Source organism: Alkalihalobacillus bogoriensis ATCC BAA-922 (genome assembly GCF_000621445.1).
Lineage (GTDB): Bacteria > Bacillota > Bacilli > Bacillales > Bacillaceae_F > Bacillus_AO > Bacillus_AO bogoriense.
Map to the genome: position 1 here is coordinate 1 of NZ_JHYI01000018.1, position 57,671 is coordinate 57,671.

The following is a 57,671-nucleotide window of genomic DNA, read 5'->3' on the forward strand; positions in this document are numbered from 1 at the left end:
AGCCCGTAGGACCAGCTTCATAACAGACTTTTAAGTCTTCAGGATTTCCTAACGTTTTCATTAATTTTCGAATAGCCTCTGGAGTATTTGGAATCTCCCCACGATACCATGGCTTTTCTCTACCCGGGTATGCAATTGCAACTGCAATATTTTCCTTAGACACGTCTAAACCTACATATTTTGTGTTATCATTCATAGTAATGGCTCCTTTTCGTAATGTAGCTCTGATTTTGGTTTTTTACTTTTCCAGTAAACATTCTAACCGAATTAATCTACGATTTACGAGTAAGGGGCCAGTTTTGTTCATGATAACTATTTACGGAAAATCTCCTTGTATATCATCTCTAGGAGATTAATAACGGAATAGATGTCCGATAGCATTTCAAAATAGCCACTTTTCCGTATCATAACGGAACAGATGTCCGTTAACTTTGTACGGTATCATTGAACACTATAATACTTTACTCAAAAAACCAATCGTTCTTTCATGTTTCGGGTTATCAAACAATTTGCTTGGAACATTTTCCTCTACGATATAGCCCCCATCCATAAAAATGACACGGTCTCCTACCTCTTTTGCAAATCCCATCTCATGTGTGACAACAACCATCGTCATACCTTCTTTAGCTAGCTGTTTCATAACCTCTAACACTTCCCCAACCATTTCCGGATCCAGAGCTGATGTTGGTTCATCAAACAACATGATTTCAGGTTCCATCGCAAGAGCACGCGCAATGGCCACACGTTGCTTTTGCCCGCCTGATAAAGAGTTCGGGTAAGCATCCGCTTTATCTTCTAGCCCGACCTTTTTTAATAACTCTTTTGCCTTTTCTTCTGCCTTTTCTTTGGACCATTTTCGCACAATTATCGGTGACACCGTAATATTCTCTAGTACTGTCTTATGTGGGAATAAATTAAATTGCTGAAACACCATCCCTACATTTTTTCGCACTTCATTTATATCTGTCTCTTTACTCGTTAAGTTTGTCCCTTTTATAAAAACATCTCCACCTGAAACCGATTCGAGTAAATTTAAACAGCGTAGAAAAGTAGATTTTCCAGAACCAGAAGGACCGATGACAACAACAACCTCTTGCGGCTTAATCTCAACATTAATGTCTTTTAATACTTCATTTTCACCAAATGCCTTTTTTAACCCTTTCACCGAAATCATTCTGTGTTCAACCTCTTTTCTATATAATTTAATAAATATGTTAATGACAATGTAAGCACTAAGTAGATTAAAGCAACCGTTATATAAGGTTCCCACGGACGGTAATATTGTCCCATCGCAATACGTCCCCAATACATCAGCTCAGGTGCAGCAATTACAGCCAATAAAGATGACTCTTTTAATAACACTATAAATTCATTTCCAAGTGGCGGAACCATGCGCTTCACAGCTTGAGGTAAAATGACTTCTTTCATCGCTTGTGTATGTGTCATCCCTAATGAGCGCGCTGCTTCCATTTGTCCTTTGTCAATGGATTGTATACCAGCACGGAAAATTTCTGCTATATAAGCAGCTGAATTTAATGATAGCGCCACGACACCCGTAAGGATCGGATTAACAGGGGATAAGAATAATGGTAAAATTCCAAAATGCAATAATAAAATTTGCACAAAAAACGGTGTACCACGGAAAAAGTTAATATACCAAATAAACGGTATTCTTAACCATTTATTGTCTAGCATTTTTCCAAGTCCAATAAACAACCCCATCACTGTTCCGATTAAAATCCCTAATAGCGAAAGAATAACCGTCCACATTGCACCTTTTAAAAAGAACGGTAAATAATCTACAATAATATCAAATCTTATATCCATTTCATTACTCCTTGTCCTTTTTTCATTAATTTTTCAAGAAAAAAAGCGTAACGTGTCTACGTTACGCTACTTTTTTCATTATTCCATAAATTCTAATAATAGATCAACATCTGGTTGCACACCAAACCATTTTTCATAGATGTCACTGTATGTTCCATTTTCCATTATCGTTTTAAAAGCTGTATTTACATCAGCACTTAATTCACTATCTTTTTTAAATAAGAACCCATAAAACTCTGATTCAAAATTTTCTGAATCTCCTAATCCAAGAACACCACTGTCAGGATTATTTTTTACATATTCATTGACAACCGTATTATCTGTAACGACAACTTCAACATCGCCATTTTGTAGCGCCATAAAAGCTAGAGCTGTATTTTCATATTTTGAAATGTCAGGATGATTAGCACCGACAATTTTTTCTGCTGCTTCTTGACCAGTTGTAGCTGTTTGTACTCCTATTTTTTTACCTACTAGGTCATTTGCATTTGCAATTTCTGTCCCTTCTTTGAATACCATCATATGAGTCGATTCAAAATAAGGAGTTGAGAAATCATATGATTGCAATCGGTCTTCTGTAATTGTAATCCCTGATACTGCCATATCAATCTCACCATTTTCAATCATCACGAAAATCGGATCCCATCCAACATTTTTTAATTCATACTCAATTCCTGCTTCTTCCATCACAGCAGCAAGTAAATCAACATCAAAACCAACAATTTCTCCTTTATCCATATACTCAAACGGAGCAAATGCTGCATCTGTTCCTACTACTAAAGGTTTTTCAACTCCTCCTTCAGAACCACCCGTTGTTCCTTCTGACGTTCCACAAGCTGCTAACAGTACACATGACATTGCTACCACTGCTAGATTAAATGGTTTAAATATTTTTTTCATCGTTATCCCCCTGTTTATATCTTAAAATAATTTTCTAATAATAATTATTATACATGTTTATTTATAAATATCAATAATAATGTATAAAGTTTTATTAGTTTTTATGTTTATAAGTTGATTCATTTTTCAAAATACTATTATTAATTCAATAGTTCCATAAAAAACATGTACTTTTTAACAGCATTATACGTTTATACGGATCGTATATCTACAACAATGGCAATTTATATTCCATACTATTTTTTAAATAACAATTTACGAGATTCATATCCGGTCATTCACTCTATCTTTTTTTACACGGATAATTTATTTATTTATCTTTTTTCACGTTTATGTTAACCTATACAATGATCAGGTTAACATTTTATTGATGAGGTGGACTTATGCAAAATCATAATAGTAAATTAAGAGTCATCATTATTTGTGCTTTATTCGCTGCACTCACGGCTGTGATGTCACAATTGACAATCCCGCTCCCGCTTGTGCCTATTACAGCTCAAACATTAGCAGTCGGATTAACCGCTACGATTATCGGAAGCCGGTACGGAGCGATAGCCATGTTTTGTTACATGTTATTAGGTGCATTCGGCTTACCCGTGTTTGCCGAAGCAAAAGGTGGACCACAAGTATTAATTGGTCCAACAGGAGGCTATATTTTTAGTTTTATCGTGACCGCTTATGTAACCGGACTTATTTTAGAAAAAACAAAATTTAATTTATTGTGGGCATTGGTCGCTAATACTGTCGGAATGGTAGTTACGTTAGTCATTGGTACGATTCACTTAAAGTTTGTGTTGGACTTATCATGGACAGCTGCCATTGGTGCTGGAGCAACACCATTTATTATCGGTGGATTAATTAAAGCCTTTTTAGCAAGTTGGATTGGAATTACAGTTCGCAAACGATTGATTCAAGCCAAACTTCTAAAAGATACAACAAAGCAACCACAAGCTGCATAGCAAATGAAAAACTCTGAGTGAATTCCACTCAGAGTTTTTCAGTTGTAGGACGTTCGGACATCTGTTCTGTTATTCTAATAAAATTCTTCTATTTTATTGAGCTATCGGTCATCTATTCCGCTACTTTGCAAAAATGACATAAAAATCTTACCCATATGGACAATTAGCGGAACCCATGTCCGATAATTTTACCGAATAGTGAAAAATGGGGTCTTTAGCGGAACAGAAGTCCGTTACGCCTAACCCGACTACTCTAACTCTGCTAACATTTCCTCAATTGCCTCTGCTACACCATGCTCCACATTCGTTTTTGTAACAAAATGACACATCTCTTTAATTTCTTCTTCTGCATTTCCCATCGCCACACTTCGACCTGCCATTTGAAGCATAGTGACGTCGTTAAAATTATCGCCTATCGCCATCACTTCTTCCATTGGGATTTGTAATTCCGCTGCAAATTTGGCAAGGGCGGCACCTTTATTGGCATCTTTCGAATTAAATTCTAAATTTTCTTTAATAGACGCTGTAATAATAAGGTCATCTATCTGTTGAAGTTGTGTTCGAATGCGCTTTAATCGTTCGTCATCGGGAGAGAAACAAATAACTTTAAATACAGTCACATCTTCTGTAATCGTAGTAAAGCGATTTTCTACCGGTTTGAATTCTTCAAATTCTATGTAGCGCTCGGCAATTTTTCTTGCTTCATCCAATTGCCCATTGTAGTGAGGAGACCTTTTTATAAACCCAAGAAGAGTTTCAAATGCACTTTCTTCACTTTTCGTAAAATTGGCTTTGCTTGTATAAATGTCAAAATGAGTAGCCTGTTGCTCACACATTTCAATGACTTTTTCATATATGTCTCTATGCATCGGAATCGACTTCGTCAAGACGCCTTCTTCTGTAAATGTTTGAGCTCCATTTAATCCAATAATTGGACATGTAATCCCAACTGCGTCCACTAGTTTTTTAGCCGATACATATGAACGTCCTGTCACAACAACAACAGGAATCCCTAGTTGCTGTGCTTTCTTGATTGCTTCACTGTTTTGTTCGCTAATGACACCATATTCATTTAATAAGGTCCCGTCTAGGTCGGTTGCTATCATTTTTACCATGTTCTTTTTCCTCCTACTTCATCTATGAATGTTCACAAACGATGACTTCACGTGTAAATGTTTTTCCTTTTTTGACCGTACATCTATCAATTATCGTTAGTCCAACTTGTTCTAACACCTCATCTAGCGGTTCAATTGTTACAAAAACAATCTTTTTTGCGATCTTTTTGGCACTCGAAACGATATGAACCTTTTCGTCTGCTGATAAAACCGAACATAGATTATAAGGCATATCAATTATTGCTACATCAAAGCATTTAAAAACATCACCTATATCACATAGCTGTACTTTGGGTTCAAATCCAAAATGACGAATGTTTTCTCGGAGTCCCTTCATCACTAATGGATTATAATCACTACCTGTAATGTCAATTCCCATCGATAAAGCTTCAATTAAAACAGTTCCAATCCCACAGCACGGGTCAATTACCTTGACGTTTTCAATGCTAGGGACTGCAATATTTACAACAGCGCGAGCTACTCTTGTACTTAAAGCTGTTGAATAGTTGTGTGGCTTTTGTTGGTGAGTAAACCAAACTGGTTCGCTTTCAACGTATGGGCCGAATACAAAGTGATGTTGATCATACATTATCACTAAACGTTTGTCAGGGCTTTGTAAATTTGCTATCCCATTTATTGCAAGTCCCGCTTTTTTCTCTACTTCTCTTCGTTCGTCAAACGTAAACTGCTTAGAATCGCATATCAATGTCACTTTAAAAGAATCGAGTATCGTATAATTGTGAAGCTTTTCTAGTAAATGCTCTAGTGTTTCCGTTTCAAAGATGACTTCAATTTTTCCTTTCATAAATGGGCTTCTTGAAGGATCAAAGCCAATACTCGATTCAAGCTCATTTGTTTTTGTGTGAAACCCGAAAAAGGACCTCATTTCAAGCTCACATAAAGCCCGTTCTTCATCGGTACAAGCGTACAAATATTTATATTTCTTCATATCATTTTTCCTTTTTCTATTTAGAGAGGCTCTACGAATTCCTTAACGGACATGTGATCCGCTATTTTAGTAAAAACAAGCCTTTTTGATTTTTTATCGGACATACGTTCCGCTATTTCATCAAAATAGCACTAATATCCGCTCGTTTTCTTAAAGTAACGGAACCAGTGTCCGTAAGCATACCACAAATGCTTATTTTTTTTAAAATAGCGGAACAGATGTCCATTAAGATAGTATAAGTTATCAAAGCTTCGCTGCTATACTAAAACTTTTATGATTTCTTTTATGTTAAAAAAGAAGCATACCTACTTTCGGTTATGCCTCTAGCTTTTGCTTTTTATACTTGCACTTTTTTCTTCATTTGTTTACTTCGAAGCTGACCACACGCTGCATCGATATCTGTTCCATGCTCTAAGCGAACACCACAATGAACTCCACGCTTTTTTAGCGTGTCAAAGAAACCAAGAATCGCTTCTTTTTCACTTCTTTGATACTGACTATGTTCATCTACCGGATTATAAGGAATTAAATTGACGTAAATTAATTTTTTACGGTCACCAATTAAATTGGCCAACTCAACAGCTTGCTCTCTTTGGTCATTTACATCTTTTAATAAAATGTATTCAAACGTTACGCGACGGTTTGTTTTTTCAATGTAATAATCGACTGCCTTCATTAGTTTAGCAATCGGAATGGCACGATTTATTTTCATAATCTTTGTTCGCAACTCATCATTTGGAGCATGTAGGGAAATCGCTAAATTTACTTGCAACTGTAAATCAGCAAACTCATAAATCTTGTCCGCTAACCCACTCGTTGAAACCGTAATATGACGCGCTCCAATCTCTAGCCCCTTTTGGTCTTTCACAATATCTAAAAAGGCTACCATATTGTCAAAGTTGTCAAACGGCTCTCCGATACCCATAACTACGATATGACTGACTCTTTCCTCTTTTCCAACCTCATCAAGGTGGAGTTGTACATTCATAATTTGTTCGACGATTTCACCGCTTGATAAATCGCGGCTCTTTTTCAATAAACCACTCGCACAGAAGCTACAGCCGATGTTACAGCCAACTTGAGTCGTTACACAAACGGATAGACCGTATTTATGTTTCATTAACACCGTTTCAATTAAGTTACCATCTTGTAATTGAAATAAAAACTTAACCGTTCCATCTTTTGATTCTTGTTTTGTATACACAGTCGATGTTTGAAAAACAAAATGTTCTTCTAACAATTCGATACAATCTTTATTTACATTCGTCATTTGCGAAAAGTCCGTTACTCTTTTGCGATATACCCAATCCCATACTTGAGACGCACGGAATTTTTTATGTCCATATTGCATAAGCCAATCTGTTAGCTGTTCAAATGTTAATCCATAAATGGACTGCTTATTCATAATTAACCCTCTTTCCAAACTTAGCATTCAAATTCTATTGTACTAAACTGTAGCACCTTCTAGCAAATCCAATTGTTTAAAGGCACATTCGAAAGGTCAAAACCGGACCTTTTCCTTCGATACAAACGGCTTCGCTCCTGCTCGTCCTGACGAGAAAAGCACTCGTCCGGACTTAAAACCGGGCAGGGCTCCGCCTAGCCAAAAGGCACATTCGAAAGGTCAAAACCGGACCTTTCGAATGTGCCTTTTATTTAAACCATCCTTTTTCTTTGAATCTTGTGATTGCTTCGATTCGATTACTTACTTCTAATTTGTCGAGGATGGATGAGATGTAATTACGGACCGTACCATTCGTAATGAATAGTTTACTAGCAATTTCTTTTGTGCTTTTTCCTTCAGCCATTAGCGTAAGGACTTCGCTTTCTCTATCTGTTAAAGGGTTTTCCTCGCCATATACTTCATCGACTAATTCGGAAGCGTATATTCTTCTTCCTTCCATAACATTTCGAATTGCACTTGCAAGTTCTTCACTCGGACTATCTTTTAACATATAGCCATGAACTTTCGCTTTCACTGCGCGTTCAAAATAACCCGACCTTGCAAACGTCGTTAAAATGATGACTTTGCAATCCATTTCCTTTAATTCTTCGGCTGCTTCTAAGCCGCTTTTCCCTGGCATTTCAATATCCATAATACATATATCAGGATGATGCTCTTTCACTAAACGAATGGCATCCTCGCCATTGTTGGCACTTCCGACAACTGTCATATCTTCTTCAAAGTCAATTAAGGCCGCTAGTGCTCCTAGTAGCATTTTTTGATCTTCTGCAATGACGACCCGTATCATACCTCCACCTCCTCATCCACTAGTTTCGCATTATTCGGTACACGGATGATAACTGTAGTTCCATCATCAGATAAAAGCTCTAATGTTCCATTTACAAATTCTAGCCGTTCTCTCATCCCTTTTAGACCACTTCCATACACTGGTTGATTTCCATCAGGTATACCAATTCCGTTGTCTGTTACCTTTACGATCACATCTTCTCTTGTCGGTTCAATTGATAACGTACATTCTGTCGCTTTACTATGCTTTACGACATTTGTGACAGCTTCTTTTATACACATACTGACGACATTTTCAGCAATTAAAGATGTATTTGGTAATTTTGAATTACCTTTAAGTTGAAAAGAGATAGAGGCAGCATTCAGTATTTGTCGGACACGGAATATTTCATCTTCTAATTTTGCTCCACGCATCTTTGTTACTAATTCACGTACTTCTTTTAACGCTATTCTTGCTGTTTTTTGAACATCTTTAATTTCAGCCCGTGCTTTTATTGGATCTTTTGTCACTAATTTTGCTGCTAAATCACTTTTCAATCCAATCAATGATAGCTTTTGGCCAAGTGTATCATGCAAGTCTCTTGAAATACGCTGTCGTTCTTCTAATTTCACGAGCTCAGTAATTCGCTTATTTGCCATCTCCAGTTGCCCTTGTAAACGCTCTTCTTTGTTTTTGTTATACGTGCTGATCGGTAACAAAATCACAGCAATAATACTCAAAAAGACAAATGGCAGTTGCGTAATGAAGACGGGATGGGTGATAAAACCATAATAACTTGTTCCGAACGTCGTAATTAATAGAATAATATATAATGTAATAAAGGCGACACGGTTTCTTAAATTCCCGATAAAAAAAGCGAGAAAAAGGAAAAAGTAAATATAACCAAATAATAAATTCATCGCTGTTGAAATTGCAATTTGTATACTGGTCCAAAAATAGACAAGCCATCCTTTTGAGACAAAGGACAGCACGTAGCAAACAAAATAAATGACAATCATAACAACTCCACTAATAATTTGTGGGGTCGAGGATGCATGGAAGACAAAATAAAAGGGGAGGATATAGAAAACAATCCAAACATATGGACTCAGTCCCGTACTTTTGCGGAACTTTTCTTTCCAGCTTTTCATTTTTATCCCCCTTTGTCATTCACCTAAATTATACCATATCAAATTATTTGAGTTGAGGTTTTTGTGGATTTCGTTCCATCAACTTATTATCCACGATTTCTTTTACATCTTTATAGCTGACAAATGTTTTTTTACTTTCATCCCATAATCTGTAACGAAGTGATTTTAAACTTGTCATCACGGTAATCGTTGTTGCTTTTTGCAATGGCGGTGTCGCTTCATGGGCTTTTTCTAAATTATAATTTGGAACTCTAGGACTTAAGTGATGAACATGGTGATATCCAATGTTACCGGTTATCCATTGAAGAAGTTTTGGAAGCTTATAAAATGAACTTCCATCAACGGCAGCTTGAACATAACTCCATTCTTCATCATGTTCAAAGTATGAATCTTCAAACTGATGTTGTACATAAAATAACCATATTCCTAGTAAACCTGACACGAAAAATACTGGTCCTTGAATTAAAAGGAACGCTTGCCAACCGATAGCCCAAATTAACAAACTATATAAAGCAACAATACTGATATTTGTAATATACGTATTGATTCGTTCTTTTCGCTTCGCTTGTTTACGATTAAAGCGGTATTCTATTAAAAAAACTGCGATTGGACCAATTCCAAACATAACAAGTGGGTTACGATAAACTCGATATGCAATTTTTTTCCAAATTGATGCCTCTTTATATTCTTCGACTGTTAAAATCCACATGTCACCAGTTCCTCGTTTGTCAAGGTTAGAACTTGTAGCATGATGGATCGAATGTGTCTGTTTCCATTGTTGATATGGTACAAGAGTAAGAACTCCTGTAATCGTTCCTATAATATCATTCGCTAATCGACTTTTAAAAAATGATTGATGACAACAATCATGAAATATAATAAAGGTCCGTATTACAAATCCTGAAGTAACAATAAGTAGGGGAAGCGTAATCCAATATGAGATGGACAAGGACAAATAGGCAGCATACCATAGAACAACTAATGGACCTAGCGTATTAAACAGTTGTATAATACTTGCTTTCGTATCTGTTTTTTCAAATGGGGCAACCTCTTTTTTTAACTTTGCAATTTTTTTTGAAGACATCCTGTTTTCCTCCTAGAAATAAATCGTTTATCTCTCATATTGTTCCTTCTTTATTATAGAAAATTCCATCTAAACTAATAAGTCATAAACGTCAATACTCGTATATGACATTTGTCATATATGAAAAACGCGAGCGTCTTTTCGTTAGAATAAGCTTTCAAAGCTTCACTGCTATACCAAATTTTTTTCTTTTATGTTTAAAAAGAAAAACACTTGAGTCATAAAAGCTCAAGTGTTTTCTTTATTTTAAGGATTTAACCCACTGCTTCATCCGTTCATTAATTTCCTCTTCATATTCAACCACATCAAAAACTGTATATCGATTTGTATTTTCTGTTAACCAAAGGTCCGCTCCAAAACCGACTAATGTTGAGGCTGCTTCAATGTGATTATTTCTTACCGCAAACATTAATGCTGTTTCACCGAATATATTCTGTGCATTTACATCCACACCACGATAAAGCAATGATTCAATTATAGATAGATTACCATAAACAGACGCCATCATTAGTGGAGTGTAACTATATGACATCGCTCGTTCTGTTTGATCATAAACTAAATAATGGGGATCGGCCCCATTTTCAAGCAAATAGTCAACCATCTCTGATTTGTTCGTTTGAATCGCTTTAAATAAAACAGTATAGCCGTCAGGGTCTTTACTTTCGATATCCCCACCGTACTCCACCATTTTTTTTACTAGTTCAAGGTCACCATAATACGCAGCTGTATGAATGAAATTCGTTTGAAAATAAGGCGATGGGTGCAGAGATGGACTAAATAACTCGTTATAGTCGTAGGAATATTCGGTAACGAGTTGAATGGCTTTTTCTGAATTTCCATCTATAATAGCCGCATATAAATGGTCATGATTACCGATTATGGAGTTATGGTGAAATTGTTCTTCATCATTTTGTTCGTAGGTATAATCATTTTCATCATACACTGCCTCTTCATAATTTTTATATGTACTGGCTATATACTCCTTCATTTCATGTAATGTCATATCACCAACTTGTTCATAATACTCTGTTTCTGCTAATCCCATTGCATGCAGTTCATTCGCTAAAAACACAAAAAACATCATATAGTCTTCTTCTACAACGAGCAAAAAGTCTGACTCGGCAGTGACATAATATTCTCGGTTGATATAATGAGGGAAAACTTCATCAAATGATTGACCTACTTTGACACCAGATTCAGTTGAAAAAACGGGAGAAGTTAAACCAATACATTTAACTTTATCTTCAAATAGTACAAATTCGACTTCATCATAGCGATATTCATAACTAGAAGGAGAAAAATCTGCAACATAACTTGGTGTTCCAAACGTTTCCTCAACTTCATTAACGAAAGAATCTAGACCAATATCATCAACAATAAGTTCATCCCTTAATTGCTTTTGTTCTTCAGCAAAATAACTTCTCTCTGACCGGAATTCCTCTACGGAGGACGATACATCTACTTTTGTTCCACAACCTCCTAATACTAATAACGTCACAAAAACACATATCAGCTTCTTCACATTTTCCCTTCTCCCTTTTTTATTCTTTTAAACAAAAACTTTTATGATAAATATATCATACGAAAGAACAGGTATAAATACCTAAATATCTACACTATTTGATTTTTTCACAAGTTTCTCTTAAGGAAAAAGGATGTTTTTCACTAATTTGATTCCATTTATAGAACTTTAGTGGTATTTTAGTATTAACACCGTGTTTACAATAGCTAACACACAGGCCAAATGAAAAAGGCTCATTACTGGTCTGTTTCCATACATCCATTGGGTGTTCTTTTTATTTGGTAAGGAGGTTACTTAACGTGTTAGCTTCATTACGACAAGTTCCAAACAAAGTTAAAATTATCATTATCCTTATATTACTCGCACCTCTCATTGTGGACATGTTCCTCTATGAAACACCAATCGGAAGTCTCTGGTTTATTTATCTAGGGGCTGTTGTATTAACATCCTATTACTCAGGCTTACGAGGTGGTCTAACTATTGCAATCGTTTCCATTGCTTTCCACTTTATATGGGAACTGAACGAGTTTTTCAAATTTGGCCTTAAGACTTCTGAGTTATTTGTGTTTCTCTCCAGTGCACTTCTTCAATTTATATTGGCATTCTCTATCGGACTTTTAGCAGATAAACTAAAAGAAAAGCACACAGACCTTGAAAATATATTTAATTCACTAGATGCAACGATATGGTCTCACGATTTAAAAACAGACACCATTATTATCTCAACTGGAATCGAATTGTTATATGGGTATACTGGTGATGACTTCAAACAAAATCCAAATTTATGGAATAAAGTCGTTTATCCTGAAGATGTTGATATCGTTGATGAAATGAATCGACAAGCTTTATTAGGAAATTCAACGAATACAGAATTCCGCATCATTCGTCCTGATGGGGACATCCGATGGGTTCAAGATAAAGCGACACCTATATACGATAAAGACAACAAGCTTGTAAAAATAAATGGCGTTGTTTTTGATATAACAGAACGGAAAAAGGCAGAAGAAAAAATTAAAAGAATGGCATATTATGATTTTCTAACCGACTTGCCGAACCGGAAATTTATTCACGAGTTTTTACAAAACACACTTGATCATCCGAAAACAGATAATCAATCTGGAGCGGTGTTATTTTTAGATTTAGATGGGTTTAAAAATGTGAATGACACGTTCGGCCATACTGCTGGAGATGCCTTATTAATTGATTTAGCTCAGCGAATATTAGCTTGTTTAAAAAAGGATGGACATGTTGGACGATTAGGCGGTGATGAATTCATCATTGTTGTCGAACATGGCGATGAATTTACGATAAGCCTTCTTGCAGAACGACTCTTAAAAGAAATTTCAGAACCGTTTACTATTTCAGGAAAACCTGTTTTGGTGACATCAAGCATCGGCATTTGCTTTTTTCCAAGGGATGGCAAAGATGCCCAACAGCTTATCATTCATGCAGACCATGCCATGTATAAAGCGAAGGACAATGGAAAAAATCAATATCATTTTTATAAGTAAAGAAATAGAATTATAGTGTATGGAGCAACAGAATCCGTACACTTATTTATTTTTTAATTTCACAAGTACTCATTTACCAATTTAAAACAATATAGTATGATTATGTTGATTTCTCGAAAAGAGGTTATGAGATGAAAAAAATTTGTTTACTTTTGCCTAATGGATTTGAAGCAGTAGAAGCGAGTGTTTTCACAGACGTTTTCGGTTGGAATGCCGTAGAAGGAGATGGAACAACGCAACTTATTACGGTTGGCACTAAACCAACATTAACCTGTACCTGGAACTTTACAGTTACACCTGAAAAACAACTATCAGAAGTGACCGTTGATGACTTTGATGCCCTTGCTTTACCTGGTGGGTTTGAACATGCTCATTTTTATGAGGATGCGTTTCAAGAAGAAGTGCTTCAATTCATTCGAGACTTTGATGCTAAAGGTAAATGGATTGCTGCCATTTGTGTTGGCTCCCTCGTATTAGGAAAAAGCGGCATTTTAACAGAAAAAAAGGCGACGACGTATAATTTAAACCCGCTTCGCCAACAACAATTAGCTGACTTTGGAGCCATCGTCATACCAGACGAACCTGTAGTGATGGATCAAAATGTCATTACTTCTTACAACCCTGCAACTGGATTTGATGTTGCTTTCACTCTACTTGAACGATTAACATCGAAAGAAAACTGTGATGAAGTGAAAAGGCTAATGGGGTTTAAGTGAGTGAACACAACACAAGCCATTAAAGTCCTTTATTATAAATTAAAGGACTTTATTTCTTTTTAAGTTTTTGTCTGTAAAGCAGTGCCGTTAGAAAAGAACTGCAGACAATAATAGTAAAGTAAAAAAACACTTCTTGATAAAGCAAACCAGGCCAAATCCCCCGCTCTATCTTTAGTAAAACACCTGAAAATGTTACTCCAAAAGCGCCGCCAAATAGCTGACATAATTGCAACATTCCCATCCCTGAACCGATAGATGCTGGTGGTAATATTCTAGTAACTTCATTGGACATACTTGCAGTTAAAGAGGAAAAGCCCACACTCATAAACATGTACGAACCCATGATAGATAATGGAGAAGCCTGGGCTGTGAGCGAAAATAAAATTGTGGAAATCAAGAGTAATCCATGCCCTGTTAAAAACAAAGGCATATTTCCGAAGCGATCTATAATACGCCCGATCACTTGAGCTGCAACAGCTGATAAAATCGCGCCCGGAAAAATAATGAGTCCGACTCGAGCTGCATCCATTTTATATACATCCGTTAAAATAATCGGCATCATAAATAGCGTAGAAAAATGTAAAGTAAACACAATGAATCCAACATAAAGGAGTTTTGCATATTGATGATGCGAAAATAACTCCGGGCGTAAAAAAGGCATCTTTACTTTTTGAATATGTATTATTAATAGTATAGCCACAACAATCGTTACCGCTAAAACATAAAAAGAGAATGATGTGAAAAATAATAAGCTACTCGTCACACAAACTCCTGTTAGCAATGCCCCAACAACATCAAACTTCCCACGAGTCACTTGTTCTTTAGGCAGTAATCGATGAAAAAATGGAAGTAAGAAAAAAACAATAGCGGTCACAGCAAATAAATAGTTCCAACCTAAATATTCTGTAATCGCTCCACCTATTACTGGGCCTAGACCGAAGCCAAGTGAAGCAGCAGACGAAATAAAAGCCATTGCTCGGCCTCGCCTTGATAAAGGAATATATTTACTTGCTAACACTAACCCTAATCCTAATACAGCCCCTGCTCCTGCAGCTTGAAATATGCGTGCCAGTAGTAACAAGTAAAACTCGTGAGCAAAAAATCCAATTATCGAAGCACTTCCCACCATAATTAGCCCGATAAACAAAAGCCTTGCAATTGGGATATAATCGGATAAACGGCTATACGTTAATGTCCCGATCGCAAACACGATTGAGTAACTAGAAATAATCCAAGAAGCGGTTGTTGACGTTAACGCTAAGTCCGTCATAACCGTAGGTAGGGCAACATTAAACATCGTTGTATTCATGACAACAAGCCAAACGGCAAAACTCCAAAGGAAAATAATCTTTTTCTCTGGAATCGAATTTGGGACTTCTTCTGCTATTACAGTCAAAGCTTTTTCCTCCTTTTAAGTCACTCTTTATTCTTTCGTTACAAATTCTATAATGAAGGAAATCACTTTTTGTTCCCAAACAAAAGAATTAAAGCCATGGTCAGCCCCTTCGATAAATTGAACGGTTGCGTTTGGATAACAATATTCTTTATACATTATCGAGGCATTAGGTGGAATGGCCTCATCGTTTGTTCCATGAATTAATAGTACATGCTGTTTGAAGCGAGCGGCATTTTCCCATACAACAAGATCTTTAAGTTCGTCAAAAAATTGTTCACTCACTAAATTTCCACCAATGTCATACACTTTTTTCTCATTTAAATATGGAGATTGCGCTCTTAATTGTTGACTTAATTGTGGAATCGTCCCCCCAGCAGCAAGAAGAATTAGTTTGGCAATCTCACTGTTTCGTTCCCCTGCGAGAAGACTAGCGACAAGCCCTCCCATACTAAAGCCGAGTACATATATTTGATTTTCATCAATAGCCGGGTGGGATTTCACATAATCGAGAATGGAATGGGCTTCCCTCAACTCTGACATAACCGTCATATCTTCAAAATTCCCATCACTTTCGCCACTTCCTAAAAAGTCAAAACGAAATGAAGCAATCCCTTTTTTCTCAAGCTCCCTTGAGATTTTCAAGAAAATCCGGTGTGGTTCTAGCTTTGTACCTGTAAACCCATGAAACAAGATAACCGCTGGACTTTTATTATCGCCTGGGATATGTTCCATTCCTCTTAAAAATTGACCATTATGCGTGATCTCAACTGCTTTTTGCATGATACTTCTCCCCCAGCTTCTTTTTCTTTCATCTTACTACTATCTCCCTGTTTCCTCCACATGTACGCCTTGAATGAATTATCCTTTTTTCGGGAAAACCAAAAGGGAATTAGAATGTTTTTTACTACAAAATATTTTTTCAAGGGGGATGAGGTTATGAAAAATCGAATGTTTTATTTAGGCTTGAACTTTCTATCTATTTTAACTCTCATCTTCATTTATAAAAAAGTACCAAAGGAAAAGAAGCGTTTCCTTGTTCCCCTTTATTTGGCCTACACTGGATTAAATTATATATTTGAGTTTTTTGTTCTAGTCGTTACACGTGCATACGAATATAAGCCTAATATTTTCAAAAATAAATACTTTGATAATGTATTCGGTTCAAGTGCATCACAGTTGTTTATCGTTCCATCAACAAGTTTGTTGTACGCTATATTGGATTTAAAAGCGAGATGGGCGTGGTTTTTTACTTCGTTCTTAGTTTTGGTTGAACGATGGTTTATGAAAGAAAAGGTTTATAAACATTATTGGTGGTCGACTCCTTATACCTTTATCGGAATTCGTTCGTTTTACGCAATCGCTAAATTTTGGAAGCGAAAAGTCGTTGTTGATAAGACTGAGCTAGTTGAAATGTTTACGCTATTTTTTTCTATATTTGTTTGTTATGCAACGATGAATTTTTTTCATGTCGCTATTTTAAAAACTTGTATGTTCAATATTCATCTCTATGAGAACCATTACCGTACCCATGTCTTTTTCTCAACAATCTATAGTGCTTTTTGTGCCATTTTCTTTGTTCTTTCTGTCGTTAAGAAAAAATGGTCCATTACAACCACGACTATTCTTTCTTTTCTTAGTCTAGAGACCTTATTCATTCGACTAAACCTAATCACTATTTCAAATCCATACTTGTTTTATTCAGTTTCAATTGCAACAAAGGTTTCTAGCATCTGGATCGGCCACTATGTAAATAATCAGCTTGAAAAAGAGACAAACTCCAAAGAAAAAGTGGAGTCTCCACCAGAGCACGTTTCAATAAAGGCATGAGGGACACTTCTCTCTGATTTCCGCTTCGTTTTGTCCTTCATCATGCTTATGAAGGACACTTTACACCGTTTTTCGCTCACTTTTGTCCTTCATCTCGCTTATGAAGGACACTTTACACCGTTTTTCGCTCACTTTTGTCCTTCATCCCGCCTATGAAGGACACTTTACACCGTTTTCCGCTCACTTTTGTCCTTCATCACTCCTATGAAGGACACTTTACACCGTTTTTCGCTTCGTTTTGTCCTTCATCGTGCTTATGAAGGACACTTTACACCGTTTTTCGCTTCATTTTGTCCTTCATCACTCCAATGAAGGACACTTCACACTGATTTTCGCTCACTTTTGTCCTTCATCACGCTTATGAAGGACACTTTACACCATTTTTCGCTTCGTTTTGTCCTTCATCACGCTTATGAAGGACACTTTACACCGTTTTCCGCTCACTTTTGTCCTTCATCGTGCTTATGAAGGACACTTCTCTCCGATTTTCGCTTCGTTCTGTCCTTCATAGAACACTTTTGACTCATACGAATATTGATTTCATACTATTTGTAAGGAAAAGCAAAAAACGCATTGGCTTTTATCCCAATGCGTTTACCTTCATTCTTTTATGGGTTAACTTCAACTTCTGCACTTGCTTCTACTGAAGTGCCACTGAGAAAGTTTTGAATTTCTTGCTTGTTTTTTTCTACATCAATTTCTAAGACCAGTCCAGCATTTGGATATCGTCGGTCTTCAAATGAATCATCAACTGGAATTCTTAACGTATCCACTTCCATATTATCCGATAACAATAGCGAAGAAGCGATTGAGAGAACAGTTGGGTTATCAATATTCGTTTGAATATATGGTTGGATCGTTCCAAGTAGTCTTGGTGACTTTAGTACACCTTGTACACTAACTAGTTCATTTGTTAAGATTTCCATCACTTCTTGTTGGCGACGAACACGACCAAAATCACTTTCTGCATCCGCTCGGAATCGAACATATCCAAGTAGTTGGTCTCCGTTTAATTTCTGTAAGCCTGGCTCTAATCGGATCCCGATGTTTTTTTCCATCGCTTTTTCTACTTCTACTTCCACACCGTCTGGAAAAGCAGTGTCAATGACTTGCGAAAATGCTTCAAAATTAACGAGAGCGTAATATTGAACATCGACGCCAAAATTTTCACTTATCGTTTGTCTTAATAGTTCAGGTCCACCTAAGGCGTTTGCAGAATTTATTTTATATTGCCCGTAATTCGGTATATTAATATACGTATCTCTCATAATCGATACGAGTTTCGTTGTATTATGTTCAGGGTCGTATTGAGCAATCATAATTGTATCGGTTCTAGAAACCTCTTCATTTTCTCTCGCATCTACACCAAGTAACAACACATTTACTTTTCCTGTTAGATCACTTACACCATTAAATTCTATGTCTTCGTCAATAGCAGCTACAGATTGTGATAACTTTAATCCAGCTTGGTACTCATAAATAAAATAAGCGCCTGCTCCCGCTATGAGTAGAAAAGGGATTAAAAAGAATAGAAATTTACGCTTCTTTTTCGTTTTTCTTTTTGAAACCCTCGTTTTTTGATTTGTTGTTTTCATATTGTAATTCCTTCACGTTTTTGCTTATAATATATCAGTTTTTGTCTAATATTGCTATCATTTTCACAACATTTGATTGTAGAATATAATGGGAAACAGTGAAACATACATAGAATACGAGATTCATACAAAAAAAGAGTGACATTTCTGCCACCCTTTTTCTTAAACCATCACTTTACAAATATCATTCGTAAATTCAACTGGGTCTTGGATCGGAAGTCCTTCAATTAATAAAGCTTGGTTATATAATAAATTTGTATATAAGTTTAATTTTTCTTTATCGTTTTCAAATGCTTCTTTTAATGAAGCGAATACCGCATGGCTGCTGTTAATTTCAAGCACTTTATCAGCTTTTATATTTTGATTGTCCGGCATCGCATTTAAGATTTTCTCCATTTCAATAGAAACTTCTCCTTCTGTTGACAAGCAAACCGGATGTGAACGCAAACGTTTAGACAGTTTGACTGCTTTTACTTTATCAGACAGAATCGATTTCATGTAATCAAACAACTCTTTGTTTTCTTGTTGTTCCGATTCAATTTCTGTTTCTTTTTCCTCTGAATCAATGCCTAAATCTCCACTAGATACCGATTTAAATTCTTTTTCTTCATACTGTATGATCATACGGATCGCAAACTCATCAATGTCGTCAGTGAAATATAAGATTTCATAGCCTTTTTCTAAAACTACTTCTGTTTGTGGGAGTTTTTCAATTCGCTCGTGTGATTCACCTGTTGCATAATAGATATATTTTTGTTCTTCTGGCATACGCTCGACATATTCAGCTAATGTCACGAGCTTTTTCTCTTTTGAAGAGTAGAATAAAAGTAAATCTTGAAGTTCATTTTTGTTTGCCCCAAAATCACTATACACACTATACTTTAGCTGACGTCCAAACGACTCGTAAAATTTCTCAAAGTTTTCGCGCTCGTCTTTTAATAAGCTTAAGAGTTGGCTTTTAATTTTACTTTTTAAATTTTTGGCGATGAATTTTAATTGACGGTCATGCTGTAGCATTTCACGAGAAATATTTAATGATAAATCTTCGGAATCGACCATCCCTTTCACAAAGCTAAAATAATCAGGAAGCAAGTCCGAACATTTCTCCATAATTAAAACACCGTTTGAATATAGTTCTAGACCTTTTTCATATTCCTTCGTGTAAAAGTCATATGGCGTTTTTTCTGGAATATATAAGATTGCATTATAACGGATTGTCCCATCTACACTTAAATGGATGTGTTTTAATGGTTTATCAAAGCCATAGTGCTTTTCCGCATAAAAGTTCTCGTAATCTTCTGTTGTTAATTCATTTTTGTTTTTTCTCCAAATCGGTACCATACTGTTAATTGTTTGCTCTTCTACAACTTCTTCTAGTTCATTCTCATCGTCTTCTTTTGGTTTTTGTGTTTTAACATCCATTTTAATTGGATAGCGAATGAAGTCCGAATATTTCTTGATAATCGATTGCAAACGATACTCTTCTAAATAATCATCGTATTTCTCGTCTTCTGTATTTTCTTTTATTTTTAACGTAATTTCCGTTCCTACTGATTCTTTTGTTGTTGGTACAATCGTATAACCTTCAGCGCCGTCAGATTCCCATTTATACGCTTCATCACTTCCTAGCGCCTTACTTGTGACAGTTACCATATCAGCAACCATAAACGCTGAATAAAAACCTACACCAAACTGACCGATTATATCATGTCCATCTTTTATCTCATTTTCATTTTTAAACGCTAATGATCCACTTTTTGCAATCGTACCTAAATGCGTTTCTAAATCTTCTTTTGTCATCCCAATTCCAGTATCGGTAATCGTCAATGTCCGATTTTCTTTATTTGGCGTTACTTTTATGTAATAGCTATCTTTATCAAATGTTAAAGACTCATCTGTTAATGCTTTATAATATAGTTTATCAATTGCATCACTTGCATTTGAAATTAACTCTCGTAAAAAAATCTCCCGATGTGTGTAAATGGAGTTAATCATCATTTCTAGCAATCGTTTCGATTCGGCTTTGAATTGCTTTTTTTCCATGTTACTCTCTCCTTTTCTACTTCTTTTTAAGTTACATACATTTTAGCACTCTCCGTTCTAGAGTGCTAATCATCTATTTATTTACCATATCCATTTTTGCCTGTCAATACGTAAACCAAACAGGATCTTCCATATATAGTTTCCAACTATGTAAAAAGTACGATTCAACTATAAGCTCAAATCGTACTCCATTCCATTATTCTTGTTTAGCCAATTTAACTAATTGCTCTAACTCAGGTGTAAATCCTTTCACTGCTTTTTCTCCTACCACCGTAACAGGAACTCCTAAAAAGCCAAACTTCTCCACTTCTTCTTGGTATTCTTGTTTTTCCAATACATCTCTAACTTCAAAGGAAATGTTTTCTTTTGTTAGAAACTCTTTCACATATGTGCATTCCACACAATTTTTAGTAGAATATACAATAACTTGGTTGCTCACGTTGTTCATCCTTTCCTATCTTTCTATTGTATCTAGCCAGGTTTGTGCCATAAGCATATTTCCAACAGATGTCATATGAACACCATCCGTCGTTAACGCCACATCACTTTTTCGTTTTAGAAACGTTAAAAACACCTTATGTGTTGGAACAACTATTGCTCCACATTTTTTAGCAAGATGGTGTATAGCTTTTACATACGGGACTAATAACTGATTTCCTTCTGAATGGATATCCTCTTCAATAATCGTCGGTTCCATTAAAATGAGGTTTGCCTTTGTTTTCGTTTGAACTTGCTCCAGCAAATCAGAATAAATTTGTTCAAAACGATCAGGATAAATTTGTTCGATATCAAGTCTATCTAATTGCCTCCACACATCATTTATCCCAATCGATATCGAAACCCAATCTGGTTGCAATGAAATGACATCACTTTCCCATCTTGATGCCAAATCATCGACACGATTCCCCCCAATTCCTTTATTAATAATTGTATACTCTTTTCCTTGTGTATAATAGTAATCTCGTATGAGGCGAACATACCCATCCCCTATTCCTTCCTTATCTTCTCTTCTTCCACAATCTGTAATACTATCCCCAATAAATATGATTTTATCTTTTGGTTGTAGCATCAAATCTCTCCATTCTAAAAGGACTTTATCAATGATTCAAGAAAGTAGATGTTTTTTCCTTTTTTTGAAAGTGAAATAGGTTCCATTCTCTTTTAAATCGTTATAAAAAGTAGTTCTAGCTATACTTCACTACTCTTTTATTAATTCCAGTAATCCATCAAAAATAACTTCATTACCAGCAACGATTAAATACCCTCTTGAGAGTTTTTTCTTTGCCACTTTTCCACCAGCTTCTTGGACAATTAATAATCCAGCTTCAAAATCCCAGCGGTTAATTTTATATTCCCAATACGCTTCAAACTGTCCACCAGCAACATGGCATAAATCGAGAGCTGCACTTCCTGTTCGACGAATGTCGCCTACTTTTAAAATGACAGCATTAAATTGTTTGACATTATTTTCCGGATGCGTTGCTTTATCGTAGGGGAACCCCGTTGCAACAATCGCCTTAGGCATGGAATCAATCGAAGACACCGACAGTCTTTTTCCATTTAGAAAAGCACCTTGCCCACGAATTGCCTCATAGCACTGTTTCAATTGAGGTGCTAAGACAACGCCGATGACTGTTTCTTTCTCATAATTAACTGCAACTGAAATACAAAACATAGAAAATCCATGCGCATAATTTGTTGTACCATCAATTGGATCAATCACCCATTCATACCCTGAGTTCCCTTGTAATTGACCAATTTCTTCTGAGTAAATGGAATCATCAGGGAAGTTTTCTTTAATTTTTGCTTGAAGGAACTCATCTGTCCATAAATCCATTTCAGTTACTAAATCATTTGCTGCTGACTTTTGTTCAACTTGTAACCCTTCATTCATTCTTTCCACTTGTCGCTCGCCAGCTTCAAACATCCAACTTTTTAAGAGCTCTAAGCGTAGTTCCCATTGTTGTTCCAACATGTTATCACCTGTCTTTTCTGTTAGTATTTCATCCGTTTTATCATCCTCTACATTATTCATATTACCTACTCTCTACAAACATTTCTAGATAGAGCACTTACCTTTTTTTCTATTGTTTTTTTAACAATCTTTCGACAATATCATTTGTTATTTTTGGATTGTATGGAAAATGTTATAATAGGAATAATAGCACAACTCAACTGCCATTCGTTTGTTAGAAAGGAAAAAACAATGCATAGAAAAACAGAACGTACCGTTAATTGGATAATGTATATCACGATGCTTATCGCTATTTTTATCGTGCACAACTCCAATCCCAATGATAAACTTACGCTTTCTATACTTTGTGCTGGATTTTTTTTGATTCATCTTTTTCGTTATAGTATTTTTAAACTTCCAATTAAAAGGTTTTCTACAAAATTACTATTATTGAATCAATTAATAATTGCATTCCAAATTCAAATTATTGATGGTTCGTTTGTACCACAAATGTTCTTGTTTATTCTTATTACAGAAGTCGTATATAGGTCAGATAAACGGTTCAGTATTCCCTTTAGTATTCTTGCTTATTTCTGTTTTGTTTTTGGTATTTATCTCCATGTTAATCCAACTCATTTTTCTGAAATTGCATATGTACTACCACGCTTTTTGGAATATGCACTTTTCTTTGCTTTAAGTAAAATAGCCAAACATGCCGTTCTTAATCAACACCAATTAGAGAAAACCTATACTCAACTAAAGTTTACGATTTCAGAGTTAGAAGAAAAAACACTAATGGAAGAACGAGTTAGACTTTCAAGAGAAATACATGATACTGTCGGGCATACATTAACGAATTCAATCGTTGGTGTAGAAGCAGCTAAACGTCTTCTTAGCCGAGGTAAAATTGAAGAAGGTATTCAAAAACTAAACGATGCACAGGACTATGTCAAAAAAGGGTTGGCAGACGTTCGAAAATCCGTTAAGACACTACATAACAACCATTCGTTTCTACATTTACGAACAAGTCTTATCTCTTTAATGGAAGAAACAAGGAAGCAAGCAAGTATAACGATTCACTATACCATTCAAGAAAACTTACCTTATCTTACGCCACAACAAGAGCTAGCCATCTATCGTTCACTACAAGAAGGATTGACAAATGGCCTTCGACATGGCGAAGCAACTGAATTTGATTTTACATTGGAACAGGTCGATGAAGAATTGCATTTTACCTTGCAAGACAATGGCTATATGCCTAAAAAAATTGAACTTGGGTTTGGCTTAACTATGATGAATGAACGAATTAAGTCATTAGATGGTAATTTTGCGATTATGAACGGTCCTTATGGAGGTTGTATATTATCCTTTACTCTTCCACTCACTGACCAGCATAAATTATTGCAGGATAATAAAGAATTGTCATCATAAGAAAAAGTAGGAATTTGTCGAAAAAAATACCTTTTGTTTTCCTCACTTGTAAGTATAATAAAGTTAATAGGACTTTTTACACTATAAAACTTATCAAACTTTGATTGTATATTAGTGTAAATACACTTTATAGGTAGAAAGTTATGTTGAAGGTGGCGCAATGATGTATAACCTTTATATGGACACTTGGGTTATATGGAGCTAGTAGTGTAACCGACCCTCGCTTTGCAAGTGGGGTGCTTTGATGTATAGTCTTTATTTGGACACTTGGGCTATACGGAGCTAGTAGTGTAACCGACCCTCTTATTTAAAAAACTTTATTTAAGAGGAGAAATGAACATGGTAAAAATCAACCGCAAGAAAATTGTCACAACTGTCTTAGCTACTAGTTTAGTATTTGGAGTAGGCGCTGCTGTTGAAGCTGCTTCCAAAGCTCCAACAAAGGAAACACAAACAGCAAGAACGGCACAAGAAAGAGTAACTGGTGTAATTTCTTATGATAACGTAGTCGTCACTCGTTATGCATCAGAGTTTCAACTTAGTGGCACAGTCGTTATTGATGGTCCCCAACTAGTCGTTGACATTCCAACTGCCAAGAATGTTTCTGTAACAAAATTAGCAGATAAAACATGGAGTTTTGTTGCTACTGTCCCTGCAAATGGGAAAGGTGATGTGAACTACAACATTTCCGCGTATACGATTTACACAAACGGTAAACCAGCTGGAGATGTTCACACACGTGCAACAGCTGTTACACAATCCGTTCATATCCCTTATGTAGTCTCTACTTTAGCAGAAAACAGAAACTGGACTTCTTATGACCGTGAAACTAATGAATTCACTCTCTCTTATGATGAGGTTGAAACGTGGTCTACTGGCGCACCTGTTGTCAATGCAAAAACTGGAAAAGTTAGTGGTACCGAAGCTTCTTTTCTAGTGCCTGGTACTCAAACAACAGTAACAGATATTCCTGTCGCTAACCGTGACTTCACGGTAACTAGTGAAGAGGCCACTTGGTCATTTAATAATGAATCAGGAACATATAAAGTCAACTTCCCAATTACGGTTGTTGATAGTAAAGGCGATACTAGAACTGAAACAGTAACAAAAACTGGATTAACACCTAATACTTTTGTCAATGTGACTGCTTCAGTTACAGACTTGTTTGGTACTATTTCAAAAGAAGTTTCTTTAACTGTTCCGGCTGCTCCTATAGTAGAACAGCCTGTTGTTGTAGTTGAAAGAATTTCTAATATTAGTATTGATTTAGAAGCACAAGGACCTAATCAGTTTAAAGTCGTGGCTACTTATACGATTCACTATAGCAATGGAACAACAAAACGAGTGGTAAAAGAAACTTTGGAGGGTGGAAATATTTCTAACCCAACGACTCAAAATCAAAATTCTGTAACAAAGGAATATAAGATTTCAGGAATTCCACATCTAGTAACAGCTGTATATAACTCAAAAACGAAATCAGTTTATGCTTTAGTTGAAAAATTATAAGATTAACGAAAGAGACAGAAAATAAATTCTGTCTCTTTTTTATTTATACCTTATATTTTTTAATAATCAACGAAAGCGACGTTGATAGCTTCGCTAGTTTTGCTCCAATCTCTGTGGTGCTTTCCATTTGTTGCATTTGACCTTCACTAATGGCAAGCATTTCTTCTGCACTTGCTGATGTCTCTTGTGAAACCGACGATAACACTTCCGCCGATTGTTCTAATTGTGGGAAGACAATCTCAATTTCTTTTAGCTTACTATTCATACTATGAAGATTACGACTAACTGTTTCAATCTCTTCCATCAATTGGTCAAATGCAGATTTAGAATCATTTGCTACATTTAAATTCTTCTTCATCTTGCTATGTATTTGCTCAAATTCCTCAGATGCTTCAGCTGTTATCGTTTCCATATTTGCAATTGAGTTTGTAACTTCTTCCATAGCAGATGAGCTTTGTTCCGCGAGTTTCCTAACTTCGTTTGCAACAACAGCAAATCCCTTTCCTGCATCGCCTGCTCGAGCAGCTTCAATTGTTGCATTGAGTGCGAGCAGTTTTGTTTGTTCCGCAACACCTTGTATTAACAAAATAACTTTTGAAATTTGTTGTGAATAGCTTTGGACTTGATTGACTGTTTCAGTTAATCGTTCAAAGTCATATTCAAATGTACAAATCGTCGCGATTAGTTGTGAAACTTTTTCTTCCCCTTGTACGGCTGAATCATTCATCGTATTTGCACTTGCAAACACCGTGTCCATCTTTTTCATCATCGATTCAATCTTATATTTCATTTCTTTAAAACTTCCAACACTATTTTCTGAGCTTGTTGCCGTTTGTTCTGCACCTTTTGTAACAATGTTAATCGCAGAAATTAATTGCTGACTCGAAGATAGTGCGTTTTCTGATGAAGACATTAATTCATCACCTGTTTTTTCTAATTGAACCGTTGTATCATTAATTTCGCGAATCATTTCTTGCATTTGAATCATCATCGCTGAAAAGCTTTTATGTAAAGATACAAGTTCTGGAACTGTTGTCTTCATACTAAAAGATGCTTGGTCCAAAGTCCCATTTCTCACATCTTTCATTTTAGTTCGAAGTATCGATAATGGTTTTGTTATCGAGCGAACAAATAAAATAAGGAACAATGAAACTATAATCATACTTCCCAAAGTAATAATAAAGGAAAATAAAGCCATGTTATAAACTGGGCTTAAATAAGACCGGGTCGATGTAACCATGAGATAAATTCCTTCAATTTCTTTTACCTCTTGAAACGTCATTGTGTATTTTTCATTTTCTATTGATGTTTGATAAACACCATTTCTTTCTGTTTTTATTCTATTTAACTCTGTTTCTGGAATAACAATGCTAGCGTCTTGACTAATTTGAAACGGCCTAATTTCCTTCTCAACTAAATAAAAAAATTCCGTTTCAATTCCATCCTCTTCTAGCTTTTGCTTCTGCCTTCGTACATTACTTTCTAATTGCTGAATAAAATAATCATGATCACTAACATAGGTGAACTTTAAATTTTCTGCTATAGACTGAAGTAAGTCACCTTCTCGTACGAGTCTGTTTTCCATCATCTCAATTGCCATATCCTCTGCTTTTACATAAGAACTAATAGCAACTGTGGCTACAGATAAAACTAATAATGTGACGAATAGTAGAATTAACCTAGTTCCTACATTTAGCTTTTCGGCAATGTAAAAATAATATCGGGTCAAGCCTGTTTCCTTTTCTTTCCCTCTTTGACTGTCCATATTCCCCTCCCAAAATCACTGAGACTTTCGTCGGGTTCAATTATACCTTCTCACTGTAAATATTATGTAAATTTAATGTTAATTTTAGAACAATTAAGAAAAACGCGGGAGCGTCTTTTCATTTCATGCGAAGTGCGCAGCCTTCGCTCTTCTAGAATAAGCTTTCAAAGCTTCACTGCCAGACCAAAATTTTTCTTACCTTTTATAAAAGACTGCCTAGTATACTAAGCAGTCTAAGAGATAAAATCTATTTATAAATATCTTCTTCCTTAAGATACCCCTCTTTAATGACAGTTTCTTTTACATTATCTTTTGTCACTGTAATTGGCTCTAAAAGGATGGATGGTACGCTTACTTTCCCATTTTCAATTGTATGATTCGTTTCAATTTCTTCTTGTTTTGCTATCCTCATGGCCACACTTGCTGCTTGTTCAGCAAGCATATTAATGGATTTATATACGGTCATCGTTTGTGTCCCGTTAACTACTCTTTGCACCGCAGCCAATTCTGCATCTTGACCAGAAACAGGCACTTGTCCATCTAAACCTACTTTTGCTAACGCTCGAATAACACCGCCTGCTGTTCCATCATTAGCAGCAATGACCGCATCAATTTGATTACCATTCCTTCGTAAAGTCTCATCCATATTTTCTTCTGCTACCGCAGGGTTCCAACCATCAGTATACCCATCAGAAACTAGTGTAATGTCCCCTTTTTCTATTAGTGGTTGTAACACTTTCATAGCTCCAGCTCTAAACAATACCGCATTATTATCAGATTCTGCTCCCCCTACATACGCAAACTCACCAGAGGAGACATGATTTAAAATTTCTGTCGCTTGTAGTTCCCCCACTTTTTCATTATCAAAAGAAATATAATAATCTAAATCAGCATTACGGATTAAGCGATCATACGAAACAACCTTCACATTTCTTTCGTGTGCCATTTCAACGATTATTGCTGACGATTCAGCATCTTGAGGGACGACAACTAAAACATCCACCCCTTCTTCAAGTAACAGCTCTGCCTGTGAAATTTGAACTTCACTACTTCCGTTTGCAGCAAGAGTTTTCACTCGTCCTCCTAGTTTCTCAACCTCACTCTCAAACAATTCCTTATCGTTATACCATCGCTCATCTTGAAGTGTATCTAGTAAAAATCCTATATAAATATCCTCTTGGTTCGATATTAATTTATTCTGATTTTCGCTAATCGACAATTGTTCTGTTTGTGAGCACCCTGTTACAAACAAGAAAGCAATGACCAATAACATTTTATATTTCATCGATATACCCATGAGATTTCCTCCTTTCATTCTTTTATAAACGAAATCGTTTTATTAATAAATTCATTTGCTCTACTCGTGAAGATAATGCTTTTGCACTTTTTGAAATTGTATCGACCGACTGACTTTGTTCTATTACAGAAGCTGCGATTTCTTCTGCTCCTGCTGCCGATTCCTCTGAAATAGCAGCAATATTTTCAACGGATTCATTAATAGTCTGACTTGATGTTTCTACTTTTTTGAACACAAATGACACTTCATTGATTTTATCTGACATCTCTTCTACTTTCACTTTAATGTTTGTGAATTCCTTACCTGTTTCTTTTATCATCAGTGTTCCTTTATTAACCTCTTCGTACCCATGCTGAAGCTCATCGGCCATCGTTGTCGTTTCTTCTTTAATTGAATAAACAATTCCAGCAATATTTTCAACAGAATGTGTTACTTCTTCTGCAAGCTTGCGAACTTCTGTTGCAACAACAGCGAACCCTTTTCCTGCTTCACCTGCTCTTGCTGCTTCAATTGATGCATTTAACGCTAATAAATTTGTTTGCTCCGCAATCGATTTAATTACATGGACGATTTCAGTAATTGACTGTGTTTTTCCTTCTAAACTTTTTACTTTCAAGACAGATGATTCCATCACTTCATTCACAAGACCAATCTGTCCTAATGAATCTTTCATTTGTTTATCACCTTGAGCAGACACTTGTAACACTTCTTTTGAAAAGACAACTAGTTTTTCACTATGTTCTCCAACTAATCGAATGTCCTCACTAAAGTCTTGAGTATTTTCCGATATCTTAGCCGCACTGTCAGCTTGTGTTGTTGAGCCTTTTGCCATTTCTTCAATCGTAGTCGCAACCTGTTCACTCCCAATCTTCACTTCATCTGCAGAATGAAGCAAAGTTTTACTTTGGACATCCACTTCACTTGATAAGGTTGAAACTTCTGATATCATATCTCGTAAGTTTGTCCCCATTACATTTATAGAATGTGAAAGTTGTCCAATCTCGTCTTTTCCAACATACGCTAATTCTTCATTATTTAACTGCCCTGAAGCAATCTCTTTACTTCGATTAACAATGAATTGAAGGTTATTTTTAATACCACGACTAATCCAAATTAAAAAGCCAGCGGATACTACGATCGAAATTGTAGTTGAGAAAATTAATATAATAATAATCGTTCTTAAATCATTTTGGGCAGATTGTATGGCAGATTGATTAAACGTTGTTGCTGCGATTCGTAATTCATCTCCGAGAAGTGCTGTCTCGGTTTTTAATGCATTCACTTCCGCTTGAATTTTTTGAAATTCAGCAGTATTAATTTGCTGAACATTTGGTACTACGATGCTAAAGAAATATTGATCAAGTTCATGATTATTTTCAATCATTTGATTAAATGTCGTCACTTGCTCTTCAGGCAAATGTTGTTGTAACTGTTTTGCAACAACAACGAATTGCTTGCTATATTCTAAATACTCATGTAGTTTCTCTTCCTCTGCTAAAAGTAAATATTCGGGTATTAATGTGTATTTCTCATGATACAAAGCAATTATGTCACTTGCATGCACAGCAACTTCACTTTTCACTAACGTTTTTTCCATTTCTTTATTTGTATTATTTAAGAACAAATACGTTATAACAATAGACATAAGAAACGTACTTGCCATGATTGCAAATACAATAAAGTATTTTCCCCCAATACTTATATTTGACCATTTCTCTTTTATCACTGATGTTCCCTCCACAACGCTTTATATTCTTGTGATGATTCTATATATATATATCGGTTTAAGTCGGAAACTTTTCAATGTAAACCTTCTTCAAATCTCATTTTTGCGGTCAGAGCAGCCGTTATGTGTGAACATGATACGGGTTTCGGTTTTTTACCGGCCACAGGAGCGCTTATTCACGCAAAAGCAACTCTATTCCTAGCCTTATATTATGATTAAGTGCTCCTGTGGCCACCAACGTTCCAAAACGCTAGCAATGTTCACAGATAACGGTTTTCATGGCCGCTTAATTACCGTAAACAACAAAAAAACAGAGAATTTAATCTCTGTTTTTTGACTTTTGGATTTTATGTATAGCAGGAATATCAGCGGGTGCCCAGTCTAATGTATGGAGTTCTTCTTTTTGTAACCACCGAAATTCAATATGTTCTGTTATAGTAGGATGACCAGCTACTAGTTGACAATAAAAGGTTGTGAGATGAACAATGCCGAAATCATATTCATACACCGTATACTCAATTTGTTCACCGACTTCAATTTGACATTGAAGTTCCTCTTCTATTTCACGTTGTAGAGCTTGTTTTGGACTCTCTCCTTTTTCTATTTTCCCACCTGGAAACTCCCATTTTAACGGTAACACTTTTGAATGTCCTCGCTGTGCACATAATATCGTACCTTCATGTACAATAACAGCACCAACTACGTGAATTTCTTTTTTCATTTCCTTGTTTTGAACCATTTTATTTTACAAACCAAACATGTTTTATTTTATCATCGATTATTTCGTACATTGCGACCGCATATAATTCGACACCATTTTCTCTTCCTGTTACAAATTCATGATCTATAACAATATTTCCTTTGACAACTCGGTTTAAAAGTTCTGCATGATTATTTGGGTTATCATTAAATAACTGTGTGTAACGTTCCCGCATTCCTTCTTTTCCTTTATACATCACATGTTGTGACGGAAACTCCATAACAACAACATCATCTGCATAGACATGTAAAAATCGTTCAATATCTCCTACGTTATAGGCATCAAGTTGTTCCTGAGCTAATTCTGTCGCTTTTTTTTCATTGTTCATTTTCAACATTCATCCCTTCTAACTTCCTAGGTACCAATTATAGCATGTTGCTTTCCTAACTATTTACTCCTGCACTTGGTTTCAAATTCCCTACTTCACTTGTTTTTCTATCACTTCTACCTTAATTTCGCGATGCTTCATATGTAAAAGCAAATCATCAAGTGTGACAAGTTCATACGGGAACAATACTCCACTCTCCTTTTTCGTGAGTAATTGTTTCGCAATCGCCACTGCAACACTCGCTGTTATACCATAATCAGAATCTGCTGTAATGGTACATGTTTTCTTATGTACTTTTCCTCTTATTTTTCCAATGACTTCAACAGTAAGGGCAACATGTTCCGGTGAAATTCGATGATGAGGGATAAATGCTCCTACATGTTGTTTTTTTATTTTCTTAATCAAACCTGTCTTCACTAAAATCGCTAGTAATATAGTAAAAGCCTTTTTATTCCACGCAGTCCAATAATAAACGTTTTCTATCCCTAAACCAGTTTGAAGCCATTTACTTTCATCATGGTGAATTAGCCGCACTTCTTGATTTAATGATAGTTTTTGAAAGTCCATTTTCCGTTTCTTTGAAAAGCCTTTAACTTTACGGTGCTCACATTCAACCTCTTTACTAATAATCGCTAACATATCGATAATTCCTGTTAAACCAGCTTTCGCATTTGTATTTTGTAACAGTCCTACATGCACTTCAGAAATTTCTGAATACTGTTGAATCGTATGATTAACCATTACACCTGATAATCCCGGAAAAAAACCAGCCATAACAACTGTCGGTACCTCTTCTTCTATTGCTGTTGGATGTAGTTCTTTTACTTGTTGAACAAAGTCATGAAATACTGTGACATCAACTGATGGGATTTTTTGTTTAATACACATTTTCTGTATGAGAGGTTTCTCTTGTTGAACGGCAACAATGACGATATCTATATGTAAAAGGGCTTTTTCTATAGATAATTCATCGTGAACATCGACATAACGAAATTCGGCAACTTCTCCATATGTGCTGGCGAGTTTTTCACCACGATTTTTTTTATAATCTCCTATCAATAGTCGAGATGTTGGCATCATCTGTATCACTTCATTACAAATCATTTGCCCTAGAATACCTGCAGATCCAACAACTAAAATATTTGTCATGCTTACCTCCCCGAATAAATATTATTCACGATGCGAGATATCGCCTTCCACTATCATGTTATAGTCGTTCCCACTAATGGTCATGATCGTTAAACTTGTATCATGAATATATGGTGGTTGCCACAGTTGCTTAAGCGGTAAGTTTTTACACTTCGCTAGTAATACTTTTATCCATACCGAATGGCTAACAACTAAAACGGTACCTGTTTTGTGGTTTTTAACAACCGATCGCAAAAAAGCATCTACTCTTTTTTCGATGTCAAAAAATGTTTCTCCTGTTTCCGTTGTATATAAATGTGGTGTATTCCAAAACGCAAAGTACTCATGAGGAAATTGTTGTTCTAACTGTTCTAGTGTTTGCCCTTCCCATTCACCTAAATGAATTTCTCGTAAGTTATCATCTTTGAAAATACATATGCTGCGCTGTTGTTTTATGATTTCTGCTGTTTGAAACGCTCGTTCACTGGGACTTGAATAGATAGCATCGAACTTCGTGTTTTGTAAGCGATTCGCTAACAGTATAGCATTCCGACGCCCTTTTTCTGTTAAGTTCGAGTTTTTCCATCCTTGTAATCGTTTTTCAATGTTCCATTCTGTTTCACCATGCCTTGTTACATATAGAGTGAGCATTCTCATTTTCCTCCCTTGCTTCGACTATGTTCCATATTATTCTACTATTTTTCGGGAAATAATACCGAAAGAACTTTCAACATTTTGACAGATTTCAAGTTTCCTAGGCAATATTTTTGAACGTAGCTTTAACTGTACTCAATATTTCTTTCTAGAATAAGCTTTCAAAGTATTGCTGCTAGACCAAAATTTTTATACTCCCTCATTAAAAAAAAGACGTGAACCATCACGCCTTTTTCTACATTTTTTGTTGCTATTCTCTTTGTTTTACGACCAACTTCTTTAACTCCCATTTCCTCAAGTTAAACAACGTCTTACCTGTTGCTCCAAATCGAACCGAGTCTTCATTTGTTGCTGGATAAAAACGAGCAGTGAACGTTTCTTCCCCCCCATTAATGAAAATTTCAATTGATGATGTATCAAGAAAAATGTGTAGTGATTCTAATTTCGGAAGTGCACATTGTCGTTTTTCTGTTACACCATCAACATAACTTTGTCTCTCTAATGTAAATATTTTTTGTTCACTAGAGTATATCACTCTTGCTGCTGACCCAAAGATAATATCAAACATTCCAGTTTCAACGGCTATTTCGTCTAATTTTAGTTCGAGTGATTTGCCTTTAACTTGTTCAAACTCAACTCTTTGCTTATCCATTGCCACCTGGTGAGAAACGGCTTCACCTTTTCGTAATTGCTGCAATTCGATTAAAGGAAGTTGCAACAGCTTATTGTCTCGGATAGTTAACTCACGAGGCAATGTCATATTGTGTAACCATCCATACTGTATCGTTGGATGCGATTGTTCATCTTGGTCAGGAACACTCATCCAAGCATACAAAATCCGTCTTCCTTTATCGTCTTCTGTCGTCTGGGGCGCATAGAAATCAAAGCCACGATCTAATTCTTCAAATTCTCCATGTTCATATGTCCCATTGTTTGAATCAAATCGACCGACCACATACCCCGCTTGATAGACATTTTGATATTTCATTCCTTCTGCTTCTATCCCTTGTGGGGAGAAAACAAAAACGTCTTGCCCATCCAACGAAAACAAATCAGGGCATTCAAACATATAGCCGAAATTGGCGAGCTTCCCCGATCCCCCACCAGCAAGAAGGCCTTCGTCGTTCCAGTCGATTAAATTATCGGATGAAAACAAGACAACAGCTCCTTTTTTATCCGTTGTTTGAGCACCAATCACCATAAAAAACCGACCATCTTGTTCCCACACTTTTGGGTCGCGAAAATGAGCTGTATATCCTTTTGGTAGAGTAATAACTGGTCCTTTTTTTTCAAATGAAAGACCATCATTTGAGACCGCAAGACATTGGTATGTTTCCCGCTCCCCTTTTTCATTTTTCACATTTCCTGTATAAAATAAATACAGCTGATCGTTATGTTCAATCGCACTTCCAGAATAACAACCGTCTTTTTCATACGATTCAGAAGGGGTTAGTGCGATTGACTCATGTGTCCATTCCACAAAATCCTTCGTTGTATAATGTCCCCAAAATTTGGCCCCATGTCCTGTTTTAAATGGCATCCACTGATAAAATAAATGGTAAACTCCTTTAAATTGAATCCAACCATTTGGGTCATTTAGCAATCCTATAGGTGGCATAATATGATAATGGAGCCGATACTCATCTTTTTCTACAATCTCTTGACCTTTTTTCACCAGTTCAACTACGTTATTTCGCAATTGCTCATCTTTTGTCATTCCGCATCCTCCTTTAATAATTGTTTTACTTCAAGTAATGTCGGAAGTGCGGTCATCGCCCCTTTTGTTGAAGCCGCGAGTGCACCAGATACGGAAGCAAAAGCAGCCATCTTTATTGCTTCTTGTACTGTCAATGTCTCAATACGCCCTTCATATTCATGTAACGAATAAAGCATTCCCGATACAAACGCATCACCAGCCCCTGTCGTATCAATCGCTTTCACCTTCAGTGCAGGAACATGAGCAGAACCTTCCCTTGTATACACATAGCTTCCCTTTCCACCTAATGTGACAAGAAGCAAAGGAATTTGATAGTCTTTCAACTTCTCGACACCAGCTTCAATAGTTGCTTCACCAGTAATAAATTCTAATTCTTCTTCAGAAATTTTCACCATATGTGCTTTGTTCAACATTGAGATTATCGTTTCTTTTGCTTCCACTTCAGAATTCCATAAGCCTAAGCGCAAATTCGGATCATAAGAAATTATTAACCCATGCTCTCTTGCTTTTTCAACCGCAAATCTTGTCGCCTCTTTTGCTGGACTGCTAATCATGGATATTGAACCAAAGTGTAAGATTTTGTTTGTTTCAAACACGCTTTCATTTATTTCATTTGCTTCTAGAAACCTATCCGCGCTCGGATTAATATAAAAATCAAAACTCCGTTCACCATCTTTTGCATTTGTAACAAACACAACACCTGTCCGAACATCCTTAGTTAAAGTTAATTGCTCTGTTTTAACACAGTAGCTTTCTAATGTCTCCTTTAAAAAACGTCCTAACACGTCATCTCCCACTTTTCCTATGAATGTGGAAGGCAGACCTAATCGAGAGACCCCTACGGCTACATTAGCTGGAGCTCCGCCAGGGCTTTTTTGATAGGTAGTATTCGTTTCATCTAACGGAATAAAGTCAATAAGTGCTTCTCCTAAAGAAAGAATTCCTTTTTTCATCCCATTCATTCCTCCTATGTAAAACATCCTTTTCTTATCGTAACCTAAACTATCTAAAAAGTTGAAGGATGTCAGAAAAAATCTCTGACATCCCATGTTTTTTATTCTTTTGGATCTTCTTTCCATCCTAATAACAATGTTGCTATAAATGCACCTGATAGAGCAATTAAAAATCCAATTCCATAATTAACTGGATCTTTCGCAATTGCAAACATCGGAATACCTGTTATCCCAATTCCATTTGCCATCACTTGAGTGAAAACAACATAGGCTCCACCAAGAGCACCACCAATCATTGCCCCGATAAATGGGCGACGGTATCGCAAGTTCACCCCGAAAATAGCTGGTTCTGTAATTCCAAGAAATGCGGAAACTGCAGCTGGAAGAGCAATACTCTTCGTTTTTTGAATTTTAGTTTTCACAAAAACAGCTAATGTCGCACCACCTTGAGCTACGTTTGCCATCGCCCAAATTGGTAACAAATAGTTTCCACCAACGTTCACTAATAGTTCCGCCTCAATCGCATGGAAACTGTGATGAACACCGGTTAATACAATCGTTGAATATAGTCCTCCGAAAATTAAACCAGCTACTGGACCTGCTGTACCATAGACAAAATCTAGTACCATTGTAATTCCATTTCCTAAACCACGACCTAATGGGCCAATAACTAGAAGTGCAATAAATCCAGTTAAAATGACTGTTAAAAACGGTGTTAACAATAAATCAACTACGTTTGGAATCACTTTGCGTAACGCTTTTTCAATTTTGGACATGAGGTAAACCGTTAATAATACTGGAATAACGGTTCCTTGATACCCTAACATTTCAACACCAAATCCGAAGAAATCAAGCGTTTCCGGTTGAGCATTACTTAATCCCCATGGATTTAATAAAGCGGGATGCGTCATAATTCCACCAATAACGGCCCCTAAATACGGATTCCCACCAAATTCTTTTGCTGCACTATAACCAATTAATATTGGCAAAATGATAAAAGCAGCTGACGAGAACATGTCTAACATCATAAAAAGGGCGCTTTCAGGGTCCACCCAATTATACGTGTTCATCAATCCTAATAGCCCCATTAACATACCAGATGCTACAATCGCTGGAATAATCGGAACAAAAATATTTGATAATGTTCGCGCAAAGCGAGCAAGTGGATTCATTTTACGTTTCGCCGCGTCACTATGAGATACGTTTTCCTTTTTCTCTTCTGAATTCGCCCCTACGAGTGGACCAAAATGAGCAAACACTTTGTTTACAGTGCCTGTGCCAAAAATAACTTGAAACTGACCACTACTCAAAAACGCTCCTTTTACTTCGTCCAAATCTTCAATCGCCTCTTTGTTAATTTGGCTTTCGTCTTCAATGACAAGACGAAGACGTGTTGCACAATGAGTAGCGCTTACAACATTGTCGGCTCCACCTAAGTGTTCAACGAGTTGTTTTGCTATTTCTTGATGATTCATTACAATTCCCCCCTAAAATGTATAATAAAAAAAGACCTAAAATATATAAAGTACACATAGGTAGGTCAAGATTAGACGATCTACCTATGTCGCCTTACACATTTTAGGTCTTGCCTGCATCTGCAGTAACAATCCTACGATATAAAGTTACGAATTACTAATTGCCATTTTACAAGATGAAAACGTTATCGTCAATATAAAACGACAAATTATTTTTGTGACAATCTTTGGATATGAAGTGAAATATAAGCAATTTCCGAAGGTGGGAACACGATTCCATATTCGTTTTGTAAAAACACCGCCACTTGGTTGGAACACTCATACGCTTTTTTATATTTGATTTGAATTAAGCTCAACATATCCTCATCAATTGGGTCAAAATCAGTTCCTTGTTCTATTCGGTGTAACGCAAAACGAAGATGCGTGATCAGCCGTTGATAATTAATGCTTGTTTCTTCAATCGTCACACCCATGACAGACTCGACTTGCTCAACAAAATCTCGCAATATTGAAGCTCGTTCAAGTGATTCACTCATCGAATGACCACCAATTTTTGCCGTATGAATATGAAGGGCAATATGGGCGGCTTCATCTAGTGGAATATCGACTCCGACCTCCTCTTTAATCAAATCCTTTGCCCAAAGCCCGATTTCAAATTCTTTTTTGTACAATAATTTAATTTCATTTGTTAGTTTGTTTTTGATTGGAAATCCTTGCTCAAGCCGCTCTAATGCAAAAGATAAATGATCTGTCAGCGCAATATGAATATGGTCATTTAACGGTTCTTCTAGGTGTCCTTCTGCATAACTAATAATCTGTTCGGCTAACTCAATATGTTTTTCAGGCAGTGTTGCTAATAATTGTTGAAACTTTTCTGAAGATTGATCATGCAATACAAATATTTTTTCGATATTTGCTTTTGCGATGATGTCATTTTTCTTCTTTTGAAAAGCAATGCCATTACCCATTACTATTTTTTCTTGTGTCCCGTCAATGACAACAACAGCATTATTATTTAATATTCGAAAGATACGCATCTTGATCTCCTCTAATTAAAATCATTGTTTTTTATCTTATCATATACAATATTAAGAACGATAGTAATTTTTACTTATTTGTGTAAAAATCCCAATCTATTTTTATATTAAAAGTTATATCTTTATTTTCATTTTTTTAGTATTATTAAGGTACAAAATACCTATAACTTTTTTCCTTGTTCATTTGAATGCTAGGAGCTGTATATGATGAAAACACAAAAGAAAACCACTCTGTCCTTTATTTTTCTAGTTTCCTATATCATTCTCTATTATATTTGGATTATTATCTGGAAACACGACGAAACGATTCTGACTATTGGTGGTAATACTCTTTCTATATTAGCTGGAATTGTAGCAACGATTTGGCTACTACAAGCTCGTCATCGTAGTAAACCTTCACATCGTTCTTTTTGGCTATTACTGGCATTAGGGACGAGTAGCTTTATCATTGCCGAGCTTATTTGGACTTATTATGAAAATGTGTTACAAGTAAACGTCCCATTTCCTGGATATCCAGATTTATTTTATATGTTACAAGGTCTCTTTTTTCTGGCCGCTCTCTTTCTTCTTATTTTCAGTAATAGGCGTAATACAAAGCTACTAACGTTTGTATTTGACCAAGCCATCATTATGATTGTTGCCATTACTTTTAGCTGGCATTTTGTTATAGAACCAACTTTATCCTCTGATGGTACGATCGATGGAGCTGTTCTTGTATCATTAGCATATCCAATAATAGACCTAGCCTTACTTTTCGCAGCCATTCTATTGTTTTTTGGAATTAGCAAGGACTACTTGAATGGTTCTGTCGTATTTTTTATGTTTTTAGGATTCCTTCTTCTAGGCTTTGCTGATTTAGTTTATCTGTATATTATTATGACAAGCAACTATTCATCGGGGGATTGGATCGATCCATTATTTGCAGGAAGCATTTTTCTTGTTGGATATTGTGGGGTCGTTTCATATCGAGATGAAAATGAAGATAAAGTACTAAGGCCAAATCGTTTCATTGAAAGTAGTCGCATCGCATTTCCTTATTTGTTAGTTTTTTTATTGTTTACTTTCATGTTAGTTACCGATAAGTTGGAACGAGGACTACACTCACTAGAAATTGGGACATTATTGGCGATTCTTCTTCTTATCATTCGTCAAATTATTGTCATTATAGAAAACCGTCGTTTAATTCAAAATTTACTTTGCAAAACAGATGAACTTGACCTTAGTGAACAACGATATAAGTCACTTTTTGAATTTCATCCTGATGCAGCTTATTCTGTCGATTTAGAAGGCCATTTCACTAGTGCGAATGCAGCCTGTTCAAATTTATTAGGTTATAAAAAAGATGAACTTATAGGTCTATCGTATAGTCTATTTATGAATGACATCGATCGCGACCGTGTTAGATCTCATCTTGTAAAAGTAATGGCTGGTCTCCCCCAACGTTATGATATTCAGATTCATAATCGAGAAGGAACCCTCTTTTATATGAGGATTACGAATATCCCGATTCTTGTAAAAAATAAAGTCGTTGGGATTTTTGGAATCGGGAAAGATATTACTGAACAACAAAAAAATGAAGAGAAAATCAAACATCTTGCTTACCATGACTCATTAACAGGTGTTGCGAATCGGATGTTATTTGAGAAACAAGTCGATGAAACAATTGAAGAAGCAAAACAAAAAGATGAACGCTTTGCTATTGTCTATCTGGATTTAGACCATTTTAAGTCGGTAAATGATAAGCTAGGACACGATATTGGTGATAAATTATTAATTAACGTTTCAAAGCGTTTACAAGAAGTGATTAGAAAAACCGATACCATAGCTAGACAAGGTGGCGACGAATTCACATTATTAGTTAAAGGAATTACTCAAAAGGAAGACATCATTCGTTTTGCTGAAAAAATTGTAGCGACATTGCAACAACCGTATCATATCGATGGCCATGAAATTAAAAGCCTTCCTAGTGTAGGAGTTTCCATGTTTCCATTCGACGATACGACGACAGAAGGTTTAATGAAGAAAGCAGATACTGCGATGTATGATGTAAAACAAAATGGAAGAGGCCATTATAAGTTTTATGACGAAAGTAAAATGACGGTTTCAAAGATGCGGAAATTGGAAAAAGATTTGCAAAAAGCATTAAAAAGAGATGAGCTTTTTCTTCTATACCAACCTCAAGTAGAATCAAAAACAGGAAAAATTGTCGGTGTCGAAGCCCTTCTTCGCTGGAATCACCCCGAAATGGGGATTGTGTCTCCTGTTGACTTTATTCCAATTGCCGAACAAACGGGAATGATTATTCCGATTGGTGAATGGGTGTTAATTGAGGCTTGTAAGCAAATACAATTGTGGAATGAACAAGGATACACTTTAAAAGTCGCAATAAATGTATCACCTGTACAACTCCAACAAGATTCCATCGTTGAACGATTCTTAATGATCTTACAAGAAAAAAATGTGAATCCAAATTTGATTGAATTTGAAATAACCGAAGAAACAGCGATTCAAAATATTGAACAAGTTATTCTGAAATTACAAACCTTTAAAAATAGTGGTATTACCATTTCCATCGATGACTTTGGAACCGGTTATTCAGCATTATCAAGTCTAGCCTCTTTCCCAATATCGACTTTAAAAATTGCTCGGGAGTTTACAAATCAATTAGAACGAGGCAATTCAAATCAAACCATTATCACATCGATTATAATGCTAGCAAAAAATTTAAAGCTTGCCGTCATTGCTGAAGGTGTTGAAAATGAAAGTCAAGCTGAACTTCTAAAAGACATGCAATGTGATGAAATGCAAGGTTTTTTATTTGGAAAACCTGTCACACCAAAAGAGATTGAAAAACAACTAAAACAAAGACCAGATATGGATTCGTAAACATATCTGGTCTTTTATTCGTTTCTGTTCTTATAGTTATATTTATAATTAAAATGACACAATGTTGCTAACACAACAATTGTAAACAATAAAAAGAAGAAATCTTGTTGCCGATATCCATGGACATGCAATATCGTAAAAGATAAAAGCAATAAACTCATGACTAACAAATTAAACAACCAAAATTTCCTCAATCGGATCACCATACTTTTATTAGCTTTTCCTAATTATAGTCAATATCTTGTATATTCCCAAGTGACAGTAGTCCTAGTCTGCATTTTTTACCCTAACGGACATACGATCCGTTATTCTTGTATAATCGAGCGATTTCTAGTTGCTATTGGACATTTGTTCCGTTATACTCACATTTTGCAACAAAAGGAGGCTTAATTTTAGAGAGTAACGGAACAGATGTCCTTTAGCTAAACTAAAACTGCTGTTTTTTTAGTACATAGCGGAATAGGTGTCCGCAACGAAAGTCAAAACCAAACCATTATTCATTCGGATTAATGACAATTTCAACACGGCGATTTCGCTTTCTTCCGTCTTCATTATTGTTTGAAGCAACAGGTTTCGCTTGACCATATCCTATTAATTCAAACTCCAAATGATCAATAGATCCATTTTCAGATATAAAGTCCATTACAGATTGAGCTCGTTCTTCCGATAACGTTAGATTATAGTCTTCACTTCCTTGACTATCTGTGTGTCCCCGGATTTCTATGCTCGTACCATCCTCTAATGTCTCTAACACTTTCACTATATCTGCTAACACTTCTTTTGCATCATCCTTCAATTTACTTTCATCAAAGTCAAACAACATATCATCTAGTACACTCATCATCGTCTCGCCATCATCAGTTGTTAATAGGATATCATCAGAGACTTCTATTTCAGGTGGATCGAGGTAGACACGAGTAGAAATCCGTTTGGAACCATCCGTTCGCTCAACAACGATGTCCCCTTCCATTTTTTCATAATTTTCTCCATAAGCTTCTGTCATTTCTGTCGGAACTTTACTATTTGGACTATGTGTAAACAGATGAACAAAACCTTCTTTTCCAAGTGAAGTATAGCGAACCATAATTTCAAATGTTCCGTCTGGATTAATATTAGTTAATGGTTTAAATGAATTATTTTGCGGTAAATGATCATTTTCTGAATACCAATACTCAGCAAATAGTCCTGTTCCCTCCAATAAATTCGAACGACCATGAACATACATATAACGATGATCATTTGTAATCTCTGCCTCTATCCAAACGTTATTTTCTCCATAATCTTCCGGTCGCTCTATTCTTTCTGGAATATCAAAGGAAAACTCTGAAACATCTTCTTTTAATTGAATGACTTTTTCTAGTTTTGCTATTTGTTGAATTTCGCCTTCATTGTTTTCCTCACGATAAACAAGGGGACCTTCTATTTTCGCATTCCCCTCTCCGTAATGAGCTAGAACTTCATCTCGTTGATCAGCACGAAAACTTACGATAAGACGAAACTCTTTAGAGTCTAATGGATTAATCCGAGCTTCAAAGTTTCCTTGGTCATCAACGGTTGTGTTATCACTAATTGGAACATGAAGACCCGTTCTTGTTATCGATTCAAGGTGGACACGAATTCTTGATCCAGGTACTAAATTACTTTCTCCTAACACACGAATAAAATCTCCATCCACTTTCGCTTTCGCCGTCATTTCTACCTCATAATCTCCTAAATCTGCTTCTGGTGCTACTTCTTCTTCAATGACTTCTTCTATTTCTTCTTCCTCAGTATCATCTGTTTTTTCTACAACATTAGGTTGTTCTGGCTCATCTGGAGTATTTTCTACTTCTTCCCCAGAATTACAGCCTGTAAGGATAAGAGCAAAAAGAAAAAATAATGTTCCAATTAAAGTTAACGGTTGTTTCATCGTACTCCTCCTATTTTTCTATTGATACCATTAACTTTAACTATAACATGGCAGAAAATTGGATTAATGATGAAAATTGTTCAATTTGTTATTAAAACTATAGGACAATCATCCCGTTTTCTGTATAAACGACAAAGAGATATTCAAGTGAATATCTCCTCTATTTTTCCCCTTTTTATAAATGTGAAGCTTCTTTTTCTTTCTCTTTTCGCCGATACATATAAATCATTGAGCCTAAAACAACAGCTAAGATGCCAACGACAATATAATTATAGGAGTTTGTTGCTGTGGAAGGGAGAATTGTGTCTTTTTTTATACCTTCGCCTGAATCTATTGGTTTTTGTGGGCCCCCATCACTGTTTTCTGGATTAGGGTTTGTTGGTTGCTCAGGTTGAATCCCCTCTTGACCATCCGCAAAAAACAAAAACTCTGACTGAAACTCTAAGCCTTGAAACTCATTCCCTAAATGAGTGGGAAAACGAATCGTAAAGTCAAGATTCTCTTCATGGCGAGCTTTTAAATGCCGCGGAACAATACCCGTAAATTCACTAATTTTCCCCTCATATAAAAGAACATTTCCGTCTTTGATTTCTAATAAAAACTCATTATATAGCTTTTCCGAACCACTAAGTAACGTTACTTCTGTATTATAATAAAAATCTGAGTCTCCACGATTCTGAATAGTTAAAGACCGTCCTGACCAATCGCCTGGCTTCATATTGTCTACGGCAAATAATAAATTATCAGGAGACGTGGAAATGAATATGGACTTAGCTGCCGCAAAGGTATGCATGTTTGCTTGGATGTTGAACAATACAATTAGTAATGTTGAAACTCCTATGATAAAGCCAGTTATTCCTTTTTTTCTCTTTCCCATCTCATCACCTACAATCCGTAGTAAACTATATCACCTTTTACATTAACTCGTTTAGTTGTTCCGCTCTTTCAGCTTTTGCTCTCTTTTTATTCTCTTTTTCAAGTTGATTAATCGCTTGCCACATTGTCACACCTGAATACAGAACAAGGAATAAACCCGGTAAAATTAACAATAATGCAGCTCCTTCTTTTGATTGCGCAAAATTTCCGACATATCCTAAATACGGAATTGTAAATCCAGTATATTCAGCTACGACATTTTCAGATAAAACTAAACTACTATCTGGTGCGTTATTGTTATCCCCTTTTGTTTCATACATTACATGTTCGCCACTTTCAACCACACCAATGACACGGTGGGTTACTAGCTTTGTTTCATTTTCCATAAACGTAATAACATCACCTTCAGTGAATCTTGTCATATCTCCACCAGGTTTCACAGCAATGACTGACCCTGTTATAAATTCGGGTTCCATCGATCCAGACAATACTGTTTTTAATTGATAGCCAAATAGTTCAGGATCCCCACCTGATGCTTTAGTAGAAATGACGATAAAAACTAAAAATATCAATGTTATAAACAATACAAAACTGATTAGCCGACTACTCCACTTCATCATGGCTTTCATTCGTCTTCACCTTCTTTTTCAGATTGAGAATTTACTATTTCCTCTAAACTATCATCACTTGAAGTTTCTATTACTTCTTTCTCTTTCTCATTTACTGATTTTTCAGTGGCTTCTTCTTTACTATTTTCAGCAGACTCTTCTTTTTCTTCTTTCCTGTTTACTTCTTCCTCTTCTATTATAGGAGCTTCAACATTCTCTTCTTTCTCTATGAATTCTACCTCTTCTTTACTTTCCTCGACTTCTTCTGCCACATCACTGTTTGCTTCTTTTTCTTGTTTACCTTTACAGTTCATCATAATTTTATGACTCCAAATTGCTTCTCGCGTATCATAATTATCATTAAAGCCTGGACGTTGATATGCTTTAAATTTATAGGAACCTTCTTTTTCTGCTTCAAACTGGAGAGTAACGATTTCATTTTTTCCGATTGGATCAATAACTCCTTCATAGATGACATCACCTTTATGTTGAGGATTTCGGTTGTCAGTGGGCCAATAGACAACTTCATATTCTGTTGCATCCATCATGTCAAAGCCTTCATTTTTTATTTGAGCCGTAATAGAATTTGGTTCACAAGATTTGATATTTTCAGTGTTATGTTTTACAAATGTAAGTTTGCTACCATCCCACCATGTCCCAGACTGAATAGAAAATGATGTCTTTTTTGGATCATTGAAATAAGCAACAGTATCTGATGTCACAAGTGAAAGTGATAGAATGGATGCATACCAAATCGCAAGGATTTGCGCAAAGACAATTAACTTTTTATATTTTTTGCTTTTTTTTACACTACGAAGACTTCTCATTATCTACCCCTCCTATATTCCTCTTCTATTTATTATCATGAAATTACAATGTTTCCTTATAAACTCATGGTAATAAATAGGGAGAAAGGTGAGAATTCCTCACCTTTCTTTGTGTTCCTTATCATTATCTTCTTTGTCCATCTTCTTGGAAGCCTTCGAATGTCCAAGTAAGTTCTAGCTCTAAACCTTGTAGATGGTTTTGATTTTCACCTGTTTCTTCAAAAACGAACTTCACATCGAAATCATGAGATTCATTAACACCAATTCCTTGGTATTTCACATCATGGAACCCAACTGGAATCTTGCCTACGATCGGTAGGACAACATATTTCACTTCTTTATTTAACTTTGTAGCTAAATCTTCCGGAGTCATTGTATTTAATTCATGTAGAGATAACTCAAGAATGACATTATAATCTTTGTTTCCAGTTGTATTTTTTAAGAATTGGACAATAATAGAATCTGCATATTGAGCTGCTAGCTCTGGGTCTACTGCATTCCCATTTAAATCAGTTACCGTATAGTCAGTTCCTAAAGTTACATATTTAATTGGAAGTGACCCATTGTTTTGAAGTTCAAATGATCTCTTCATCCAGTCACCAGGTTTTAAATTTTCTAGGTCAACAATCACTTCTGGTGCTACATCTAAATCAATCGTACCTGAAGCAAATGTATTCGTTTGAACTGCAGTATCACTGAAATACGCAAACGTTCCTCCACCAATTAATGAAATTCCTAGTGCTGCTGATAAAACTCCCATACCTAATTTCTTTTTAATACTCATTATTATTCCTCCCTTTCGACCCCTTTGGGTATGTAATGATTTATGTGAATCTTTGCGATGCAAAGATTTCAACCTTACATTAGTTTCTAATTAAGAACAATAGAATATTTTTTTGTTCTTAATAACGCATCAACAACTTCATTATAATCCGCTTTCAAGCTATTGAAAATGTTTAAAATCATTCATTTATACGTTATAAAGAACAATATATTCTTTATTTCGTTGTTTTTCTCCTTTTTTCTAAGTTTTTCACATTTTATAACTTGTTTCTAGTTCCTAATAAAGAACAAAAAAACATAAATAAAACGTCCTCTGCTATCAAAAGCAAAGGACATTCAGCTTTTCGGTATTCGTTTTCTAGAACTTCCTTTTATGCTAACTTATGCCCACAGTTCCCACAGAAGTTCATACCGCTTGTTTTCGCTCCACAATTTGGACAAAAATTTGGAATCGATGAACTGCTTGCACTTCCTGGATTACCTGAAGCCTCCCCTTGTTGACTATGAGGTTGAGCCTGTGGTTGCTGTGGTTGTTGATACTGATTCGGGTATGGCTGTGACTGCTGTGGTTGTTGATACTGATTTGGATATGGTTGTAACTGCTGTGGTTGTTGATATTGATTCGGATATGGTTGTTGCTGTTGTGGTTGTTGATAATTTGGATTCATCTGTTGATTCATTCCTTTCATCATATGGCCAGCCATATTCATGCCCATCATCATACCGGCGATTTCGTTTGCTGTTCCTCCCATACCACTGCCACCACTATTTCCTCCACCATTACGAATTGCGTCTGTCACCGCATCAGTCATCCTTATTCGGTCATAACGGTCCTCATTGCCAATCATGCCTTGTGATGCCATTTCAGTTATCTTTGCTTTAATCTCGTCTGGATAACTAATGCTAGCAATATTAAATTCAGTGATTTTGATTCCTTTACTAATAACATTCATATCAAAATCCTCTGTTAAACCACGTGAGATTTCAAGTGCGTTCGCTTGAAGATTAAACATATCTTTCCCTTCTTTTTGAATCCATTTCATAAGAAGGGCATTTAAGTTCGCGGAAACAATGGACTTCACATCTTCTACCACATAACTCTCTTTTATCCCGGCAATGTTTTCGATTAACCCTATATAGTCATCAATCTTAAAACTGTATGTTCCATTTGCACGAATTGGTACCCCTCCTGGTAATTGGAGTTGGGGTACATTAAGATAAATCGGACTTTTTGTGCCCCATTTTACTTGAAATAGTTTTGTATTTACAAATAAAACTTCAGCTCGCATTCCTGTATTAAACCCGAAGCGAAATCCTTTTAATGTAGATAAAAACGGGATAATATCAGATTCCACATCATAATTTCCACTTTCCGTAAAAATCCCTTCAATTTTTCCACTTTGTAAAAAAATTGCATGTTGACTAGGACGAAGGATTAATCTACTTCCTTTTTTTATTTCACTTTCATTCCATTTCCAAAATAACATGTCATCGCGAAATTCTTTCCATTCTATTACACTTGATAATTGACCTTTAAAAAATGATTTCATGTTCTTCATCCCTTTCTATTTTTCTGCGTTAGAATCGTCTTGTACTGCTACTATGGGAACGACCGCCACCAGTCATTCGTCCCCCACTTCCACCAAAACCTGAACTGTTTTTATTGTTATTTGAAGGTTTTTTCCGCTTTGTAACCGTTTTTCTCACATAGGCATCTCGACTTGAAACGACTCGTGATGTTCTTGTATCCATATACGTGCTTTGATTTGTTGTTACTTTTCCACCTGTATTGTAAAGCATTACCCCAACAACACTAGCTCCGACAGCTATAGAAATAAGCAATTGAAACCAAAGCTCAAAAAAGATGTTTTGTTCAGAATATATTGCTGGTTCACTCAACAAATATTCATCTGCCATTTCCATATATATCTGAAACGCACGATTGTAGTGACCGTCAGCTAAATACGGAAAAATTTCATCTTGAATAACTTCTAGTCTGTTAAAATCAAGATAATCTTCTCCTTTTCCAAACCCTGATATATTAATTTCTCTTTCGTCCATATCAATCGATAATATAACTGCATTGCCATTAGGTCGATTATTTCCTAATTTATTATTGTCGTAGAGGTCACCCATAAGCCTCTCGATGCCTTTTCCGTCCGTTCCATTGGTTGTTAGAATAATAAAGTCGGTTTCATGTTTAGTAGCATATTCATGAGCCATCTCTTCTAGTGCCAACTTTTCTTCTTCGGTTAATAACTCGGCAAAATCATAAATCAATTGTTTTGTTTCAGCGAACGTCATTGTTAAAGGTATAAGAAGAAAAAAGAGAATAATTGCAACGCTTTTTTTCATCATAGTAACCCACCCCCAAAGGCGAGTGAGATGAGTTTCATAACGAGAAAAGTTCCTCCAGCAACACCTGAAAACCAAGCAGCTACTTTTCCATAGCTTATCGGTGGTTTTCCTACGACTTTACCGGTTTGCCCATTCATCGCAAATGTGTGCTCCTGCTTATCATGATCGTAGTACACCATCCATACCGGAAGTAAAACATAAAAGCTTTTTCTTTGCTCAGTGTTAATATCTTGACGATTATAATGAACCGAACTGTATCCGGATATTGTTGAGCGTACATAAGAGTCTATAAATCGTTGAATCTTTGATTTCACACGTGAAAATAATTGCTCATCTGTAAAATTATATTTTTCTGCTAAATAACCAGCTAAATAAGGTGTTTTAAACGGTTTTAAATCCGAGTAATTATACGGCTCTAATTTATCCATTAATTCATCATTTAATCGTTCTGATGCATCAACAGGAACTTTTGCATAATCAAGATTAATATCCCGAAACACATCATAATACTTTGTTTCTGTATAGATGTAGTTGCCTCTCGTATAGGTACGGATTTTTTTCCCTGTTGCATGAACTTTAACTTTACTATTTAAATCATACATCCAAAATGGAACATACATGCCTGTGATTTCTTTTACCCGGTTTCCAGACATAAACCCTTTTGGAGTTAATCTCCCATTTTTACACCATTTTTTAAAAGCCGCCATCGCTTCATCTTTGCTAATGGTAAATGGAATTACTTTCGCAGGGGCAAGCTCTCCCGATAAACGGTCGATCAAGACAACTCCCGCACCACAAAAGCTACATGATGTTGCCGTCGTATCAGCTTCAGTAATAACGGACGCACCACAGTTTTCACAATGATATTCTTTTGCTTCTTCTTCTTCAAATGTCATCGAAATTAAATTTTCATCATATGTTTCGATTGTTTCATTCCGACCACAGCTCGGACATGATAGTTTACCAGATTGACTATCAAAGCCCATATCATCACTACAATTCGGACATTTATAATGGACAATCACCCAAGGTCACCTCTTTTTCTTTTGACTTAGTTACTATTTTTTTATTTTCACTCGTACTCTTTATTATTTTGAAGTTCTTCCTTTAGCTTTTGTAATGCATCATCTGCTGTTTCGTAAGAGGGTGATTCATCTGGCTCCTGTTTTTCATCCAATGATTCCTTAGTTAATTCTGCCATCGCCTCGGCTTCATATTTAGCACGGTCGACATTTTCCTCCATACGGTCAAGTTCAGCGCTCACTGCATGGGTAGGTGAACCCATTTCATTGATTTTCTTTTGCGTCTCTGCTGCTGTTGCCATTCCCGTTAACAATGACCGACGTGTCTCTAATTGTTGTAGGTCCGAAGCTAGCTTATCATGCATTTCCCTCAATTGTTCTGCGACTTGTTTCTTCATTTCATATTTGGATTGTAGCTGTACTTCTTCTCTTGCCAGTGTCGTTTTTTTCTCGAGAAACTTCCTAGCCTCATCTTCTCTACCTTCTTCCAACGACTTTCGTGCATATCGTTCAAATTTATCCATATCAGCTCGACATTCCGCTACTGCACGTTGAGCACGTTGTTCGTCAGAAATGAGTGTGGACAATTCGACTTTTACATTTCGAAGGTCTTGGTCTAATTGTTTTAAATGTTGATTGACTATTTTTTCAGATGAAGATTCACCGAATTTCATCGCCATAATCGTTTTAAACCGTTTGAGTATGCTCATGATGTCGCCCCCTTTCAAGAACTTTTCTTTTATATACGAAAAAGAATGTCACTGTGTTTCATTTCCAGATTTTCACTTGTTGGGATGATTATCAATAATAAGAAAATGTTACCTGTTTAATTATAGCAAAAGCTTGAAGCTAATTGGAAAAAACTATTGAATAATAAACAATAAAACACGATTTGTTAAAAGAAAGAAGGGCAGCTATTTCAATAATAGCTACCCTTTGATAAGCTGAATTTATTAAAAACCTTTCACAACAACCTCGACCCTACGGTTTTTCTGGCGGCCTTCCGGGTCATCTCTTCCATCTGGATAAGCATTTCTCGCCACGGGTTTTGTTTCTCCGTATCCTTCTGCTATTAATCTACTTTCGTCTGCTCCATTGGCAACAAGTTCTTCCACTACCGCTTGAGCACGTTTTTCAGATAATTCTTGATTGTATTCTGGTGTTCCTTTATTATCGGTATGACCGGAAATAACTACATCACCTTCAGAGATTTCAACAATTTGAAGTAACTGTTCAATCGCTTTAGAGGAATCTGAGCTTAGTTCATATGAATCAAAATCAAACAAAATATGATCAGGTAATGTTAACGTTGTACCACCGTCTGTTGTAATCGCCTCAAAATCATCTAATGCTTGTAATATCGCCATGTTGAGGTCGGAATCTTCCACATCTCCTGTTATCATAATCCGACTTCTAGGTAGCTCAGCTGTAAAAACGGACACTTCCGAGTTACCAATATCCATTTTTTCTATTTTTACTTCTGATACAACAGAAACAGATATTTCTTCTTCGTCCATGTTTCCGTCATCTTGAACAAGTTCATCTTCTGTTCCTTGCTCTTCTCTATCCTCTGTCTGTACTCCCTCTTCACTATCTTGACTAGCTTCTTCAAACAGTGAACAAGCTCCTAAAAAACAAAGTAACATCATGATTGCTAACAGTATCCATTTGCGATCTTTTCGTTCGAATTTTTGGACTACATTCATTGTGTTCATCCTCATTACCGAATTTTAATGTCTAGGAATTCGAAAGATGGACTTCTCTCATAATCGGCTTTACCACCAAATTTATCATTTAATATAAAGTTTACTGATGTTGCCTCTTCCGGAAGCATACCGACAAATATTAATGAACCCGTCATCTTTTCTCCTTCTTTGATTTCAATTCTTTCGTTTCGATGTGGTGGCATAAAATAATAGGACAGCCCCGTATTATCTTCAAGTACGGCAGCATCACGTCCACCATTAACAAGATTAATATCAAATTCAGCCGCATTGATAACACTAATATTCACCGTTATGTATTCTTCATGAAAACTCATACTTTCTAATGTTAAAATCGTCCCATTATCATGATAAACCGTTTCATCGATTTCAATTGGTTCAGGTAGATTACTTGCTATTGGCTGTTGCTCTTGTTCTGTAGCTTCAACTGGTTCTGTGTCTTGTCCCTCATTACCTTCATTCGTATCTTCTTCAGGTTCACTTACTGCAGGCTCATCTTGGACAGGTTCACTTTGGTTATCATTCTTTTGTGAAGCCGTTTCGCTCGGTTGCTCATTTACAGGCTGTTCTTCCGCTCCCGAAGACTCTGTATTATTACAACCAACCATAACGAATCCAATTAAAGCTATGATAAGTGTATAACTTACTTTATTCCTAGACATCCATCCTATTCTTTTTTTCACAATACCCCACCTCAATCCCATTATTTTACTCTTTTCACAGTTTAGTATTATAGTAACTTCTATTGTAAAAAACAATGAAATTAGGGGGATTTACTCATAACGAACTAATTACTATTAATCTTAAGCGTTTTTGTCTAGTCTATTTAGCCCAATGGAAGGAACGTATGTTTTTAACGGACACCTATTCCGCTATTTGCCCAAAACACAGCGTTTCTTCAATCGTATCGGACATCTGTTCCGTTACTTCATTCTTTTTCCCGCATTATAGACAAAATTCAAGGTAATAGCAGAACAGGTGTCCGAACACTCTGATAAAACAGCGATTTAGCTTAAAATAACGGAACAAATGTCCGAACGGAATTTTCTTTCTATAAACCTTTTACCATTCCATCAAAGACAGATTCTGTATCTTCGACTTGAAACAATAATCGCGCATATGGATGGGTCATTTTATGTTCTTCTCCTTTATGAAACATCTCGACAATTTCACCTTTATACATAACAATGATTCTATCGCAGAGCTGCCGGGCAGAATCTAAGTCATGGGTGATAAACAAATATGAACATTTTTCTCTTTGTTGAATCTCTTGCAGCATCTGCGTTATTTCTTGTTGAGATGGTTGGTCTAAGCTTGCGATTGATTCATCAAAGATGATTAGTTCTGGCTCAACCGCTAATGCTTTTGCGATACATACTCGTTGTTTTTGACCACCACTTAATTCGGTTGGATATCTTTGTAAATATGAAGGCTCGAGGTTTACTAGTTCTAACAATGTATTGATTCGCTCATTACGCCATGTTGAGGTTTTACTAGGAAAATAGTTTTGAAGCGGCTCGCGTAAAATTTCTTCTACCTTTCGTTTTGGAAATAATGCTTGAGACTGGTCTTGTAATACGAGCTGCATGCTTTTGTAAATTTCGAGGTCCTTCATCAAACTTACTTCTCGATTATGCAAAAACACATTTCCAGTGTTAGGACGTTCAATATTCATGATCACTTTTGCTAATGTGCTTTTTCCACTCCCACTCTCTCCGACAATGCCTACACTCTCACCACGTTCGACCTTCATGTTTATATTTTTTAATACGTCAATGTAGTTTTGCTGTTTTACTCCACGGATCTTTCTTTTTCTAACAGGATACACTTTTGAGACATTTTTGATTTGCAATAATGTCATGTAAGGATCCCTCCTCGTTCCATCGTCAACACGCGGTCTGCGATTTTTTTTACACTTTGCTCATCGTGGGAAATTAGTAACAAGGTTAAGCCGAATTCTTGTTGTAGACTTTTAAACAATTGAATCACTTTCTCGCGATTGACAACATCAAGTGCCGTTGTTGGTTCATCCGCGATGATGACTTTTGGTTGTAAGCTGAGAACGAGTGCAAGCAATACTCTTTGTCTCATTCCTCCACTTAATTCAAATGGATATGAGGATAAAATTAACTCCGGGTCATGAAAGCCCACTTTCTCTAGTAAAGAGGAAAGATAAAACTCTCTTTCCTTTTTTGATATTGCTTGATTTAGTTTGACTGTTTCTAGCATTTGTTTTCGTACAGTCCGAATGGGATCTAATCCACTTAATGAATGTTGAATAAACAAGCTAATATCCTGCCTACGCAGGAGCAACCACTGTTTTTCTTGAAACGAGAGTACATCTCTATCTTCATAAATGATTTTTCCCCTCGTTACTTTAAAACTCGAGTCAAGTAATCCTACGATAGCTTGCGCGGTTATGCTTTTTCCACAACCGCTTGGTCCTGTAAGTGCTACGGTTTCACCTTGAGTGATTGAAAACGACACATCCTGAACGAGAGAACACCACTGTTTTTGTTGGAGAATTGAAATTTGAAGATTAGTAACTTGTAATAATGGTTTTTCTATCATCATTTCTCTCCTTTTACGTTTCTTTTTTCAAACGTTCACTCGTCAGTTGGCAGCATAAAACAAAAAGTAATATTGCTAAGCCTGGAAAAATCATAATATGTGGGGCTAATTGGAAATAGCTAGTCGCATCATGAAGCATCACGCCCCACTCAGGTGTTGGTGGTTGAACACCGAGTCCTAAAAAAGAAAGGCCAGCCATCAACAATACAACACGTCCTAAATCAAGGGCGATAAAGACAAACACTGGCTTTTTAATTTGTGGAAAAATATACTTTCTCAATATTGAAAGATGCGAATTTCCTGACATACGTGCCGATAATATAAACTCTTCTTTTCCCGCTTTTATAGCCAAACTCCGTATAAAACGAACATAATTAGCCCAGCGAACGAGGACAATCGCAATCACCATATTCACAAATCCAGGGCCTAATATACCCACAATTGCAATCGTTAACACAACATCAGGTAATGATAACGTTCCATCAACAACCCGCATAAAAAATTGATCAGCACGTCCACGCCAATAACCAGATACTAATCCAATTGGCAAACTAATTAGTAATGTTATCAATGTAATCGCTATAGCTGTAGTAATCGTCGTTTGGACCCCATAAATAATCCGCGAAAAAATACATCGCCCTAAATGGTCGGTTCCAAACCAGTACTCCACGCTAGGAGGCTGTAGACGAACATCTAACTGAATGGCTAATGGGGGATGAGGAGCAATCCATTTAGCAAATAATCCTACTATGATAAAAAGTACAAAAATGACAATTCCTACAAGTAAGCCTTTATCAACTGACAAAGCCTTCTTCATGTCTCCTCCTCCCTACCTTACCCGTAAGCGCGGATCTAGCATGACATAAATAAAGTCAACAATTAAATGAATCGTAACAAAAAGAACCGTAACAAAAAGAACATATCCTTGGATAACCGGGTAATCGCGATATTTTATCGACTCGACAATATAACGACCTAATCCTGGCCAAGAGAAAATAGTTTCAACAATAATGCTCCCTCCAAGCATAAAAGCAAAGCTTGTTCCAACCATTGTCACAATCGGTAAAAATGCATGTTTTAACACACTCGACAATACCACTTTCCTTGTTGAGAAGCCTCGCGCTTTTTGGGCTTTAACAAAATTTTGTTGCATCATTTCAAGTACGTTTGAACGTAACACTCGGGCATATACGGTTCCGAGTCCAAACCCTAATGTCAAAGCTGGTAGCATAAGGTGTTTCCACGTTCCTCTCCCCATCGACGGGAACCATTGGTAATTCACTGAAAAAAAGTAGAGTAATAGAAAACCTAACCAAAAAGATGGAATCGAGGAACCAAATAGGGCAAAAAAACGCCCTGTGCGATCCACCCATCCGTTTGACCATATAGCCGTTGCAATGCCTAATGTAAATGTAAACAGTAACATAATAATGAGTCCTGCAATCGCCAACTCTAAAGTAGCAGGTAATCTACGCGTGAGCTCTTCTAAAACTGGTTGCTTAGAAACAAACGATGTCCCCCATTGCCCTGTCACCATTTGCCTAACCCACTCAACATATTGAGACGATAAAGTCCCTGTTAATCCTAGCTCTTCTCGCAATGATTCAATAGCCGTTTCCGAGGCAGGGACTCCATTTTCGTATAAAATGATTTGTGCTGGGTCACCTGGGGCCAAGCGCAACAATAAAAATGTCAATGTCGGGACAATGACTATAACTAGTGCTAGTGGTAGCAGTCGTTCCACTATAAATCGCGTCATTGTTTCACCAGCTTATTCCCAGTCAATATTCGCATGAATATAGTAATATTCAATTGGATGAGGTATAAATCCGGTGACATTTTGTTTTGCTCCAAACACTGTCATTGGATGAACAACGAAAGACTGAGGAAGATCTTCATTAATTTTTTCTTGTATGGAAATGGCCAATTGTTCTCGTTCGTTTTCTTCTGTTGTTTGATTTAACGTCTGAATCATTTCATCTAACTCTTTTGATTTATAAAAACTCACATTAGATGGACTTTCGGATTGATAGAAAATATTCAAGAAATATTGTGGATCTCCCGTATGGGCTGTTAACATACTATACATAGCCACATCCCACTGATCATTGGCTAACGTATCATCAATATTTTCAACTTGTCTGATATGTGCTGTAATGCCTTCTTTTGCTAATTCTGCTTGAACAATTTCAGCCATAACCGATAACTCTGGACGTTGTGGGAACGTCAAAAACGCAAACTCAAAAATATCGCCATCTTTCTCCCACATTTCATCTGAATTTTTCTCCCATCCCGCTTTTTCCATCAATTCCTCTATTGAATCGGTTGGTCCATTGCGTTCGGAAAGTCCAAAAGAAAGAACATCAGCAAACGGTCCATGGGCTACATTCCCAATCCCCTTCATGACTGTTTCAATAATTTCTTCTCTTGGGATAGATTGGTCAACAACTTGTCTTAATTTTAAATCTTGAAATAAAGGCGAATTCATATTGTATAAAACTAAATGCGTACGAACAGATGGCGCAGTCAACACGTCAAGATTATCATCACGTTCTAATAATTCAACACTATCTAATGGCAAGTCAGTCGCAACATCGACATCACCGGATTGCAACGCCATCAATCGTGCATTCCCATCTGTTATGAACTTCATTGTAACTTCTGCTAGTAAGGCGTTTTCTCCCCAATACTCTTCGTATCTTTCAACTACTAATGATTCGTCTTTCGTAAATTCCTTAATTTTAAATGGACCAGTAAGTGATGGGTACGACTCCTCCTCCACCGTGGATACATCCAATATCGTTGTTGTCGGGTCCGCTAGATGTGCAATAAGAGCTCCATTCGGTTGGTTCGTTTTAATTTCGATTTCATAATCGCTCACAACATTAATAACTTGTACATCTAACAAATCAACTGCACGTTGATTTAATTCAAGCGAACGAAGAAGTGACGCTTTTACACTTTCGGCATCCATTTTATTTCCGTTATGAAACGTTACAGCTTCTTGTAACTCAATGACCCAAGTTGTCTCGTCTTTTTCATGCCATGATTTTGCTAGCCATGGAATTGCTTCTAAGTCTTCATTTAAGCCGACTAGTGTTTCCGCCGCACCTGACCTCATCACATGCCAGCTATCCCCTCGATGAACATCGACTCCACTTGGGTTCCACGTATAAGCCATTGTTAGCGTATTTTTTTCACTTTCTTGTTTCGCCGTTTCATTTGATGCCCTACACCCCGAAACAAAAATTAATAAACATATCAGTAACATAACAAAATAAAATAAACCTGAATTTTTTTTCATTTTTTCCTCTCCATCATTTCATAGTCTTTTCTTTCTAGAATAAACTTTCAAAACTTCACTGCTATATCAAAATTTTTATGCTTTCTTATATGTAAATAAAAAAGCACTTCTGGCTAGTTGAGGCCAGAAATGCTTTTATTCACATCGAATCTCTTTGTTTTCCATAGACAAACATGCTTTGTGCATTCTAACCACCTCCCTAATTCCCGTAGGTTCTCAGTGATGTTAAAATAGGCAGGTCTCCTG

General features: G+C 36.2%; 52 protein-coding genes, 1 pseudogene and 2 riboswitches (1 of these 55 running past the window's edge). Of the genes and pseudogenes, 7 read left to right on the top strand and 46 right to left on the bottom strand.

Going from position 1 to position 57,671, the window contains the following annotated elements; translation table 11 throughout:
* The 4 genes and pseudogenes from T323_RS26360 to T323_RS0108480 all read right to left on the bottom strand — a co-directional run.
* Positions 1-196: pseudogene (locus T323_RS26360) on the bottom strand (IS110 family RNA-guided transposase); the annotation flags it as partial.
* 255 nt (positions 197-451) lie between these two features.
* A complete protein-coding gene (locus T323_RS0108470) occupies positions 452-1,174 on the bottom strand; it encodes an amino acid ABC transporter ATP-binding protein (RefSeq protein ID WP_026672889.1) in 723 nt (240 codons plus the stop codon).
* Positions 1,171-1,827 (bottom strand): amino acid ABC transporter permease, encoded by a 657-nt coding sequence (locus T323_RS0108475; protein WP_026672890.1) that lies wholly within the window; start codon positions 1,825-1,827, stop codon positions 1,171-1,173. The genes T323_RS0108470 and T323_RS0108475 overlap by 4 nt, the downstream gene beginning before the upstream one ends.
* Before the next feature lie 78 nt (positions 1,828-1,905).
* Positions 1,906-2,727, bottom strand: a complete 822-nt coding sequence (locus tag T323_RS0108480) for a basic amino acid ABC transporter substrate-binding protein (protein ID WP_026672891.1) — start codon at positions 2,725-2,727, stop codon at positions 1,906-1,908.
* Positions 2,728-3,110: 383 nt separating this feature from the next.
* Between T323_RS0108480 and T323_RS0108485 the strand changes: the two genes are divergently transcribed.
* Complete coding sequence (locus tag T323_RS0108485) at positions 3,111-3,686, top strand: biotin transporter BioY (RefSeq protein ID WP_026672892.1); 576 nt, start codon at positions 3,111-3,113, stop codon at positions 3,684-3,686.
* A 248-nt stretch (positions 3,687-3,934) separates the two neighbouring features.
* Here the strand turns inward: T323_RS0108485 and T323_RS0108490 are convergent, their stop codons facing one another.
* The 7 genes from T323_RS0108490 to T323_RS27915 form a co-directional block, all read right to left on the bottom strand.
* Entirely contained in the window at positions 3,935-4,801 is an 867-nt protein-coding gene (locus tag T323_RS0108490; protein WP_026672893.1) for a Cof-type HAD-IIB family hydrolase, read from the bottom strand.
* 22 nt (positions 4,802-4,823) lie between these two features.
* The gene (locus T323_RS0108495; protein ID WP_026672894.1) at positions 4,824-5,750 is read right to left on the bottom strand and encodes a TRM11 family SAM-dependent methyltransferase; all 927 of its coding nucleotides are present in this window, start codon (positions 5,748-5,750) and stop codon (positions 4,824-4,826) included.
* Between the two features lie 337 nt (positions 5,751-6,087).
* Positions 6,088-7,155 (bottom strand): dual-specificity RNA methyltransferase RlmN, encoded by a 1,068-nt coding sequence (gene rlmN / locus T323_RS0108500; protein WP_026672895.1) that lies wholly within the window; start codon positions 7,153-7,155, stop codon positions 6,088-6,090.
* Between the two features lie 247 nt (positions 7,156-7,402).
* Positions 7,403-8,002: a response regulator transcription factor gene (locus T323_RS0108505; RefSeq protein WP_026672896.1), complete on the bottom strand. Its 600-nt coding sequence runs from the start codon at positions 8,000-8,002 to the stop codon at positions 7,403-7,405.
* Positions 7,999-9,132, bottom strand: coding sequence for a sensor histidine kinase (locus T323_RS0108510; protein ID WP_026672897.1), 1,134 nt, complete (start codon positions 9,130-9,132; stop codon positions 7,999-8,001). The genes T323_RS0108505 and T323_RS0108510 overlap by 4 nt, the downstream gene beginning before the upstream one ends.
* Before the next feature lie 43 nt (positions 9,133-9,175).
* Positions 9,176-10,216, bottom strand: coding sequence for a Delta(5) desaturase DesA (gene desA / locus T323_RS0108515; protein ID WP_026672898.1), 1,041 nt, complete (start codon positions 10,214-10,216; stop codon positions 9,176-9,178).
* A 241-nt stretch (positions 10,217-10,457) separates the two neighbouring features.
* Positions 10,458-11,738, bottom strand: coding sequence for an ankyrin repeat domain-containing protein (locus T323_RS27915; RefSeq protein ID WP_026672899.1), 1,281 nt, complete (start codon positions 11,736-11,738; stop codon positions 10,458-10,460).
* Positions 11,739-12,037: 299 nt separating this feature from the next.
* On the opposite strand from T323_RS27915, the gene T323_RS26370 reads away from it, so the two are divergent.
* Positions 12,038-13,249, top strand: a complete 1,212-nt coding sequence (locus T323_RS26370) for a diguanylate cyclase domain-containing protein (protein WP_051556451.1) — start codon at positions 12,038-12,040, stop codon at positions 13,247-13,249.
* Positions 13,250-13,380: 131 nt separating this feature from the next.
* Positions 13,381-13,965: a DJ-1/PfpI family protein gene (locus tag T323_RS0108530; RefSeq protein ID WP_026672900.1), complete on the top strand. Its 585-nt coding sequence runs from the start codon at positions 13,381-13,383 to the stop codon at positions 13,963-13,965.
* Positions 13,966-14,014: 49 nt separating this feature from the next.
* On the opposite strand, the gene T323_RS0108535 is transcribed toward T323_RS0108530, so the two are convergent.
* Together T323_RS0108535 and T323_RS0108540 are read right to left on the bottom strand one after the other, a co-directional pair.
* A complete protein-coding gene (locus tag T323_RS0108535; protein WP_245613701.1) occupies positions 14,015-15,361 on the bottom strand; it encodes an MFS transporter in 1,347 nt (448 codons plus the stop codon).
* A gap of 27 nt (positions 15,362-15,388) precedes the next feature.
* Positions 15,389-16,141, bottom strand: coding sequence for an alpha/beta hydrolase (locus T323_RS0108540; protein WP_026672902.1), 753 nt, complete (start codon positions 16,139-16,141; stop codon positions 15,389-15,391).
* A gap of 156 nt (positions 16,142-16,297) precedes the next feature.
* On the opposite strand from T323_RS0108540, the gene T323_RS0108545 reads away from it, so the two are divergent.
* The gene (locus T323_RS0108545) at positions 16,298-17,188 is read left to right on the top strand and encodes a hypothetical protein (RefSeq protein WP_026672903.1); all 891 of its coding nucleotides are present in this window, start codon (positions 16,298-16,300) and stop codon (positions 17,186-17,188) included.
* A 608-nt stretch (positions 17,189-17,796) separates the two neighbouring features.
* On the opposite strand, the gene T323_RS0108550 is transcribed toward T323_RS0108545, so the two are convergent.
* From T323_RS0108550 to T323_RS0108570, 5 genes are all read right to left on the bottom strand, one after another.
* Positions 17,797-18,783 carry an LCP family protein gene (locus tag T323_RS0108550; protein ID WP_026672904.1) on the bottom strand — a complete coding sequence of 329 codons (987 nt, stop codon included), beginning with the start codon at positions 18,781-18,783 and terminating at the stop codon, positions 17,797-17,799.
* Positions 18,784-18,945: 162 nt separating this feature from the next.
* Positions 18,946-20,826 carry a molecular chaperone HtpG gene (gene htpG / locus T323_RS0108555; RefSeq protein ID WP_026672905.1) on the bottom strand — a complete coding sequence of 627 codons (1,881 nt, stop codon included), beginning with the start codon at positions 20,824-20,826 and terminating at the stop codon, positions 18,946-18,948.
* Positions 20,827-21,022: 196 nt separating this feature from the next.
* Positions 21,023-21,265, bottom strand: coding sequence for a glutaredoxin family protein (locus T323_RS0108560; protein ID WP_026672906.1), 243 nt, complete (start codon positions 21,263-21,265; stop codon positions 21,023-21,025).
* Positions 21,266-21,280: 15 nt separating this feature from the next.
* The gene (locus tag T323_RS0108565) at positions 21,281-21,895 is read right to left on the bottom strand and encodes an SGNH/GDSL hydrolase family protein (RefSeq protein WP_035178209.1); all 615 of its coding nucleotides are present in this window, start codon (positions 21,893-21,895) and stop codon (positions 21,281-21,283) included.
* A gap of 129 nt (positions 21,896-22,024) precedes the next feature.
* The gene (locus T323_RS0108570) at positions 22,025-22,861 is read right to left on the bottom strand and encodes an inositol monophosphatase family protein (RefSeq protein ID WP_245613702.1); all 837 of its coding nucleotides are present in this window, start codon (positions 22,859-22,861) and stop codon (positions 22,025-22,027) included.
* 171 nt (positions 22,862-23,032) lie between these two features.
* On the opposite strand from T323_RS0108570, the gene T323_RS0108575 reads away from it, so the two are divergent.
* Together T323_RS0108575 and T323_RS0108580 are read left to right on the top strand one after the other, a co-directional pair.
* Entirely contained in the window at positions 23,033-24,211 is a 1,179-nt protein-coding gene (locus T323_RS0108575; RefSeq protein ID WP_026672909.1) for a sensor histidine kinase, read from the top strand.
* A gap of 225 nt (positions 24,212-24,436) precedes the next feature.
* Positions 24,437-24,520, top strand: a riboswitch (cyclic di-GMP riboswitch).
* 30 nt (positions 24,521-24,550) lie between these two features.
* Positions 24,551-25,717, top strand: a complete 1,167-nt coding sequence (locus T323_RS0108580; RefSeq protein WP_026672910.1) for a hypothetical protein — start codon at positions 24,551-24,553, stop codon at positions 25,715-25,717.
* A gap of 43 nt (positions 25,718-25,760) precedes the next feature.
* On the opposite strand, the gene T323_RS0108585 is transcribed toward T323_RS0108580, so the two are convergent.
* From T323_RS0108585 to T323_RS0108635, 11 genes are all read right to left on the bottom strand, one after another.
* On the bottom strand, positions 25,761-27,482 hold the full coding sequence (locus tag T323_RS0108585) for a methyl-accepting chemotaxis protein (RefSeq protein WP_051556452.1): 1,722 nt from the start codon (positions 27,480-27,482) through the stop codon (positions 25,761-25,763).
* 247 nt (positions 27,483-27,729) lie between these two features.
* On the bottom strand, positions 27,730-28,779 hold the full coding sequence (locus T323_RS0108590) for a sugar ABC transporter substrate-binding protein (RefSeq protein ID WP_084309203.1): 1,050 nt from the start codon (positions 28,777-28,779) through the stop codon (positions 27,730-27,732).
* Between the two features lie 22 nt (positions 28,780-28,801).
* On the bottom strand, positions 28,802-30,505 hold the full coding sequence (locus T323_RS0108595; protein ID WP_035178218.1) for a methyl-accepting chemotaxis protein: 1,704 nt from the start codon (positions 30,503-30,505) through the stop codon (positions 28,802-28,804).
* Positions 30,506-30,824: 319 nt separating this feature from the next.
* Positions 30,825-31,226 (bottom strand): (deoxy)nucleoside triphosphate pyrophosphohydrolase, encoded by a 402-nt coding sequence (locus T323_RS0108600; protein WP_026672914.1) that lies wholly within the window; start codon positions 31,224-31,226, stop codon positions 30,825-30,827.
* Between the two features lie 19 nt (positions 31,227-31,245).
* Positions 31,246-31,593 carry a nuclear transport factor 2 family protein gene (locus T323_RS0108605; protein ID WP_035178263.1) on the bottom strand — a complete coding sequence of 116 codons (348 nt, stop codon included), beginning with the start codon at positions 31,591-31,593 and terminating at the stop codon, positions 31,246-31,248.
* 90 nt (positions 31,594-31,683) lie between these two features.
* Positions 31,684-32,742: a saccharopine dehydrogenase family protein gene (locus T323_RS0108610; RefSeq protein WP_026672916.1), complete on the bottom strand. Its 1,059-nt coding sequence runs from the start codon at positions 32,740-32,742 to the stop codon at positions 31,684-31,686.
* Positions 32,743-32,763: 21 nt separating this feature from the next.
* The gene (locus tag T323_RS0108615) at positions 32,764-33,372 is read right to left on the bottom strand and encodes a histidine phosphatase family protein (RefSeq protein WP_026672917.1); all 609 of its coding nucleotides are present in this window, start codon (positions 33,370-33,372) and stop codon (positions 32,764-32,766) included.
* Between the two features lie 253 nt (positions 33,373-33,625).
* Positions 33,626-35,092, bottom strand: coding sequence for a sucrose-6-phosphate hydrolase (locus T323_RS0108620; RefSeq protein ID WP_026672918.1), 1,467 nt, complete (start codon positions 35,090-35,092; stop codon positions 33,626-33,628).
* Positions 35,089-36,045 carry a carbohydrate kinase family protein gene (locus T323_RS0108625; protein ID WP_026672919.1) on the bottom strand — a complete coding sequence of 319 codons (957 nt, stop codon included), beginning with the start codon at positions 36,043-36,045 and terminating at the stop codon, positions 35,089-35,091. The genes T323_RS0108620 and T323_RS0108625 overlap by 4 nt, the downstream gene beginning before the upstream one ends.
* 101 nt (positions 36,046-36,146) lie before the next feature.
* Positions 36,147-37,520, bottom strand: coding sequence for a sucrose-specific PTS transporter subunit IIBC (locus tag T323_RS0108630; RefSeq protein WP_026672920.1), 1,374 nt, complete (start codon positions 37,518-37,520; stop codon positions 36,147-36,149).
* Between the two features lie 209 nt (positions 37,521-37,729).
* Entirely contained in the window at positions 37,730-38,557 is an 828-nt protein-coding gene (locus tag T323_RS0108635) for a PRD domain-containing protein (protein WP_026672921.1), read from the bottom strand.
* A 207-nt stretch (positions 38,558-38,764) separates the two neighbouring features.
* On the opposite strand from T323_RS0108635, the gene T323_RS26375 reads away from it, so the two are divergent.
* Positions 38,765-41,443 (top strand): putative bifunctional diguanylate cyclase/phosphodiesterase, encoded by a 2,679-nt coding sequence (locus T323_RS26375; RefSeq protein ID WP_051556453.1) that lies wholly within the window; start codon positions 38,765-38,767, stop codon positions 41,441-41,443.
* A 14-nt stretch (positions 41,444-41,457) separates the two neighbouring features.
* On the opposite strand, the gene T323_RS28785 is transcribed toward T323_RS26375, so the two are convergent.
* From T323_RS28785 to T323_RS0108720, 17 genes are all read right to left on the bottom strand, one after another.
* Positions 41,458-41,637: a hypothetical protein gene (locus T323_RS28785; protein WP_156942418.1), complete on the bottom strand. Its 180-nt coding sequence runs from the start codon at positions 41,635-41,637 to the stop codon at positions 41,458-41,460.
* 299 nt (positions 41,638-41,936) lie between these two features.
* On the bottom strand, positions 41,937-43,352 hold the full coding sequence (locus T323_RS27920; RefSeq protein ID WP_051556454.1) for an OmpA family protein: 1,416 nt from the start codon (positions 43,350-43,352) through the stop codon (positions 41,937-41,939).
* A 175-nt stretch (positions 43,353-43,527) separates the two neighbouring features.
* On the bottom strand, positions 43,528-44,229 hold the full coding sequence (locus T323_RS27925) for an LPxTATN C-terminal sorting signal domain (RefSeq protein ID WP_051556455.1): 702 nt from the start codon (positions 44,227-44,229) through the stop codon (positions 43,528-43,530).
* A 37-nt stretch (positions 44,230-44,266) separates the two neighbouring features.
* A complete protein-coding gene (gene sipW, locus T323_RS0108655; protein ID WP_026672922.1) occupies positions 44,267-44,857 on the bottom strand; it encodes a signal peptidase I SipW in 591 nt (196 codons plus the stop codon).
* Positions 44,854-45,663 carry an amyloid fiber anchoring/assembly protein TapA gene (gene tapA / locus T323_RS0108660; RefSeq protein WP_026672923.1) on the bottom strand — a complete coding sequence of 270 codons (810 nt, stop codon included), beginning with the start codon at positions 45,661-45,663 and terminating at the stop codon, positions 44,854-44,856. Before tapA ends, sipW begins: the two co-directional genes overlap by 4 nt.
* A gap of 124 nt (positions 45,664-45,787) precedes the next feature.
* Positions 45,788-46,447, bottom strand: a complete 660-nt coding sequence (locus T323_RS0108665; protein WP_026672924.1) for a TasA family protein — start codon at positions 46,445-46,447, stop codon at positions 45,788-45,790.
* A gap of 370 nt (positions 46,448-46,817) precedes the next feature.
* A complete protein-coding gene (locus T323_RS0108670) occupies positions 46,818-47,996 on the bottom strand; it encodes an SPFH domain-containing protein (RefSeq protein WP_026672925.1) in 1,179 nt (392 codons plus the stop codon).
* A 28-nt stretch (positions 47,997-48,024) separates the two neighbouring features.
* Complete coding sequence (locus tag T323_RS0108675) at positions 48,025-48,804, bottom strand: TPM domain-containing protein (protein WP_051556456.1); 780 nt, start codon at positions 48,802-48,804, stop codon at positions 48,025-48,027.
* Entirely contained in the window at positions 48,801-49,829 is a 1,029-nt protein-coding gene (locus T323_RS0108680; protein WP_026672927.1) for a TFIIB-type zinc ribbon-containing protein, read from the bottom strand. Before T323_RS0108680 ends, T323_RS0108675 begins: the two co-directional genes overlap by 4 nt.
* A gap of 47 nt (positions 49,830-49,876) precedes the next feature.
* Positions 49,877-50,536 carry a PspA/IM30 family protein gene (locus T323_RS0108685; RefSeq protein ID WP_026672928.1) on the bottom strand — a complete coding sequence of 220 codons (660 nt, stop codon included), beginning with the start codon at positions 50,534-50,536 and terminating at the stop codon, positions 49,877-49,879.
* Positions 50,537-50,779: 243 nt separating this feature from the next.
* Complete coding sequence (locus tag T323_RS27930; protein ID WP_051556457.1) at positions 50,780-51,532, bottom strand: OmpA family protein; 753 nt, start codon at positions 51,530-51,532, stop codon at positions 50,780-50,782.
* A 14-nt stretch (positions 51,533-51,546) separates the two neighbouring features.
* Positions 51,547-52,233, bottom strand: coding sequence for a hypothetical protein (locus T323_RS0108695; protein ID WP_026672929.1), 687 nt, complete (start codon positions 52,231-52,233; stop codon positions 51,547-51,549).
* Positions 52,234-52,601: 368 nt separating this feature from the next.
* Positions 52,602-53,411 (bottom strand): ABC transporter ATP-binding protein, encoded by an 810-nt coding sequence (locus T323_RS0108700; RefSeq protein ID WP_026672930.1) that lies wholly within the window; start codon positions 53,409-53,411, stop codon positions 52,602-52,604.
* A complete protein-coding gene (locus tag T323_RS0108705; RefSeq protein WP_026672931.1) occupies positions 53,408-54,121 on the bottom strand; it encodes an ATP-binding cassette domain-containing protein in 714 nt (237 codons plus the stop codon). Before T323_RS0108705 ends, T323_RS0108700 begins: the two co-directional genes overlap by 4 nt.
* A gap of 13 nt (positions 54,122-54,134) precedes the next feature.
* The gene (gene nikC, locus T323_RS0108710) at positions 54,135-54,938 is read right to left on the bottom strand and encodes a nickel transporter permease (protein ID WP_026672932.1); all 804 of its coding nucleotides are present in this window, start codon (positions 54,936-54,938) and stop codon (positions 54,135-54,137) included.
* Positions 54,939-54,950: 12 nt separating this feature from the next.
* A complete protein-coding gene (gene nikB / locus T323_RS0108715) occupies positions 54,951-55,880 on the bottom strand; it encodes a nickel ABC transporter permease (protein ID WP_026672933.1) in 930 nt (309 codons plus the stop codon).
* Positions 55,881-55,892: 12 nt separating this feature from the next.
* Positions 55,893-57,425, bottom strand: a complete 1,533-nt coding sequence (locus T323_RS0108720; RefSeq protein WP_026672934.1) for an ABC transporter substrate-binding protein — start codon at positions 57,423-57,425, stop codon at positions 55,893-55,895.
* Positions 57,426-57,641: 216 nt separating this feature from the next.
* Positions 57,642-57,671: riboswitch (cobalamin riboswitch) on the bottom strand; it runs 172 nt beyond the window's last position.

What these genes read in the sequence shown, in the direction of transcription:
- T323_RS0108605 (WP_035178263.1), bottom strand. Translation starts at nt 31,593, where the DNA reads ATGAACAATGAAAAAAAAGCGACAGAATTAGCTCAGGAACAACTTGAT.
- T323_RS26375 (WP_051556453.1), top strand. Translation starts at nt 38,765, where the DNA reads ATGAAAACACAAAAGAAAACCACTCTGTCCTTTATTTTTCTAGTTTCC.
- T323_RS0108625 (WP_026672919.1), bottom strand. Translation starts at nt 36,045, where the DNA reads ATGAAAAAAGGAATTCTTTCTTTAGGAGAAGCACTTATTGACTTTATT.
- T323_RS0108675 (WP_051556456.1), bottom strand. Translation starts at nt 48,804, where the DNA reads ATGATGAAAAAAAGCGTTGCAATTATTCTCTTTTTTCTTCTTATACCT.
- T323_RS0108615 (WP_026672917.1), bottom strand. Translation starts at nt 33,372, where the DNA reads ATGCTCACTCTATATGTAACAAGGCATGGTGAAACAGAATGGAACATT.
- nikC (WP_026672932.1), bottom strand. Translation starts at nt 54,938, where the DNA reads ATGAAGAAGGCTTTGTCAGTTGATAAAGGCTTACTTGTAGGAATTGTC.
- T323_RS0108575 (WP_026672909.1), top strand. Translation starts at nt 23,033, where the DNA reads ATGCATAGAAAAACAGAACGTACCGTTAATTGGATAATGTATATCACG.
- tapA (WP_026672923.1), bottom strand. Translation starts at nt 45,663, where the DNA reads ATGAGAAGTCTTCGTAGTGTAAAAAAAAGCAAAAAATATAAAAAGTTA.
- T323_RS0108665 (WP_026672924.1), bottom strand. Translation starts at nt 46,447, where the DNA reads ATGAGTATTAAAAAGAAATTAGGTATGGGAGTTTTATCAGCAGCACTA.
- T323_RS0108610 (WP_026672916.1), bottom strand. Translation starts at nt 32,742, where the DNA reads ATGACAAATATTTTAGTTGTTGGATCTGCAGGTATTCTAGGGCAAATG.
- T323_RS0108495 (WP_026672894.1), bottom strand. Translation starts at nt 5,750, where the DNA reads ATGAAGAAATATAAATATTTGTACGCTTGTACCGATGAAGAACGGGCT.
- T323_RS27925 (WP_051556455.1), bottom strand. Translation starts at nt 44,229, where the DNA reads ATGGGAAAGAGAAAAAAAGGAATAACTGGCTTTATCATAGGAGTTTCA.
- T323_RS0108485 (WP_026672892.1), top strand. Translation starts at nt 3,111, where the DNA reads ATGCAAAATCATAATAGTAAATTAAGAGTCATCATTATTTGTGCTTTA.
- T323_RS0108570 (WP_245613702.1), bottom strand. Translation starts at nt 22,861, where the DNA reads ATGAATAATGTAGAGGATGATAAAACGGATGAAATACTAACAGAAAAG.
- T323_RS0108505 (WP_026672896.1), bottom strand. Translation starts at nt 8,002, where the DNA reads ATGATACGGGTCGTCATTGCAGAAGATCAAAAAATGCTACTAGGAGCA.
- T323_RS0108635 (WP_026672921.1), bottom strand. Translation starts at nt 38,557, where the DNA reads ATGCGTATCTTTCGAATATTAAATAATAATGCTGTTGTTGTCATTGAC.
- T323_RS27930 (WP_051556457.1), bottom strand. Translation starts at nt 51,532, where the DNA reads ATGAATGTAGTCCAAAAATTCGAACGAAAAGATCGCAAATGGATACTG.
- T323_RS0108475 (WP_026672890.1), bottom strand. Translation starts at nt 1,827, where the DNA reads ATGGATATAAGATTTGATATTATTGTAGATTATTTACCGTTCTTTTTA.
- T323_RS0108720 (WP_026672934.1), bottom strand. Translation starts at nt 57,425, where the DNA reads ATGAAAAAAAATTCAGGTTTATTTTATTTTGTTATGTTACTGATATGT.
- T323_RS0108470 (WP_026672889.1), bottom strand. Translation starts at nt 1,174, where the DNA reads ATGATTTCGGTGAAAGGGTTAAAAAAGGCATTTGGTGAAAATGAAGTA.
- T323_RS0108480 (WP_026672891.1), bottom strand. Translation starts at nt 2,727, where the DNA reads ATGAAAAAAATATTTAAACCATTTAATCTAGCAGTGGTAGCAATGTCA.
- T323_RS0108630 (WP_026672920.1), bottom strand. Translation starts at nt 37,520, where the DNA reads ATGAATCATCAAGAAATAGCAAAACAACTCGTTGAACACTTAGGTGGA.
- desA (WP_026672898.1), bottom strand. Translation starts at nt 10,216, where the DNA reads ATGTCTTCAAAAAAAATTGCAAAGTTAAAAAAAGAGGTTGCCCCATTT.
- T323_RS0108590 (WP_084309203.1), bottom strand. Translation starts at nt 28,779, where the DNA reads ATGGGTATATCGATGAAATATAAAATGTTATTGGTCATTGCTTTCTTG.
- T323_RS27920 (WP_051556454.1), bottom strand. Translation starts at nt 43,352, where the DNA reads ATGAAACAACCGTTAACTTTAATTGGAACATTATTTTTTCTTTTTGCT.
- T323_RS0108490 (WP_026672893.1), bottom strand. Translation starts at nt 4,801, where the DNA reads ATGGTAAAAATGATAGCAACCGACCTAGACGGGACCTTATTAAATGAA.
- T323_RS0108700 (WP_026672930.1), bottom strand. Translation starts at nt 53,411, where the DNA reads ATGACATTATTGCAAATCAAAAATGTCTCAAAAGTGTATCCTGTTAGA.
- nikB (WP_026672933.1), bottom strand. Translation starts at nt 55,880, where the DNA reads ATGACGCGATTTATAGTGGAACGACTGCTACCACTAGCACTAGTTATA.
- sipW (WP_026672922.1), bottom strand. Translation starts at nt 44,857, where the DNA reads ATGAAAGCCATGATGAAGTGGAGTAGTCGGCTAATCAGTTTTGTATTG.
- T323_RS0108670 (WP_026672925.1), bottom strand. Translation starts at nt 47,996, where the DNA reads ATGAAATCATTTTTTAAAGGTCAATTATCAAGTGTAATAGAATGGAAA.
- rlmN (WP_026672895.1), bottom strand. Translation starts at nt 7,155, where the DNA reads ATGAATAAGCAGTCCATTTATGGATTAACATTTGAACAGCTAACAGAT.
- T323_RS0108685 (WP_026672928.1), bottom strand. Translation starts at nt 50,536, where the DNA reads ATGAGCATACTCAAACGGTTTAAAACGATTATGGCGATGAAATTCGGT.
- T323_RS0108545 (WP_026672903.1), top strand. Translation starts at nt 16,298, where the DNA reads ATGAAAAATCGAATGTTTTATTTAGGCTTGAACTTTCTATCTATTTTA.
- T323_RS0108580 (WP_026672910.1), top strand. Translation starts at nt 24,551, where the DNA reads ATGGTAAAAATCAACCGCAAGAAAATTGTCACAACTGTCTTAGCTACT.
- T323_RS0108540 (WP_026672902.1), bottom strand. Translation starts at nt 16,141, where the DNA reads ATGCAAAAAGCAGTTGAGATCACGCATAATGGTCAATTTTTAAGAGGA.
- htpG (WP_026672905.1), bottom strand. Translation starts at nt 20,826, where the DNA reads ATGGAAAAAAAGCAATTCAAAGCCGAATCGAAACGATTGCTAGAAATG.
- T323_RS0108620 (WP_026672918.1), bottom strand. Translation starts at nt 35,092, where the DNA reads ATGACAAAAGATGAGCAATTGCGAAATAACGTAGTTGAACTGGTGAAA.
- T323_RS0108550 (WP_026672904.1), bottom strand. Translation starts at nt 18,783, where the DNA reads ATGAAAACAACAAATCAAAAAACGAGGGTTTCAAAAAGAAAAACGAAA.
- T323_RS0108600 (WP_026672914.1), bottom strand. Translation starts at nt 31,226, where the DNA reads ATGAAAAAAGAAATTCACGTAGTTGGTGCTGTTATTGTACATGAAGGT.
- T323_RS0108510 (WP_026672897.1), bottom strand. Translation starts at nt 9,132, where the DNA reads ATGAAAAGCTGGAAAGAAAAGTTCCGCAAAAGTACGGGACTGAGTCCA.
- T323_RS0108565 (WP_035178209.1), bottom strand. Translation starts at nt 21,895, where the DNA reads ATGCTACAACCAAAAGATAAAATCATATTTATTGGGGATAGTATTACA.
- T323_RS0108705 (WP_026672931.1), bottom strand. Translation starts at nt 54,121, where the DNA reads ATGATAGAAAAACCATTATTACAAGTTACTAATCTTCAAATTTCAATT.
- T323_RS0108530 (WP_026672900.1), top strand. Translation starts at nt 13,381, where the DNA reads ATGAAAAAAATTTGTTTACTTTTGCCTAATGGATTTGAAGCAGTAGAA.
- T323_RS0108585 (WP_051556452.1), bottom strand. Translation starts at nt 27,482, where the DNA reads ATGGACAGTCAAAGAGGGAAAGAAAAGGAAACAGGCTTGACCCGATAT.